Below are 45,611 nucleotides of genomic sequence, written 5' to 3'. Positions count from 1 at the left end.
ACCGGCTTCCCGCCCGGGCTGGTCCTCGGCGCCGTGCACCCCGCGGACGCTGCGGCCGCCCAGGCCAAGAGCGATCTGATCGTGGCCTACAACAATGCCGCCGGCCAGTTGACCGGCCAGGCACCGGACTTCCCGCTCGCGGCAGGAATCGGCGGCGGCCAGGAGCTGCTTCCCGGCGTCCACCGGGCCACCTCCGGTGTCGGACTCACCGGCGACCTGGTCCTGAACGCCGGAGGAAACCCCAACTCGGTCTGGGTGTTCCAGATTCCCGAAGCCCTGACCACGGCATCCAGCAGCCGGATCCTCCTCACGAACGGCGCTTCGCCGTGCAACGTGTACTGGCAGATCGGGAGTTCGGCGACCCTCGGCACCACCTCCACCTTCGTGGGCACCATCATGGCCCTGACCTCCATCTTCGTACAGCAGGGGGCGAACATCGAGGGCCGGGCGCTGGCCCGTAACGGCGCGGTGACGCTCAACAACAACAGGATCTTCCTCGGCGGGTGCGCCACCGGCGGAACGACGACCGGCGCCACGACCGGCGCGACCACCGGAGCGACCGCCGGAACGCCGACCGGCGGAACGCCGACCGCCGGATCGACGACCGGTACGACCGTGGGTCTGATCGGCGGTGGCCTCCTGGGCGGACCGATCGTCGATCTCGTATCCGGCGGCACCTCGGGGAACGTCGCCGGAAACACCGCCGGAAACACCGCGGGCAACACGGCCGGGAACACCACCGGCGGGAACGTCACCGGCGGTCAGCCCGGCGGCCCGGACCACGGCGGCCCGGAGCACGGCGGCCTGGAGCACGGCGGGCCCGAGCACGGCGGCCCGGGCCACGGGCACGACGAGGGACCCGGCAAGCCGGACCACGAGCACGAACACGGCCACGACGGCAAGCCGGGCGACCACTACGGCTACGGCAACAAGCCCGGGGGCCACGAGGGTCACGAAGGCCACCAGGGCCACGAGGGCTAGGCAGCAGGCTGCACGGAGCCCGTTGACCGGATGACGGCGCGCGGCGGAATCCTCATCGAATCCGCCGCGCGCCGCCGGTGCGAGTCGCAGAGACCTCAGGCGAACAGCAGACATGAGAAAGACCGGGTGGGCGGTGTCGAGCGGAATTGAATCTGCGGCCGTGAAGGAACTCCATCAGTCCGATTCCGGTCCGGTCCCCCAGGAGCGCCCTGACGAAGCGTCCGGTCCGGATAAGCGGCCCCTGGGCGTTCGTACGCTGAAAGCAGCGCTGCACACCGCCGTGGCCATCTGCCTGGTGACGGCTCTGGTCCATGTCGTCCTGGTGTTCCTTCATGTGGCCCCTTCCAACCCTGTATCGAAGCGGTACAGCCCACAGGTCAACGGATGGGTGTACCCGCTCTTCGAACAGAATTGGCGACTCTTCGCCCCGGACCCCGATTCCTTCAACCGGAAAATCCTGGTGAGAACCGCACACACCGACTCCAGCGGATCGGTGCGGGTGACCCCCTGGTTCGACCTGGCCGCCGTGGACCATTCCGCAGTCGACCACAACGTATTTCCGAGCCATACGTCTCAGAACCTTCTGCGCCGCGCCTGGACGTCCTACGTCGAGACACACGGCGGAAGCGACACGGCACGCTCGGAGCGGGCCGTCATGTTGCAGAAGTACCTGCGCAACATCGCCGCGGACCGCGTCGCCGCCCACAACGGCGACGCCTTCGAGTTCATTCAGCTTCGGGTCGTCACACTGCCCGTCGCCGCGCCCGGCGCACCGGCCGCAAACCGCCCGCCGGCACCCACCGAGGACCGGCTCCTGCCCTGGTGGAAGGTGACCTCCCATGGGAAATGAGCAGATCCCCCAGCTCCCCTCCACGGCAGCCGCGCCGCACCGACCCGCGGCCCGGGAGACTTCGATCGCCGGCACGGCCCACCGGTGGCTCCTCGACCGGATCGGCGCTCTGTGGGCGCTTCTCACCGACCGGCCGATCTCCCTGTACGCCGCGTCGGTCCTGCGGATCGGCTACGGGCTGCTCTACCTGGTCTTCCTGCTGCGGGAGTTCCCGCACCGTGACGAGATCTGGGGCCCCGGCTCCCCCTGGACACCGGCGCTTGCACAACAGCTCTTCGATCAGACGGGCTGGAACAGCATCCTGGTCCTGTCGGACAGCCGCGCCTACTTCGAACTCTGCTACGCGACGGCCCTCATCACGTCCGCGCTGTTCATGCTGGGCTGGCGGACCCGCGCCATGTCCATCCTCTTCGCCGTCGTGGTGGCCTCGTTCCATGCCAGGTCGATCTTCATGACGGACGGGGGCGACAACCTGATCCTGCTGATGGCCCTCTACCTCGTCCTCACCGCGTGCGGTCGGCGCTGGTCCCTGGACGCACGCCGGGAGCGGCTCAGGACGGCTCGTGCGGGCAACGCCCCGGAGCCGGTGAGGAGCTTCTCCGCACAGCAGCTCCGGGACGCTCGCACCACCTTGACCACGGTGGTGCACAACTGCGGCATCCTCGTCATCGCGGCACAGGTCTGCTTCCTCTACGGATCGGCCGGCCTGTACAAGATCCAGGGCGCTACCTGGGGCGGCGGCACCGCTCTCCACTACGCGTTGAACCTCGAACTCTTCCAGCCCTGGCCCGCGGTCTCCCACCTCGTGGACGCATACCCGATGGTGATCGCGATCGCCAGCTACCTGACGGTGCTCTTGCAGGTCGCCTTCCCGTTCGTGCTCTTCGGCAGGCTCAAGTACCCCGTGCTGGCCGTGCTGCTGGGCATGCACATCGGTATCGCAGTGCTCTTGGGGCTGCCCCTCTTCTCCGGCGCGATGATCATTGCGGACGCCGTGTTCCTTCCCGACCGCTTCTACGCCTTCCTGCCCCACCTGTACCGACGCGCAGCGCACCGCACGGGGACGCGGCGACCTGCACCCGGCCGAGCGGCGGAATTCGGATCCGTACCTTCGCAGGGCAGGCCCGGCGTACCCGGCTCCAAGCAGCAGGCCGCTCCTGCCCAGAAGGAAACCCCGCCTTCCGGCGCCGCCACACCGGGGACGGGCGTCACCCGCGTGCCTCGCCACACAGCCGAAATGATGCAGACCGCAACGGTGCATGCCAGCGTCATCCGAGAGGAATCCGTACCCCACCCATCAAGAGGAGTCGCCGTCATGGACGGTACGCAGGACAAGCCCAAGGAGCCGGGCAAAGGCAGCGAGGCGCAGGAGCACCATCGTTCCGGAGACCCCGCTCACCCCCGGCCGGGCAAGTCGTCCCGCGAGCAGGGACAGAAGCAGGGACAGAAGCAGGACCAGAAGGAGCCCTCGCGCCGCCGCGAGGACGACCTGCTGCGCGAAGAGGACCTGCACGACGAGAACCTGTGACGAGAACACCACTCGCGCACTCCCAGGGCCCGGCCGCCGGTCCGCAGTCACCCCGGGCCGGGCCCTGTCACAGCGCGCGGGCAGCCGGCCACGCTTCCGGGCCGGCGTACGCCTTGATGGCATCCTCGATGAAACTCCGGGTACGGTCCGGGCTCAGCGCCTGGGCCTGCAAGTGCGCGTACATGTCGCTGTAGCGCCGCACGTCGGATCGTTTCTCCAGATAGAGGTCGCTGGTGAACCTCTCCAGATACACCACGCTCCCATCGGTGGCCTCGGCGAACTCGAGCAGCGTGAACTGCCCCGAGACCCCCGGGTGCGCACCCACCTCGTGCGGGAGGACCTGCACGGTGATGTGGGGCCGGGCGCTGACGTGGGTCAGATGTTCCAGTTGTTCGCGCATGACCTCGCGGCTGCCCACGACGCGGCACAGCGCCGATGCGTCCAGCACGACCCATAAGCGCAGCGGGTTGCCCGGGGCGCGCAGCCGGTCCTGGCGGCGCGTCCGCACCTCGAGGCGTGTGGAGGCCTGTTCGGCGGTGGCGTGAGGGATCGTTCCTGCGATGACCGCCCGCGCATAGGCGGGGGTCTGCAGCAGGCCGGGGATCACCTGGGACTCGTAGCACCGGATCGCGGCCGCCTCGGTCTCCAGGCCGATGTAGGGGCCGTACGGGATGTCGTCGTAGGCGTTCCACCAGCCCTGCCGGTCCGATTCCCCGGCCATCTGCATCAGCCGGCCGACACGCAGCTGATCCCGGACTCCGTACAGCTCGCAGAGATCTCGCACATCGCGCGGCTTGATGAGGCGGCGGCCGTTCTCCAGCAGACTGATCTTGGGCTGGGAGATCAGCAGGCGCGTCGCCACCTGCTGCGTCGTCATACCGCTGATCTCGCGGAGCCGGCGTAGCTCCGCCCCCAGCCGGCGCCTGCTGACGGTGGGATTGACTGTGACACCCACGGGGCGCGTACCTCCGCTCCAAGAACCTTGCGCTGGCGAGAAGATTGCCACGGCCAGGGCAGCCGGACGCGCCTTGACCGCGCGTCATGCACGGTGATTCGCGCCGGCGCACATCGACCCGGAACTACATGACGCGGGACGCTACGCGCCGGAGGAGTTCCCGAGCCCCTCGCTCCGGCTGTCGACCGGTTTCCCGGGCCGCTGAAGCTGCCGCCGGGGTCAGCTCGCGTCGGCCGGGTCGGGCGTGGTGGCGACGAGGAGCTGAGCGGCCTCGGTGGTGTTGTCGGCGCGGACGGCGCGGGCCATCGCTTCGCGTGCGGCGTCGGCCGTGGTGTCCGGGGGAACCACCAGCAGGGCGAAGAGGTCGTTGTGGCCACGGGTGATGAGGACGGTGTCGTCGCCGACCGGGTCGGAGTCCAGGTGCACGACCTGGCCGTCGATCACCAGGCGGGGCGGGAGCCCGTTCCAGGCGGACGCGTCCACGCCCACCCGCGTGATCGCCCCGAGGTGCCCGGTCAGCACGCTGATCAGCGCAGGCAGCTCGGTCTCGATGTCGCGCGTACGCGGCCACCAGGCGCCGTCCAGGAGGCCCTCCCGGGAGCTCGTGGTCTCCAGCCGCAGCAGGGCCGTACCCGGTTTGATCGCGTGGTGGATCGCATCCGGCAGGAGCGGGGGCGTGCGGGGGGTGTCGGAGTCAGCCATGGGGGTCCGCCCGTCTACGGGGTGCGGCCGTCGCCGCAGATCGGCACCGGTGCGGACGCCCGTGCCCGGTCGGCGACGTGCGCGAGCCCGCCGTCGTTTCACGATACTCCCGCCGCCCGCTCCGCCGCGCGCCGGAAAATACCTGGTCACGCCGGTCAGAGTCGCCCGAACAGGCGTACAGTCAAAGCACCGGGAGTATTTCGCACACCGGCTTTCACGCGGGTGTCATTTCCGGCGATCGCCTAAAAACCGGACTGCCCACGGGCAGCCCGGGGGCAGGTCCGCACCATGACCACCACCCTCGACCGGACCGCGCCCCGCGACCGCACCGCAGCGCTCTCGGCACGCCTGTCCCTCACCCCGAAGACCACGCTCGCCGGTCGGCTGGACGGGGCCTGGTGGCCCTATTCGCGCGACCTCGAAACCGAGCTCCCACCGCTCGCCGCCGCCCTCGAGGAATCCTGGGGCCGCGTCACCCGCGTCACCGTGAACCCCACCCGCTGGCCCGTCGTACCGCACACGGTTGCCGTGGACGGGCGCACGCTGCACGTGGGCTGGTTCACCGAACAGGACCCCGACAAACTGATCCTGCTCTCCTACACCGTGGGGCGCTGGGACCTGCTCGTCATCCCGCCCGAGACCGAGCCCGCCGCCGCGGCCCGCCTGATGGCCGCCGCAGCGATCCCGGGGAGCGTCCTCACCGCCGGAGTCCTGATGGCCAACGAAGCCGCCGTCGGGCGCGGCATCCGCGAAGCCGTGCGCCCCGAAGCCGCCTGGGAGAGCGAGGGCGGGGCCTGCATGTCCCCCTTCGGGAACCCGATGGGACGAAGCGCCCTCCCGATGCCTGCGAACGGCTGGAGGTGAGCTCGGTGGAGACCCTCGTCCTCATCGCGGTGATCACCCTCATGATCGGCATCGGAATGCGCTGGATCCACCTGCTGAACGCCCAGCACGACGCGCGGATCGAGGCCTACCGGTTCAGTGACCCCCTGCCGAGGCCTCCCGGCCTGCCGGACGACACCGGTCGTCGAGCCCACCACACGGGTGCCGACCGGTGAGGAACAGACCTTCCTCCGACCGGGGGCAGCGGGCGGGGCGCCACAACGCCCCGGCCCGCCGGCCTCTCGCCCGCCCCTGAAGGGACACCACGCCCACGTGAAGTACATCGAGACCCAGACACTGCCCTCGCTCGGGCACGCCGAGGTACGGATCATCGCGCACACGCCCGAAGCCGCCCGCGCGGTCGCGGAAGCCCTCCGCGGCTGCTTCGCAGGAGCGGAACAACGCAGCTACCCCGGCCTCGAAGGCGACACCCGCCTCCACCTCACCGTGGACACGGCAACACCCGCCGGCCCCGCCCGCCCCTGGCCGGCCGCCATCCTGGCCCCCGTCGGCGCCGGCGCCCACTCCGACGAGACCTGAGAAGCCCCGCCCGGCTCCCCGGAGCCCACCCCGCACACGAAAGGACGCGGTCATGGCCACACTGCGCGAACGCAAGACCTACCGCGACCAGGTGCTCCGGGTCCTGTACGAAGCGGTCGAAGGCAACCGGCTCCTCGGCCTCACGGGAGCACAGCTGCGGCGCGACCTCCACGTACCGGAACAGGACCTCGCCGCCGCCTGCACCTACCTGGCGGGCGAAGGCCTGATCACCGTCGACTGGGAACCGGGCAACACTCCGGCGATGGTCACCCTCACCCACGAGGGAATCCGGCGCATGGAATCCGAGGAGGAAGAGCGCGGCTGATCCGGGAGCCGCACACCGGCACCGCCCGTCCACCACCTGTGCACCACCTCCCCTGCCCGGTCGGCCAGGGGAGGCAGGCCCATGGCTCTCAGTCTCCCGGCACCACGAGTCCTGACTCGTACGCCACGATCACGAGCTGCGCCCGGTCGCGCACCCCCAACTTCCCCATGATCCGGCTCACATGGGTCTTCGCGGTGAGGGGACTCAGGGCCAGCGCATCGGCGATCTCCGTGTTGTTGAGGCCCCGGGCCACGAGGGTGAGTACTTCCCGCTCCCGGGCGGAGAGCGGGTCGAGGGCGGCGGGGGCCGGGGCGGAGCGCGGGGTGCGCAGGACCCGGGCGATCAGCCGGGCCGTCGGGCCCGGCGACAGGAGCGACTCACCACCGGCCACCGTGCGGATGGCGGCCAGGAGTTCGGCCGGCCGGGTGTCCTTCACGAGGAAGCCGGAGGCCCCGGACCGCAGCGCTTCGACGACGTTCTCGTCGGTGTCGTACGTCGTGAGGACCAGGACCTTCACCCCGGCCAGGTCCTCGGTGGAGGCGATCAGCCGGGTCGCCTCGATGCCGTCGGTGCCCGGCATCCTGATGTCCATGACGACCACGTCAGCCCGCTCGGCGTGCGCCAGTTCCACGGCTTCCCGCCCGTTGCCGGCCTGTCCGACGACCGCCATGTCGGGAGCCGATTCGATGAGCATCGCGAAGGCCGCCCGTACGAGCGTCTGATCGTCGGCGAGCAGCACCCGGATGACGCGGTCCTGACCGTCCGGTGGCGTGGTCACGCGGATGCCTCCAGGGGACGGGGTGGGAGCGGCAGGGTCGCCGCGACTTCGAAGCCGCCGCCGGGGCGGGGGCCCGTCCGCACCGTGCCGCCGACGCTGCGGGCCCGCTCGCCCATGCCCACGATCCCGAAACCCGGGGCGGTGGAACCCGCTCCCGGGCCCCGGCCGTCGTCGCTGACGGTGAGCCGCAGAGCCCCGTCCGCCGCCGCCACCCGGACCCGGACGGTGGCGCCGGGACCCGCGTGGCGGACCGCGTTGGTGAGCGACTCCTGGACGATGCGGTAGGCGGCGGCTCCCACGGCCGGCGGGACACGGACTCCGCCGGTGTCCATGGTCAGTGCCGCCTCGGCCGTACGGACCAGATCGGGCAGCCCCGCGAGGTCCGGCAGCGGCCCGTGCTCGTCGGCGCGGAGCACGGTCAGGGTGGTACGGAGCTCCGCGCGGGCCTCGCGGCAGGTGTCGGCGATGGATTCCAGCGCCTCGGCGACCGCCGCCCGGTCGAGCCGGTCCGGGTCCACGGCGAGGACATGGGCGGCGACCGACGTACGGACACCGATCAGCGTGATGCTGTGGGCCAGCAGGTCGTGCAGGTCGCGGGCGATGCGCAGACGCTCCTCCGCGATCTTGCGGTCGGTGGCCTGTCCCACCCGGGCGCTCTCCTCGGCGAGGTACTTGCGGTAGTTGCGGACGGCGATGCCGAGCACGAGGGCCGCCACCAGCCAGCCGGAGGTGCGCAGTACGTCCAGGGCGCGGTGGGCACCGTTGGACGACATGGCGCTCACCGCGAAGCCCACGACGCACACGCCGACCGCCACCGTCCGGCGGACGGTGCCGGTGGCGGCCACGGTGTACAGGGCGAGTACTGCGGCCGGCACCGGGGCGGCGTGGGCGTTGTCGAGCAGTTGGTACGCGGCGATGCAGACGACGGCCGCGATCATCACCCCGAGCGGGTGGCGCCGCCGCCACACCAGGAGCAGGGCCGAGCAGGCGAGCAGGGCCCACCCGAGGGCGTCCGGTCGCAGCGCGGTGTCCGCGTACGCCACCGCCCCGCAGAGCAGGGCGACACCGGCCGCGATCACCGCGTCGTTCCGCGTCGGGTGCGCGGCCGCCAGGGGGTCCTGGTGCAGTACGCGCAGGACGCGCTCGGCCGCGCTCGGGGGGTCGGTCACTTCTGCCACCCGGACATCGTCGCTCTCATCGCCGGTCGCCGACCAGTTCCAGTGCGCGCCCGGAACCGGGGACCGGGGTACCGGAGGGCCGGCCCGGCCACCACACCCTGCGGCCGAGCAGCACACTGGCGCTGGTCACCAAGTACGTGCGGACGAGGAAAGTGTCCAGGACCACCCCGACCGCGACGACCGTGCCCATCTCCACGAACATCACCAACGGCAGCGAGGCGAGCACCGCGAAGGTCGCCGCCAGGACGATCCCGGCCGAGGCGATCACTGCGCCGGTGGTGCGGAGCGCGGTCAGCGCGGCTTGCCTCGGCTCGGCGCCGCCCCGGGTCTCCTCGCGGGTGCGGTGCATCAGGAAGATCCCGTAGTCGACGCCGAGGGCGACCAGGAAGACGAAGGTCAGCAGGGGCAGCCCCGGGTCGACGCCGGTGAAGCCGAACACCGGGCCGAAGACCAGTCCGCCGACGCCCAGCGCCGCGCCCCACACCAGCACGACGGCGGCCACCAGGAGCAGCGGGGCGACCAGGCTGCGCAGCAACAGGATGAGGACGAGCAGCACCGAGGCGAGGACGAGGGGGATGACGATCAGGCGGTCGTCGGCGTTGGCGGTGGCCAGGTCGAGTTGCTGTGCGCTCGCACCGCCCACGTGCGCGCCGTCGAGTCCGGCCCGCAACCGTTCGATGGCGGCGCTCTCCCCGGCCGACTCCGGCGCGGCCTCGGCGGTGACGGCGATTTCGGTCCAGCCGCCGCCGCTGCGGCCCCTCTCGGCGCTCGCGACGCCTTCGACGGACCGGGCTTCCGCAAGCATCCGGTCGGCGGCTCCGGTGGGCGCCATGACCTCGATGGGCCGGCTGCTGCGATCCGGGAAGGCCTGGGCCAGCATCCCCATGGCGGCGACCGACTCGGGCTTGCTGGTGAAGCTGTCCTCCCTCTTGAGCGCCCCGGGCAGGCTGAACACACCGAGCGCCAGCGCGCCGAGCAGCACGACTCCCGTCACGAGCACGGCGACCGGCCGCCTGCCGGCCGAACTCCCCATCGCGGCGAAGACGTTGACCTTGCGCTGCTTGGGTTCGCTGCCGTACGCGGGGATCAGTGGCCAGAACACCCGCCGTCCGAGCAGCACCAGGATCGCCGGCAACAGCGTCGTCATCGCGACGAGCGCGCACAGTACGCCCACGGCGCCGACCGGTCCCAGGCCGCGGATGTTGTTGAGATCGGCGGCGAGCAGACAGGCCAGCCCCGCCACGACCGTCCCGCAGGAGGCCAGCAGCGCCGGCCCGCAACCGCGCAGCGCGGTGCGCATCGCATCGTACGGAAGGGGAGTACGGCGCAGTTCGTCGCGGTAGCGGGCGACGAGCAGCAGTGCGTAGTCGGTGCCGGCACCGAAGACCAGGGCCGTCATGATCCCGGCGCTCTGGCTGGTCACGGTGAGCCCGAAGCCCGAGGCGAGCCCGTACACGGCGGCCCGCGCGCAGACCGCGCCCGCCCCGACCACCACCAGCGGTACCAGCCAGAGCACCGGGCTCCGGTAGGTGAGGATCAGGAGCAGGGCCACCACCAGGCCGGTTGCCAGCATCAGCGTCCCGTCGATGGAGCCGAACACCTCCTTGGCGTCGACTTCGACGGCGCCGTCGCCGCCGACCCACACGGTCAGCCCGTCGGTACCGCGCGCCTGGGCCCGTACGGCCTCGACGAAGGCCTTCTTCGCGGCGTCGTCCGTGCCGGGCGCGGCCGTGGACACCGCGTACAGGAGCGTGGTGCCGTCCCCGGAGGGAACACCGGGTCCGTGGAGGATCGCGCCGAAGTCCCGGGGATCCTTCGACCCGGCGAGCGACGCGGGGGACTCGGCGGACCCTGTACCCGCCGCGCCCGCCGCACCCGCCGGGACGGTGACCGCCGCGACCTGCCGTTCGGCGGTGCCCCGGTCGGCGGCGGTCAGCCCGCCGTCGCGGTGGTAGACGAGCAGCACGCCGGTCACCTCTCCGCCGGGCAGCGTCTCCTGGAGCCTGGCCACCTGCGTCGAGTCGGCTCCCGACGGCAGGTAGTCCGCTGTCCGGTCACGCTGTACGTCCGCGAGCCTGCCCGCGAACGACCCGGCGACGGCGATCGCGATCACCCACAGCGCCAGCACCCCCCACGGAATCACCCTGCGGTGTCTACCCGTTCGCGCCGTCTGCCCCATCTCGGGCCCCTCCGCATGGACTCAGCCGGTGGCCCCGATGGCCCGCCCGGTTGCCTCCAGCGTCCCGCCCCCGAAGGGCCGTTCCCTCACGCCGACGCAGGAGATCGCCGCTACTCCCCCGGGCGTCCCGGACCCTGCCGTACTCCCCCGGGAGTAGCGCCGCCACCGCCCCTGCGGGCGGAGAGCCTGCGACGCTGGGGGACGTTCAACGGCATCCGCACCGCTGCCGCTGCCGCCGCCACCGTCGTCACGTCCGCACTCGCGGACCCTGAGGAACCACCGAGGAGGAACCACCGAGCATGAGCACCGTCGTCCACACCATCACCGCGCCCGCTCTGCCGATCCCCGCCCCCGAGCGGGTCTGGTACGCCTCCTACGGCTCCAACATGCACCTGGACCGGCTGGCCACGTACATCGCCGGCGGGACCCCGCCCGGAGCAGCGCGCACCTACCCCGGATGCCGGGACCGCCGCGCGCCCGAGCGCTCGATCGCCGTCGAGCTGGACGGCCGCCTGTACTTCGCCACCGAGTCCCCGGTGTGGACCGGGGGCCGCGGGTTCTACGACCCCACCGCCCCGGGGCGGATGCGCGGACGGGCGCACCTGGTGACGGCGGAACAGATGTCCGACATCGCCGCGCAGGAGATGTACCGGGGCCCCGGGGAGGACCTCGATCTGACGGTCGCCCTGCGCGACGGGCGCGACGAGCTGGGCCCGGGCCGTTACGAGACCATGATCTGCCCGGGCGTGATCGAGGACATCCCCGTCCTGGCGTTCACCGCGCCGTGGACCCTCCACGACGTCGAGGTGCGCAACCCCTCCGCCGCGTACCTGCGCTACCTGGCCGGGGGCCTCCTGGAGTCCGGCCCGTGGGCGGAGCAGGACATCGCCGAGTACCTGTCGGCCTGCCCCGGCGCCGCCGGCCACTGGACGGCGGCGCAGGTGCAGGAGTTGCTGACGACCGGCATCGGCTGCTGACCGGGGGCTGTCAGACGGTGGGTGCCGGTACCACGGCCTCCCACGCGAACCCGTCCGGGTCGGTGAAGGCCCCGCCGGCGCCGCCGATCACGAGCCGGTGCGAGCCGGTGCCGTCGATCGGGACGCCGACGTCCTTGGCCAGGGCGCGGCGCCCGTACAGCGCCAGCTTGAAGGGGCTCGACGGGGTGGCGAACTCGACGTACTTGCTGCCGAAGCTCTTGCCCACGGCGAAGCCGCGGTCGACGTAGAACCGCTTGCTCGCGGCCATGTCGGCGGTCCCGAGCAGGAGCACGATGTCGTCGATCCGCCCGGTCGCCGGGCCGGTGTCCTTCTTCTCGGAGGTCGCGACCTTCCAGATGGTGCCGTCCGGGGCCTGTACGACCCCGCCGTAGCCCCAGAAGGACTTCGAGACGGGCTTCAAGGCGGTGGCGCCGGCGTCGAGGGCGGCGCCGACGAGGACGTCGACGTCGGCCGGGCGGGGGACGGTGAGCGAGAGCGAGAACCCGCGGAAGCCGGTGGTCGGCGCCTCGGAGGCCCGCAGGCGCACCTGGGTGTCCAGACCGAAGGCGGAGTAGAAGCGGTGGGCGGCCGTGGTGTCGGCCACCTCAAGGGTGAGGGTTTCAATGGAGGCCATGAACATCACGCTAGTTGCGCCTCCCTGGCGGATGCTTCTCGAATCCTGACCGGTTCGGCGGGCCGCTGCGCGGCGCGCGGACAGGCGCCGGGCGCCGTGCCGACCAGCTCGGTGAAACGGGTGCGGAAGATGCCCGGCGACGCGCAGCCGACGGCTCGGGCGACCTCGCTCACGCCGAGGTCGCCGTCCCGCAGCAGGGCGGCCGCGCGCTCGATGCGGCGCGCGGTCAGGTAGGCGTACGGGGATGCCCCGTAGGCGAGCCGGAACTGGCGGCCGAGGTGCCCGGCCGCCATGTGCGCGGCGCGGGCGAGCTCCTCGACGTCCAGCGGACGCGCGTACTCCCGGTCGATCCGGTCCCGGACGCGGCGCAGCCGCGCGAGGTCCTTCAGGTGCGCCGCCTCGATCAGCGCCTGTCTCCACGCGGGATGACACATGGGAGAGCCTCCTTCGCCGGGCTCAGCGGAGCTCTTGGATGCGGATCAGGTTGCCCGCGGGGTCGCGGAAGGCGCAGTCGCGGATGCCGTACGGCTGCTCGGTCGGCTCCTGGACCACCTCGGCGTCGCCGGCCTGGATCTTCTCGAAGGTGCTGTCGAGGTTCCTGGTGGCGAGCAGGATCCAGCCGTAGGTGCCCTTGGCCATCATCTCGGCGATGGTGCGGCGCTCGGCGTCGGTGACGCCGGGGTCGGCGGCCGCAGGCGCGAGGAGGATGGACGTGCCGGGCTGGTCGGTGGGGCCGACGGTGATCCAGCGCATCCTGCCCTGGCCGACGTCGCTGCGGACCTCGAAGCCGAGGACGTCGCGGTAGAAGGCCACGGCTGCGTCAGGGTCGTCGTGCGGGAGGGTGCTCGTGTGAATGCTGATGTCCATGGCCGTCACGGTAACTGCGCCCGGACGAAGGGCGCTTCTCGGTTCCTGACCGATTTCGGGCCCCTGCCCGCGCCCTCACCCGGAGTGCGGCGTCCCGGTGTGCCGGGAGGCCGCGCCGCACGCGGCGTACGCGGCGTACGCCGTCGTCAGCGGTGGCGCAGCGCGTTCTGGCAGTCGACGTACTTCAGCATCAGGCGGGCGAAGTCGAGGCGTTCGCGCTCGGTCCAGTCGGCCGTCACGTACTCGTAGGCCGCGCGCTGGTGCCGCCGGAAGCGGTCCATCATGTCCCGGCCCTCGGGGCTGAGGTGCAGGATCGTGCGGCGGCCGTCCTGCTGCGAGGCGGCGCGCATGAGGTAGCCGGCGGCGATGCTGTCGGACACCATGCGGCTGGCCACCGAGGGGTCGACGGCCAGGTACTCGGCCACGGCGCCGACGGTGATCTCGCGGCCGTCGCCCTGTTCGGCCTCCAGGACGATGTTGAGGACCAGGGTGCGGCTCAGGTCCTTCTGGGAGATCGGATTCTCGACCTCCAGGAGCGAGGAGCGCCGCAGCTTCCCGAAGGCCGGGCCCACGGCGTCCAGCAGTTCCTCGTCGGTCGCCGGCTCGTGCTTCGTCATGACCTCATCGTACATACGTGACGTCGAGCAGGCATGTGTTGACATGAAAACGTGTGCATGTGAGCATGCATATGTCATCACGAATGAATGGAGTCCTCGTGACCATCCTCGTCACCGGCGCCCGCGGCCAGATCGGCCGGGCGGTCGTCGACCGCCTGCACTCCGCCGGTCTCGCCGTCCGCGCCGCCAGCGCCCACCCCACCGAACTGACGGTCCCGGCGGGCGTCGAGACCGCCGAGCTCGCCCTCGACCGGCCCGAGACCTTCGCCGCCGCGCTCCGCGGCGTCCGCCAGGTCTTCCTCTACCCCCAGCCCGCCGGCATCCACGACCTGGTCAAGGCCGCCGAGGCCGCCGGGGTCGAGCACGTCGTCCTGCTGTCCTCGTCCTCGGTGCTCGCCCCCGACGCCGAGAACGATCCGCTCGCGAGCCACAGCCTCCGGGTCGAGCGCGCCCTCGCCGGCTCCGGCCTCACCGTCACGTTCCTGCGGCCCGACGCCTTCGCCAGCAACTCGCTGGGCTGGGCCCGGCTCATCGGCCGCTCGCTACCGGTCCAGCTCGCGTACCCGGACGCACACATCGCGCCCATCCACCCCGAGGACATCGCCGACATCGCCGTCACGGCCCTGACCGGCGACTCCCTCACCGGCCGCTCGCTCACCCTGACCGGCTCCGAGTCGCTCACCTTCCGCGAGCAGCTGGCCGTCCTCTCCGAGACCCTCGACCGGCCGGTCCCGGTCGAACAGATCACCCGCGCCGAGGCGGCGGAGCAGATGGGCCGTCACATGCCCGCGCCGATGGTCTCCGCGCTGCTCGACCTGTGGGAGGCCGCCGGGCACGGCCCCGCCGCCATCGGCGAGACCACCCGGAGTCTCCTCGGCGTACCCGCCCGCACCTACCGCCAGTGGGCCCGCGAGAACGCGGCCGCCTTCACCGGCCGCTGAAGGAGCACGACGTGAAACCCATCGGCTACTGGCTCAACCGCACGGACCAGGCCCTGACCTCGTCGATGAACGCCGCACTGGCCGAGTTCGGCCTCACCCGGCTCGGCTGGCAGGTCCTCAACGCGGTCAAGGACGACCCGCGGGCCACCGACGCCGCCCTGCCGGCCGCCCTGGCCGTCGGCGCCGGCGCCGGCGCCGAAACCCTGACCGAGGCCGTCGCATCGGTCCTCACCGCCGGCTGGGTGACCCGCCCCCGGCCGGGCCACCTCTCCCTGACCACCGACGGCCTCGTCCACCTCGCCGAAGTCGCGCGCCGCATGGACGCGTTCCGCGAGCTCTCGGCGGCGGGGGTCACGCGCGAGGAGTACGTCATCGCCGTCACCGTCCTGGAGCGCATGACCCACAACCTCACGAGGTCATGACCCGGATGCGCCGACGTCCCGTCTGCGGCGAATCCGATGGCGGACCGGGCCGTGCCCGGGCAGGCTGAGCCACATGGTCTCGATAGTGCAGAACGTGGCGATCGACTGTTCGGATGCCTATGGGCTGGCTCGGTTCTGGAGTCAGGCGACCGGCTGTCCGCTGCATCCGCAGGACGGACAGGGCGACCGGGAGACTCGGGTGATGCTTCCGCAGGGCCCGCTGCTGTACTTCAACCAGGTACCGGAACCGAAGACGGCCAAGAACCGGATCCACTTGTGCCTGCGTCCGACGACCTCACGCGAGGAGGAGATCGAGCGGCTGCTGAATCTCGGAGCCACCCTGGTCACCGACCTCCGGGAGCCCGACGGCGCGGGCTGGGCCGTCCTCGCCGATCCTGAAGGCAACGAGTTCTGTGTCCTGCGCAGCGAATCCGATCGCGCCGCGATGCCTTCCTGAGGCCCGGACGCTCAGGCTCCGGCCGTGACCGGCCGCGCGGAGCCCTTCGGGGCGCGCAGGATCGTGAAGGCGAGGGCCAGGGCCGCCAGGAGCAGGGCGGCGCCGACCGCGAAGGCCAGGTGGTAGCCGCCGGTCAGCGCCTCGGGGACGGGACGGCCCGCCGCGCCGAGGGACTTGGTGCGCGAGGCCGCCAGGGTGGACAGGACCGCGACGCCGAGGGCCACGCCGATCTGCTGGGTGGTGTTGAAGAGGCCCGAGGCCAGTGCGGCGTCCGCCTCCTTCGCGCCGGACATCCCCGGCGAGGTCAGCGCGGGGAGGGCGAGTCCGAAGCCGGCCGCGAGGAGCATCACCGCGGTGCCAGGGCTGTCATGTCCGCCAGGGTAACGAGAATCGATCCGTCACGGATTATCGGCAACCGGACTACCGGGCCCCCGCGAGGCGCGCGGCCGTCACCCGGAGGGCTCAGCAGAACGGGCACCCGCGGCTCCGGCACGTGTCCAATGGCCGGAAGCGGCCTTTCGCACAGTCGCCCCGGGAGGGGAGCCCGCATGTTCCACCGGCCGACCCGCGCCATGCGCCGGGACCTGTCCCAGCTCCTGTGTGCGGTCGCCGGGCTGGTCCTGGGGGTGCTGCTCCCCCGCCTCTCGGTGGGAACCCAGGTGGCGACCGGGCCCGTGGCGACCATGCTGTTCACCATCGGTTTCGGCGTCATCAGCCTGGTGAGCATCATCTACTCGGTGCTGTTCCTGGTCGTGCAGTTCTCCGCGAGCACCTTCACCCCGCGTCTGAGCCTCTTCCGCGACGAACCGATCGTATGGCGCGCCTTCGCCTTCGCCATCGGTGTCTTCGTCTTCTGCATCAGCGCGGGACTGTCCATCGGCACCGACAAGCAGGTCTCGGTCGTCCTGCCCTGCGCGGCCACGCTCCTCACGCTGATCGCCCTCGCGCTGATGAGGACGCTGCAGACCAAGGCGTTCGTCTCGATCCAGCTCGCCCACTCGCTGACCGCGATCACCGTCCGCGCGCACCGCGTGTTCGACGTCCTCTACGAGCGACCGTACGAGCCGGGCAGGCAGGCCGCCGCCGCACCGCCGCCGCCCACCGGTACGGGGGCCAGGCTCGTGCGCTGGACGGGGCCCGCGGCGGTGCTCCAGCAGATCGACGTGGACGCGCTCGTCGCGGCGGCGCACAGGCACGACTGCTCGATCGCCCTGCACGTCGCCCCCGGCCGGACCGTCTCGCGGGAGATGCCCCTGGCCGGCGTGACGGGCGGTGACCTGCCCGAACGGGTCCTGCGCGAGGCCCTGATCACCGGAGTCGAACGCACCTTCGACCAGGACCCCGGGCTGCCGTTCCGGCTTCTCGTCGACATCGCCCTGCGCGCCCTCTCCTCGGCGGTCAACGACCCGGCGACGGCCGTGGAGAGCATGGACCGCCTGGAGGACCTGCTGGTCCGCCTCGCCGACCGGGAGCTGGACATCGGCCGGATCACCGACCGGGCGGGCGAGGTGCGGCTGACGGTGCCCGTCCCCGACTGGGAGAGCTACGTCCGTACGGTCGTCGACGACCTCGCCCTCGCCGCCGCCGGCTCCCCGATGGCCCTGCGCCGTATGCGCGACCTGCTCGGCCGGCTGCTGGAACAGAGCCCCGAGGACCGGCGCGCGGTCGTACGGGAACGGCTCGCATGGGTGGAGCACACGGGGCGCGAGCGGTATCCGATCGCCTGGACCGCCCGGACCTCCCCCACCGGAGGCTGAGGAACGCCGCGACACCCGCCCGCCGGCCCTCAGGCCAGGATCTTGGCCTTGGCGCGGTCGAACTCCTCCTGGGTGATGTCGCCCTTGTCCTTGAGGGCGGAGAGCTTGTGCAGCTCGTCCGCCGAACCGCCACCGGGTCCCGCCGCCTTCTGCACGTAGGCGCGGAAGGCCTCCTCCTGGTCCTTGACCTGTTTCCCGTCGCGCTCGTGCATGCTGCGGCCGCGGACGATCAGGTACACGAGAACGCCGGCGTAGGGCAGCAGCAGCACGAGGACGAGCCATCCCGCCTTCCCCCAGCCGCCGAGGCCGTGGTCACGGAAGACGTCCGTGATGACCTTGAAGAGGAGGAAGAACCACATGACCCACAGGAAGAACCACAGCATCGTCCAGAAGACGTTGAGAAGCGGGTAGTCGTCCATGCTCGACTCCGATCATGCACGTGGTAATTCATTCATACAGGTGACGCCCACGGTCCGCATACGGACGCCGCGCTCCGGTCGCGCGATGGGCCCCGGACCGTTCTCCTGAAGCCATGGGACGCAACGCAGCCGAACATCGCAGCCGCGCGCTGCTGGGCCACCTGCTGCGCTCGGTCGCCTCGGCCACCCTGCTCACGGTGCTGTTCTACGTGGCGCCCCTGGACGGCGGGTTCGGGGTCATCACCGTCGTGACGCTCCTGCTCGGGCTGGTGTTCTTCGGCCTGCTGACGGCCTGGCAGGTCAACGCCATCGCCAGTGCGCCGTTCCCGCGGATGCGGGCCCTGGAGTCGCTGGCCACCGCCGTACCGCTGTTCCTGGTGTTGTTCTCCTCCACCTACTACCTGCTCTCCGGTCAGTCCCCCACGTCGTTCTCGGAGCCGCTGACCCGCACGGACGCCCTCTACTTCACCGTCACGGTGTTCGCCACCGTGGGATTCGGGGACATCGTCCCCACCACCCAGGGCAGCCGGGTGCTGACCACCTTCCAGATGGTCGCCGACCTGATCGTCGTCGGCGTCCTCGCCAAGGCCCTCTTCGGCGCCGTCAGAATCGGCATGCACAAGCGCAGTTCGCCGCCCCCCGACCTGGACGACGAGCTCTGAGCGGCGAGGTACGCCGCCGAGGTGGACCATCGAGGAAGCGGAAGGAAGTGAGCCATGCCGCACTCGCGCCCTCGATCCGAACCGCCCCCCGGCGGGACTCAGCCGCCGGAGGCGGATGTCCTTCGGCAGGCCCTCCGCAGCGCCGGATACCTCAAGTTGCTGTGCTTCAGCGCCCTCATCGGCATCCCGGTGTCCCTCGCGGCGTTCTGGTTCCTCGTCGCCCTGCACCAGTCGGAACACGCCCTGTGGACGGACGTCCCCGAGGCCCTGGGCTGGGACATCCCGCCCTGGTGGTGGCCGCTGCCCCTGCTGCTCATCGCCGGAATCGTGGTCGGCCTGGTCGTCACGCACATGCACGGCAACGGCGGGCACCTCCCCGCGGCCGGCCTGCACACCGGCGGGGCCTCGACGACCGCCCTGCCCGGCGTCGTGCTCGCGGCGGTGGCCAGTCTGCCGCTCGGTGCGGTCCTGGGTCCCGAGGCCCCCCTGATCGCCCTCGGCGGCGGGCTGGCCCTGCTGTTCCGGGACCTCGCGCAGGCACCGGCGACCCTGCAGAGCACCGCACTCGTCGGCGCGGCGGGAGCCGCGGCGGCCATCGCCGCGATCTTCGGCAACCCGCTGATCGCGGCGGTGCTGCTGATCGAGGTGGCGGGCGTGGGCGGGCCGCAGCTGTTCGCGGTGATGCTGCCGTGCCTGCTGTCCAGCGGGGTCGGGGCGCTGGTGTTCACCGGCCTCGGACGCTGGACCGGGCTGCCGACCGGGGACCTGTCGCTCAAGCTGGGCGTCCCCGTGCCCCACCTGGACGTGGGCGACGTGCTCTGGGCCGTGGTCATCGCCGCGGCGCTCGCGGCCGTCATGTACCCGGTGTTCACCGGAGCCCGGCTGATCGCCGCCCACGTGCTCGCACGGCCCCTCGTACGGACCGTGCAGTGCGCCCTGGCCGTCGCGGTCTGCGCCGGCCTCTACGCGCTCCTCACGGGCCGCTCGCCCGGCGATGTCACCGGGTCCGGCCAGGCACTCATCGCCACCCTGGGGGCCGACCCGCACGCCTGGGGCGTGGGGGCGCTGATCGGCGTCCTGGTCTTCAAGGGCGTCGGCTACGCCATCTGCCTCGCCAGCCTGCGCGGTGGTCCCGTCTTCCCGGCGCTCTGCCTCGGGGCCGTGGCGGGCGTCCTCCTCGGGCCGCTGCCCGGTCTCGGCATCGTGCCGGCGATGGCGGCGGGGATGGCGGCGACCGCGGTGAGCGCGCTGCGGCTGCCCGTGAGCAGCGTGGTGATGGTGGTCCTGATCATGGGCGGCACCGAGATGATCCCCGTGGTGTTCCTGTCGACCGTGGTCGCGTTCGTGGTCACGGAGATGCTGCCCGTGGGGCCGCCCGTTCCCGAGCTGCCCGCCGTACCGGCGACGCCCGGGGAGCCCGCCGCGCCCGCCGTGAAATAGCCGGGCCGGCGCCGGCCGAGGAGGACCCCGCCCGGGGAGCCGGGCGGGGTCCTCCTCCGTAGGGGTGCCGGGAGGGCGGTCAGCCGGTCAGCACTGCAGTCCGGCGGCCGCGGTCGTGGAGGCCTGGTCGAGCTGCTGGATCTGCGGCTGCAGCTGGGTGAGCGCGTCCTTGCCGGTCGTGTCGCCGGGCAGGTCCTCGTAGCTCTTCTTGAGGTTCTCGGCGGCATCCTTGACCGCGGCGCGCTCCGCGTCCTTCATCTTGCTCGCGTTCTCCTTGACGTCCTCCCAGTCCTTCTGGACGGCGTCGTAGGCGTCCTGGACCTGGTCCTTGGTCGCGTTGGCAGGGTTCAGGGCCTTCAGCTTGGCGTTGTCGGCCTTCAGCGCGTTCAGGTCGGTGCAGAGGTCCGCCGCGGCCTCGGTGGCCTCCTCCGCGGGCGAGCTGTCGTCGGAGCACGCGGACAGACCGAGCATCGCGCCGACGCAGAGCACGGCGATCACCGGGAAACGCTTCATGGAGACCTTCCTCAATCCGACAAACCGGCCGTACAGGATCTTCCGGTACACCCGCCAAAATATGCAGATACCGGAACACTCCGCATCCGCACGGCTACCCTCGGACGGGTGCTCCCGCCCCCTGTCGCCCGGACAGCGTCTACGGCCGGATGTTCTGGTTGAGGTGGAACAGGTTCTCCGGGTCGTAGGCGCGCTTGACCGCGACCAGGCGGTCGTAGTTGCCCCTGTAGTTGGTCCGGATCCGGTCCTGGTCGTCATCGGCCATGAAGTTGATGTAGCCGCCCTCCTCCGAGTGCGGGGCGGTCGCCTCGTAGTAGTCCCGCACCCAGGCCGTGTTCGCCTCGTTGGCGGTGGGGTCGGGCCACATCCCGGCGATCACCGTGGCGAACGAGGCGTCCCGGTAGGCGAAGGCCGTCGCGTCCGGTGCGACGCGGTGGCAGGCACCGTTGATCGGGTAGATGTGGACCGTCGAGTTCACGGCGGGCAGGCCCGGCGCGTGCCGCAGGTGCGCGTCGATCACGTCGTCGGTGAGCTCGGAGACGAAGTTGGCCTTCCAGTAGTGCTGGAGGCCGGGCGGTACCAGCGCGTCGAAGGCGCTGTTGAGCGCCGGGTACGGCATCGGGCCCACGTGCTCGGCCACCACCGGCGCGAAGTCGTGGAAGGCCTGGAGGGCCCGCTCCCCCTCGTCCAGCGGCCCGGACCAGCACGCCACGATCAGCGCGAACGGATCACCGTGCCGGTCCGCCGGGATGAACGGGAGCGGCGGGGCGATCTGGAAGGCCGGGAACCCGCCGAGTTCCTCCGGGGCCCCGGCGATGTGGTCGGCGAAGGCGCGCAGCACGGTGGGGGCGTCCGCCAGCTCGAAGAGCATCGGTCCGCCGTAGATGTCCTTGACGGGGCTCAGCCGGAACTCGAACGAGGTCACCGCGCCGAAGTTGCCGCCGCCGCCGCGCAGCGCCCAGAAGAGGTCGGCGTTCTCCTCCTCGCTCGCCACGACGAGCCGGCCGTCCGCGGTCACCACATCGGCCGAGACCAGGTTGTCGCAGCTCAGACCCAGCCCGCGGGCCAGGTATCCGATGCCGCCACCGAGGGTGAGTCCGCCGACGCCCGTGGTGGAGATGATCCCGCCGGTCGTGGCCAGCCCGAAGGGGTACGTGGCCGCGTTGAAGTCCCCCCAGGTCGCTCCGCCCTCCGCGCGGGCCGTGCGCCCGGCGGCGTCGACGCGGACGCCACGCATCCCGGACAGGTCGGCCACGACACCGCCGTCGCAGGTGCCGAAGCCGGGCACGCTGTGCCCGCCGCCGCGCACCGCCAGGTCGAGCCCGTTCTCGCGGGCGAAGTCGACCGCGGCCATGACGTCGCCGGCGTTGGCACAGTGCACGACGGCGGCCGGCCTCCGGTCGATCATGGCGTTGTGGACCTTGCGTGCCTCGTCGTAGGCCTCGTCGTTGGGGGTGACGACCGGGCCGCGTACCCGTTCTCGCAACTGGTCGACCGAGAGCTTGCCCATGGCCATCGCTCCTCGTGCATCAGGTCGTTCTAGCGCTGTGTCCCGTTACGGCTTCAGGTGACTGAAGCCCACCTCGAAGCGTTCGACCGAGACGATCCGCTGGCCCTCCCGCCGTGCGGTTTCCTCGCGGATCCGGGCGGCCTGCTCCTCGCTCTCGCTCATGGTCCGTTCGTCGTCCCACAAGGTCAGCGACTTGGCCACGCCCGTGGCCCGGTCGACGAGGTAGTAGACGCCCCGGAAGCCGGGAGCGTCCTGGACCTGCCTGACGATCGCCTCCGAATTCGCGCTCACGTCTCCCTCCGCGGGGACCGGTGATCCCTGGTAGGTGCTCAGCCTCGCGAACATCTGCGGCAGTCCTTCCTCGCAGGGCCGCCGGTCGGGGCACAGGCGGCTCCACGACCAGGGTCCTCCGGCACGCCGCACCGCGCATGCCGGAGCGGCGCGACAATGGTGGGGACGGACGCGTGTGCCATGGCCGAGAGGCGGGACGTCGAGGTGCCGTACATAGCTGTGACCGCCCTGAGTCATGTCGGTCTGGTGCGCGAGCACAACGAGGACAGCCTCGTCATCGGACCGTGGACCCTGTGCGGGACCGTGACCCAGAATCCCCAGACCCTGGTCTTCCCCTTCGGCAGACCGCTCGTCGTCGCGGTCGCCGACGGACTCGGCGGTCAGCCGGCCGGTGAGGTGGCCAGCGAGCTGGTGGTGCGCCAGCTCTCCTCGATCGGATCCACGCTGGACGGTCCGGAGGCCGTCGCAAACGCGCTGAACCTCTGCAATCGGGCCGTGCACTCGGCCACCGAGGGCCGGCCGGAGCTTGCGACCATGGGGACCACGGTCGCGGGCGCACTCGTCCTCGCGGATTCGCTGCTGGCGTTCAACGTCGGCGACAGCAAGGTGTTCCACGCGACGCCGGACGGACTGCGCCAGGTCAGTGTGGACGACAGCCCGCCGCCGGCGCCCGGGCACCGCACCACCTCCGCGGTCACCCAGGTCCTCGGCGGCAGCCGCGGGTACAACGAGATCACGCCCCACATCGCGTCCTTCGGGGTGACCGAGGGCGACCGCTACCTGGTGTGCAGCGACGGCCTGACCGACCCGGTGCCGAACGAGGAGATCGAGGGGCTGCTGCGGGTGCACGACGACGGGCGGGCCGCCTTCGAGCTGTGGAAGGCCGCCATCGACGCCGGCGGCCCCGACAACATCACGCTGGCACTGCTGCGCATCGGCGCGTAGGCGTCCTACGGAGTGTCCTGCCGGTCGGGCCGGATCAGGGCCTGCCGCTCTTGGTGTGGGCCTCGCCCAGGTCGCGTACGTCCACGGAGGCGTGGATCACCGGGTCGGCGGCCTTCGCCGTGTGGCGCTCGACGTGGACGACCGCCCGGCCGACGGCGCCGTTCCCGACGACGGACTCCTCCAGGCGGTGGAAGCGCGTCGTGCAGGTGGCGATCGAGGTCTCGAGCATCTCGACCGCCAGCACGTGCAGTTCGAGCGCGAACGCCCGCCGGTCGAACGAGTCGGTCAGCGAGTCCGAGTAGTCGACGACTGCGTGGGGCACGGGGCACTCCCTGCTCTGCGGATTGGGGGCAACGGGCCCCGGCCCCGCGCCGGTTGGCGGGGCCCGAGCGACGGTGACCGAGGCCACCCGGCCGTGGCATCACCCTCCGGTCCGCTCCAGCTGGTCCGTGAGCCGCCCCAGCGCCCTGGCTCCCAGCGGGGCCATCAGCCGGCGCAGCACCGGATCGGCCAGCCGGACGCCGGGCAGGCGCAGGCCGCCGAAGAACGCCAGCCGGGTCCCGTCCCGCTCCGCGACGGCTGCCATGCCGCCGAGCACGAACCGGCTCTGCATCAGGCACCAGCCCGGCCGCAGCACGATGTCGAAGCCCGCCCGCATGCCGAGCGGGCTGCGGGCCCGGGCCTCCAGGCGCTCCCCGGCGACGGACGTCACGGTGAACGAACTGATGTCGGTGATCATCAGGGGCATCTGGTTCTCCAGGTCGGAGACCAGCCCCCAGACCCGGTCGAAGGGGGCGTCGACCAGGTGCTCCGCGAAGCTGGTGCCCGGGGTGCTGCGGGCGATCACCCGGAGCCTGCGGACGGCGTCGAGTTCGGCGACGACCGGCCATGAATCGTTCAACGTTCCCACGCCTTCCGGAAGTTGCGGCGGGCCCGGAAGAGCCGGGTCCGCACGGTGGGTTCGGGCACGCCGAGCAGGGCGCTGACGGAGTGCTCGTCGAGGCCTTCGAGGTCGCGCAGGACCAGGACGGCGCGGTGCGCCGGGGAGAGCCGTTCCAGTACGTCGCGCACGTCGGCGGCGAGCTGCGGATCGTCGCGCGCGGGCACGTCGTCGAGCGGGTCCGGTACGGCCCGGGCCGCCGCGCGGGCGATCCGCACGGCCTCCCGTACGGCGATCACCCGCGCCCAGCCGAACAGAGCGGTCGGTTCGCGGAGTTGGCCGATGCTGCGGAAGATCACGATCAGCGCCTCCTGGGTGGCGTCCGGACCGTCCTGCAGGGCGATCGGGCCGCACAGCCGCCCGACGTACGGGGTCAGCAGGTCGAGCAGCTCCTGCGTGGCCATCCGGTCGCCGCGCTGGGCGGCGCGGACGAGCGGGACCGGGTCGGCCCGCCCGGCCGCACCCGTGCCCGCACCCGTGCCCGTGCCCGTGGTCGCGTCCGTGCCCGTGGTCGTGGTCGCGTCCGTGCCCGTGGTCGCGTCCGTGGTCGCGCTCACCCGGTCACCGCTCGCCGCTCGCCGAGTCGGGCGAGGAACGGCGTCACGGAGTCCAGGAAGGTGTTCTTCCCCGGCGCCGCGAACAACGGGTCCAGGTGCGTCATGGCCTCATTCTCGGCGTAGGTCGCCGAGGGGATCCGCGACTGCGCCACCACCCACCGCGCGGCCGTGTTGGCGGTGCCGTGCGTCAGCCCGGTCTGGAAGGAGTACAGCGGTACGTCGATCCCGCGCGTGTGCCGCAGCCGCAGGCCCAGCGAGCGGGCGACCGGGGTGTCGGCGAACGGGTCGGCCACCTGGAGGTCCAGGGTGAGCCGGTTCGGCCAGTACCACTGCCCGACGGAGGGCGCGGGGCCGGCCAGGGCCCGCGCCAGCAAGGGGGGCGCGAACTGACCCGGCACCAGCACCAGGACCTGACGGGCCCGTGCGGAGCCGACCTTCAGCACGCGGACGCGGTCGTGGACGGCGGGGCCGGGGGCGTCGGTGCCCGCCATCGACACGTACTCCTCGCGCACCTGCCGCGGGGGCGCCGGACTCCGGGCGGCCGCCGCGGCGGGCAGGGTCACGGCAAGGACCAGTGCGGCCGTCAACGCGCAGCACAGCCTTCTGGCCGAACCTGCCGAACCTGCCGAACCGGTCGAACCGGCGCGTGGGGTCCTCATCGGGGTCCTCCTTCTTGACGGGCTCTCGGGAAGGAGGAGGACGCGGACCGGCCGAACATTCCGCGTGACCTGCGCCACACCGGGGCCCGGACGGGAACGGTTCCGTGGAAAACCCTGGCGTTCATATGATTTCGGGTGTGAAAATCCGTTGCGACACCTGCGGAATTTAGGCTCGGACGCGAGGAGATTTCCCGTGCCACCGGTTCCCGCTGTGCTACGGTGACGTCGTTCGCAGTTGTGGTTCCCAAAAACTTACAAGTGCTCTCACCGGATTTTTCGGTGGGCGCTCTTTTTATTTCCGGTGCATGCAGTGAAAACTCGTTCCGGTCGGGGCAATCATCACGGCGACACCGGGCCCGCACAGTGCGGATCCGGGCAATGCCCCAAAGGAGAATTCATATGGCATCTGGCACCGTGAAGTGGTTCAACGCGGAAAAGGGCTTCGGCTTCATCGAGCAGGAGGGTGGCGGCGCGGACGTCTTCGCCCACTACTCGAACATCGCCTCTTCCGGCTTCCGTGAGCTTCAGGAAGGCCAGAAGGTTACTTTCGACGTCACGCAGGGCCAGAAGGGCCCGCAGGCCGAGAACATCGTTCCCGCCTGACGCCTGACCGTCTGAGAGTCCGGCGTCCGCGCCGGCGCACAGACGCGGCCGAGGCCCGCACCCTGGGGTGCGGGCCTCGGCCGTCCGCGTGTCCCGGGGGACTCCGGCCAGGCCACTCCCCCGGAAGCCCGGCCGGTAGGCGGGCACGCTTGCTAGAGTCCGTGCCCATGTCGATCCCTGACGACCTGCTCCTCGATCTCGCCACCATGGTCGAGTCGGAGCAGACCAATCAGATGTCCCTGACCGTCGTGGTCCACGGCGCCGTCATCACCGGCCGCCTCGCCCCCGAGAGCGTCTGGCGTCAGCGGGTGGCCGAGGTCCTGCGCGACTCGGACCAGCTCGCCCCGTTCGCCGAGGTCTTCAGATCTCCCGGCCGCGGCGACAGACAGCAGTCCGGGGCGCCCTCCCACCTGCATTTCCATGTGGCACGCATCCTCCAGGGCACCCTGGGCATCCCCGAGACCGGCGGCATGTACCGGATCGCGGTGAAGGACGTCAGTGCCTGGACCGTCGGAGACTTCAGCTACTCCGACAAATAGCCCCCGCCGTCCCCGTACATCCCGGGATATCCCGGGGCAACGGACGACGACCCCCGCAATGCACCTGCGGGGGCCGGCCTCGATGAAACGCCTACGTGCAGGGTGGCACCGGGCGGATGCGGTCGATGATCGCGGCGTTGCCGCTCTTCATGATCGCGGCGACCTCCCCGCACACGTCGTTGACGCGCGCCGGGCCGGCGTACTGCTCGGCGAAGGTCAGCTCGTAGCCGGCGCCGCACAGGTCGGCCGTGGCGGCCGCCGCCACCGGCCGGCCCTTGGCGAGGGCGCGCGTGGCATCGCCCGCCCGGGCGGAGACGCGCACACCGCCGGCCGGTACGGCGTCCACCGCCACGCGCATGGCGGATCTCCTGGAAACCACGGACATCTTCTCCCCCGGATGGACCGGCAAAAAAACGCGATCTCACGACTGCACCGCCGGAGCACCTCCGGCTGAAGTGCCGCTGAAGTGGCCGCGCTCGCCCTGCCTGGCCGGCTCCCGCCATTTCGGGCCTGTCCGGCACCCTCGGATAACAACATGGCGATATCGGGAAGTCTCCCGGGTCACACCGGGCGGCCGAGCTCCTCAAGAAAACGCTGCTGGTCGGCGAGGAGGCCGGGCGGGAAGAGGGAGCGCGGGGCGAAGACCGCCGTCAAGGTCAGCCGCCAGGAGGAACGCTCGACCTCGGTGCGCAGCAGGGCGTGGGTCGCTCCGGGATAGCGGCGGACGGTGAGGGTACCGGGCGCGAGGACGCTCCGGTAGACGGCCTCGGTCTCGGCTCCGTCCACGTTCAGGTCGTCGGCGCCGGAGATCAGCAGCACCGGGACGGGCGGCATCGCCCGCAGGTCCCCGGTCGCGTCCGCGGTGTGGTTCCGGCTGATGAACGTCCAGCGCTCCGGGGTGAGTTCCCGGTCCGCGCCCGGACTCGCGCGGTACTCCTCGTACGTCGCCCCGCGCCGCAGCAGCGCCAGGGTGGCCTCCCGCGTGCGCAGTGCGGCCGCCGTGCGATCGGCGTCCGCCCCGGCCGCGCGGAGCTCGGCCCGGGTGTTGTACTCCCCCTGGCTCACCCAGTTCACGGCGGTGCCGACCGCGATGACGAAGCGCACCCCGGGCGCCGGGGCCCGCGCCACCACCTTGGGCATGACCCATCCGGCCTGGCTCGCGCCCCACAGGCCGATGCGGGCGGGGTCGATCTCGGGCCGGGTGCGGGCCGCCCAGGTGAGGGCGTCCACGGTCTCGCGCGCCCGGTCGTCCATGGTCTGGCCGAGCCAGTCGGCGGGCTTGTCGAGGGAGAGCGAGGCGAAGCCCGCCCGGGCGAAGGCCTCCCAGTAAGGGCGGTAGAAGCCGTCGTGCGTGGCGTCGACCTCGCCGTCGCCGTGCACGAGGACGACGAGCGGGAAGGGGCCGGGGCCCCGGCCGGTGGGGGTGGCGAGCACGCCGGGGAGGTCGTGGCCGGCGGCGGGGACGGTGACGCGCTCCTCGTGGAGGCCGTAGTCGTGCTGCCACAGGACGACGCCGGTGAGGAGAAGGGCGGCGGCGAGGGCCGACAGGAAGCCGGTCAGGAGTGCCCGGCGGACTCTGCGGGGTGCCCGCGGCGTACGGGTCTCGGTCATCTGCAGGCTCCGGCTTCCTGGAACTCTCGTTCGCTCATATCAATAACGATCGTAGCGGCAATGAACGTATTATGCTTGTGCGTATGACGACGGAGAGCGTGGAAGTACGGCGCGGGGTGCCCGAAGGGGCCGCCGCGCGCGTCGCCGAGCTGTACTGGGAGGCCTTCGCGGGAAAGCTGGGCCTCGCGCTCGGCCCCGCCGAGGCCGGGCGGCGGTTCATCGCCGGGCACCTGCACGCGGACCGGGCGGTCACCGCACTGTCCGGCGGCGAGGGCGACGAGGGCGGAGACGGCTGCAAGGGCGCAGGCGGCGGCGCCCGGGTGGTGGGCGTGGCGGGCTACCAGCTGGCCGGGCGCGGCCTGGTCGGCGGTGACGCGGCCGCGGTCCGGGCGCAGTACGGGCGGGTCCGGGGCCTGTACCGGGTGTTCCTGCTGGCCCTGCTGGAGCGCACCCCGGCCCGCGGCGAGCTGGTCATGGACGGCATCGCCGTGGACCCCGCCGAGCGGAGCCGGGGCGTCGGCGGGCTGCTGCTGCGGGAGATCGAGGCGATCGCCGTGGAGCAGCGGTGCAGGCGGATCAGGCTGGACGTGGTCGCGGAGAACCCGCGGGCGCGGGCCCTGTACGAGCGGCACGGCTTCCGGGCGGTACGGGTGCAGCGGACGCCCTGGCTGCGGGACGTGCTGGGGTTCGGGGCCGTGACGACGATGCACAAGGAGGTGGCGGCGCGATGAGCCAGATCCCGACGCGGATGGTCGTGCACGCGCTGGTCCGGGAGGACGGGACGGTCGAGGGCGGCGAGCTGTACGAGGTCGCCGGGCTGCTCGGGATGACCGACCAGCAGGTGCGGCTGTGTGTGAAGCGGCTGGTGGGCGAGGGCCGGTTCACGATGGAGGGGCGCGGCCGGCGCTCCGTGCTGCGCCTGGCAGGCGCAGGGCCGGGGCCGGAGCGGGAGCCGGAACCGGGGTCGGGGTCGGGGTCGGGGTCGGGGTCGGGGCTGCCGCTCGTACCGGAGGTGGCGTTCGTCCGGCACGCGTACCGGCAGGACCGGGGGCTGGAGTCGTGGGACGGCCTCTGGCACGCCTTCGCCTTTGCCGTACCGGAATCCGCGCGGGCCGCGCGGGACGCCCTGCGGGACGCGCTCACCGGGCTGGGGGCGGCGCCGGTCCAGGGCGGGCTGTACGTGACGCCGAACGACATCGGCCCGTACGTACGGGCCCACGCGGCGGAGCTGGGCCTGTCGGAGGCGCTGAGCTGCCTGAGCACCCGGGACCTGACGGTGGGCGGCACCTCGGACCCGCGGGCCCTGGCGGAGCGGCTGTGGCCGCTGCCGGAGATCGCGGCGCGGTACGACGAGGTCCGCGCACTCGCGGAGCAGCCCGGCGGGACGGAGGCCGCCGACGGCCCGGCGGCGGGGCTGGCCCACGCCGTCGCACTGGCCGCGGCCTTCTCCGCCGCGATGCTCCCCGACCCGCTGCTCCCGCCGGAACTGCTGCCGCAGCCGTGGCCGGGCACGACGGCCCGGGCTGCGGCCTCCGGCGCCTGGGCCCGGCTGGAGGCCGCCGCCCCGGACCCGGGGCCCCGGCTGTTCCGTCTGTACGGCGAGGCCCTGGCCTGACCCCGTACCGCGGACGCGGCGGGACGACCCCCGCCGCGTCCACATCCTGGACAACTACCCTCGTTTCATGAACGCAGAAGCCGACGCCCTCGCCGCCGTGAAAGACGCTGACCGGAAGCACGTCTTCCACTCCTGGTCGGCGCAGGAGCTCATCGACCCGCTCGCCGTGGCCGGCGCCGAGGGGTCGTACTTCTGGGACTACCAGGGCAACCGCTACCTCGACTTCTCCAGCGCCCTCGTCTACACGAACATCGGCTACCAGCACCCGAAGGTCACCGCAGCCATCCAGGAGCAGGCGGCCAGGCTGTGCACCGTCGCCCCCGGCTTCGCCGTCGACGTGCGCTCCGAGGCGGCCCGGCTGATCGCCGAGCGCACCCCCGGCGACCTCGACAAGATCTTCTTCACCAATGCCGGAGCCGAGGCCGTGGAGAACGCCGTCCGCATGGCCCGGCTGCACACCGGCCGGCCCAAGGTGCTGTCCGCGTACCGCTCGTACCACGGGGCCACCTCCACCGCGATCAACCTGACGGGCGACGCCCGCCGCTTCGGCAACGACACCGCGACCGCCGGTGTCGTGCACTTCTGGGGGCCGTTCGCCTACCGCTCGCCCTTCTACGCGACCACCGAGGCCGAGGAGTGCGAGCGGGCCCTGCGCCACCTCGAGGACACCATCGTCTTCGAGGGCCCGCAGTCCATCGCCGCGATCATCCTGGAGACCGTCGGCGGCGCCCCGGGCGTGCTCGTGCACCCGGACGGCTACCTGGCCGGGGTGCGCGCGCTCTGCGACCGCTACGGCATCGTCTTCGTCCTGGACGAGATCATGGTCGGATTCGGGCGCACCGGAAAGTGGTTCGCCTCCGAGCACTGGGACGTCACCCCCGACCTGATCTGCTTCGCCAAGGGCGTGACCAGCGGCTACGTCCCGCTCGGCGGGGTCGCCATCTCGGCCGCCATCGCCGAGACCTTCGCCCGCCGCCCCTACCCGGGCGGGCTCACGTACTCCGGGCACGTGCTGGCCTGCGCGGCCGCCGTGGCGACGATCAACGTCATGGAGGACGAGGGCGTCGTCGAGCAGTCGGCCCGCACGGGTGCGGAGCTGCTCGGCCCCGGCCTGCGCGCGCTCGCCGAGCGGCACCCCTCGGTCGGGGAGGTCCGCGGGCTCGGCACCTTCTGGGCCCTGGAACTCGTCCGGAGCAAGGAGACGCGCGAGCCGCTGGTCCCGTACAACGCCTCCGGCGCTGAGAACGCCCCGATGGCCGCGTTCGCGGCCGCGTGCAAGAAGGGCGGCCTCTGGCCGCTCGTCGCCGGGAACCGCATCCACATCGCGCCGCCGTGCACCATCACGCCCGAGGACGCGGCCAAGGGACTGCGGATCCTCGACGAGGCCCTCGCGGTGGCGGATGCGCACACCGTCTGACCTGCGGATCTGTGGGGTCGCCCAAGGCGTGGGGGCTGGTGTTCGGAGGATTCGTACGGGGATCAACCCCCCGTACACATGCTGCAATCCGTGCAGGCCCTGAGACACACGACAGGCCAAGCACCTACGAACCGGGATGCACGTCAGGCCCGGGGCGGCCCTTCAGCAAGGGGCCGAACGGCGGGGAGCGGGACGTCCTTGATTCGGGCGGGCGCTGGACGCCGGGCGTACGGGATCCAGACGACCGGACTCCGTGTTCCCGAGTACCCGAAGGAAGACAGCATGAGCAAGCACGTCCTGGCCCAGAACCAGTACGGCAAGGCCGAGAACCGCATCGTGAAGGTCACCCGCAAGGGCGGCGACGGTTCCTGGCACGAGATCCGCGACCTCAACGTCTCGGTCGCGCTCCGCGGCGAATTCCGCGATGTCCACCTGACCGGCGACAACGCCAACTGCCTGCCGACCGACACCACCAAGAACACGGTGTACGCCTTCGGCAAGGAGCACGGCATCGACTCCCCCGAAGCCTTCGGCATCCTGCTCGCCAAGCACTTCGTCTCCTCGCAGCAGCCGATCCGCGAGGCCCAGATCCGCATCGAGGAGTACGTGTGGGACCGCATCCCGGTCCCGACGCGCAAGGAGCAGCACTCCTTCGTCCGCAAGGGCCAGGAGGTGCGCACCGCGCAGATCACCTACAGCGAGACGACCGGCCTGCAGGTCATCTCGGGCCTGAAGGACCTGACCGTGATGAACTCGACCAACTCCGAGTTCCACGGCTACATCAAGGACAAGTACACGACCCTGCAGGAGGCGTACGACCGCATCCTGGCGACCAAGGTCACCGCGCGCTGGGCGCACTCGGCGCTGGCCGCCGACGACTCCGGGTACGACTGGGACCAGGCGTACAAGAAGGTCCGCAAGAACATGCTGGAGGCCTTCGCGGAGACGTACTCGTACTCGCTGCAGCAGACCCTGAACCAGATGGCCGAGCGCGTGCTCGACCACTGCCCCAAGGTCAACGAGGTGCGCCTCAACCTCCCCAACAAGCACCACTTCCTCGTCGACCTGGAGCCCTTCGGCCTCAAGAACGACAACGAGGTCTACTTCGCCGCGGACCGGATGTACGGCCTGATCGAGGGCACCATCCACCGTGACGGGGTGCAGCCGGTGATCGCGACGTCCGACTGGATCGTCGCGTAGCGCGCCTGCGCCTGCGCCTGCCGTTTCGGCCCGGACCGCGTCGCGGGGTCCGGGCCGAACCGTTTCACCGGCCGGGACGGGCCGGCCTACGGCCCGACGTGCGGCTGCTCGTCCTGAGGCTGCCCCACCAGCAGGTTCCAGCGCCCGGCCCGCCCGGTGAGGGTCGTCACCGACTCCGGCCGTACGTCGAGCCGCCAGAAGACCGCCGCGGGCAGCTCCAGTGCGTGCACCACGGCCGCCCGGACGACGGCCTGCTCGACCACCACCCGGTGGGTGCCCTCGGGCAGAGCGGCCAGCTCCGCCCCGACCCGGGCGATCAGCGCGTCCACGGACTCCCCGCCCGGTGGCGCGTACGCGGGATCCGACAGCCAGGCCTGCACGGCCGCGGGGTCGCGGCCCGCCATCTCGTCCAGGGTGCGTCCCGCCCACTCGCCCGTGGCCAGCCCGCGCAGCCCCTCGTGTCCGGGGCACGGCCGCGCGTGACCGAAGCGGCCCTGACGGGCGGCTGCGTCCAGAGGGAAGCTGACCAGACGGACTCGCACCAACGGGGTCTTCATAAGGGGAGGGTAAGCGCGGTACGGTCACAAATGACACAATTGAATGACGACGGTCCGACGGAAGCCCGGTGAGAATCCGGCACGGTCGCGCCACTGTGAAACCTCCCGGAGGGGGAGGAAAGTCAGACCCGCCACCGTCGTAGCGAGCACCACTGACCGGGACGCGTGTTTTCCCCCTGGAGGTTCTGCGATGGCCCACTCCGCCGTGCCCACGACGAACTCACCCGCCATTCCCCCCATCTCGCTCTCCGCACTGGCCCCCTGGGCCGTGTTCGTCGGCATCCTCATGCTCGTCCTGCTGTACTTCGTCGGCGCCGAGCAGGGTGCCACCGCGGTCTTCGAAGGGGAGACCATCCACGAGTGGCTGCACGACGGCCGTCACCTGCTCGGGTTCCCCTGCCACTGATTCCCCTGCACCGACCGACGTCTCAGCAAGGGGATCAGAAGCATGACTTCCACTTCTCCGGGCGGGGTCTCCCCCCGGACCCTGCTCGTCCGCGGCATGCTCGCCGGCCTGCTGGCCGGGGTCGCCGCCTTCCTCGTCGCATACCTCCTCGGTGAGTCCCAGGTGGACGCGGCGATCGCCATCGAAGAGGCCGCCGCGGCCGGTCACGACCACGGCGAGGCGGCTCCGGTCAGCCGGGCCCTCCAGGCCACGGCCGGGCTCGGCACCGGTGTCCTGCTCTACGCGGTCGCGCTCGGCGGCATCGCCGCGCTCGTCTTCTGCTTCGCCCTGGGCCGCATCGGCCGCTTCGGCCCGCGGACCACGGCCGCGCTGGTCACCGGGGGTCTGTACGTCACCGTGACCCTGGTGCCGTTCTTCAAGTACCCCGCCAACCCCCCCGCCGTGGGCGATCCCGAGACCGCCGCCCGGCGGACCGCCCTCTACCTCCTGATGATCGCCCTGAGCGCGCTGCTGGCGGCCGGGGCGCTGATCCTCGGACGACGGCTCGCGCCGAAGCTCGGGAACTGGAACGCCTCGGTCGTCGCCGGCGCGGCCTTCGTCCTCGTCATCGGCGTCTCGTACGCCGTACTGCCCGGCACCAATGAGGTCCCGGCGGGCTTCCCCGCCGCGCTGATCTGGGAGTTCCGCCTCGCGTCCCTGGCGATCCAGACCGCATTGTGGACGACTTTCGGCCTGGCCTTCGGTTTTCTAGCCGAACGAGCCCTTGTGCCCGCCTCCGCACCCAAGGAGGCTGTGCAGCCGACCAGTTGAGTACGAGGGGGCCGGTAGTACATGGCGACGCCGATCAGGGAATGGCGGGGCTGGACGGGCGCTGCCCCGTTCTGGCTGAACTCGTTCCTGCTGCTCCTGGCCCCCTGCTGCGCCGTCACGCTGTTCGGCCAGATCGGCATCATCGCCGCGCTGGCCGCCCTGGGCGGTCTGGTCCGCCACCTCTGGTACGGCGACTACGGCCACCCGGCCATGCACGTGGCCGCCGCACTGATGGGGGCGGGCACGGCGGCCGTCGTCATGTGACCCTTCGGGCGACCTGACTCTCACCCGTTCGGGCGCATGACCTCCTCCCCGGGCCGCCGGCGGCTGGACCCGCCGCGAACTGCGAAGACTCTCCGATCGTGCGACGACACGCCCGTGACGCCATGTCAGTCCACCGTGTTGCACGGGGTGCCGATGGGCAGAGGAGGTGTCCACTGCTCACATGACCCGGCCGCACGAGCCGGACAGGAGGGATTCCCATGCCCCGCGCCAAGTGGGCCGTCGCCGCGCTGACGGTGGTTCTGTTGTCCACCGGTATCGCGGTGTTGCAACGGACCGAGGGTGCCAGGCCCGCCGCCGTGACCACCGACGACGCGCTGCCCTCCCGTGCGTTGGGGCTCTCCGGCCATCGCCGTCTCGTGCGGGAGCTGGAGCAGTCCGGCGAGCACATCCCCGGCAGGGGGGCGCGGTCGCCGAGAACCGCCCCCGGGCCGCTGCGGGTGGTCAAGGGACCGCTGCGGACCGCACGCCCCCTGCGGCTGCGCATCCCGAGCCTGGGCGTGGACGTACCGCTGACCGGACGTCGCGAGGAGGTCTCCTGGGACACCGGGGGTCCCGCGCCGGGCGCCGCCGGGACCGCCGTGGTGACCGGAGAAGGGCTGGAGGGGCTGCGTCTCGGCGAGTTGCGGCGCGGCCGGACCATCGAGATCCCCCGCGCGGACAGCCGTACGGCCGTGTTCACCGTCGTACGGGTGTCACCCGGCAGGGCTTTCGGTCACGAGGACCCGGACGGCCGCCCCCAACTGCGGCTGGTCGGCGGCGAGACCGCCGTGCTGGCCCGGCTGACCGGGCAGCGCCGCACCCGCTGAGCCCGTCCGGTCCGGCGGCGCCCCGCGGCCGGCTGTCAGCCGTGGGGGGTGTCTTGGTCCCCCGGTCGGGGGCTTCTTGAGGTCCGCCCGGGAGTCGTTCGGCGTGGCGGGGCACACCCCTCGCATGAGCGGGAGGCACCACGCGCGTTCGGCACTGACCAGGGTTCTGACCGTGGCCTGTGTCGTGCTGCTGTGCGTCTTCGGCGCCGGTCCGGCCGGTGCCGCGGCTGCCGAGTTCCGCCCCGCCTCCGGCGCGCCCGCGGCGCCGGGCGCCCCCGCCGAGTCCCCCGAGCCCGGCGAGGGCCAGTCCGATCCGGCGCCCGAGCCCGAGGCACGGGCGACCGTACGGACGGTCGCGCGCGGGCCGGCCGTCGTACGGCCGACACCGCTTGCGGTGTTTCACGTGAAACACGACGAGGAGGCCCCGTCGTGCGGGCCTGCCGCGGAGGCGGCCGAACCGGCCCTGTCCCGGCGGACGGTGCGGAGTGTGGTCCTGCGCTGCTGAGCGGACCGAGGTCCGACGCAGCCCCCCACACCCCCCTCGAAACACCGTGAGGTTCCGCCATGCCCATCGACCCGTACGCCGCTCTGAACGCCATGCTCCGCGCCGAGGTCACCCGGTTCGCCCCGCCGGTCCGGCAGACCGAGTCGGCGGCGTCACCGAAGCCCACGGCCACGGCCGTCGAGCCCGAGAGCGAACCGCAGCAGACCGCCACCGCCGACTCGGCCGCGTAGGACCGCGCGGACACGCGGGAAGCGCCGGTTCCCGGCCACGGGCACGGGAACCGGCGCCACTGTCCGGGTCAGCCCTCGTGCGTGTAGTAGCGGTAGAACGCGATCGCTCCGACACCCGCGCCGACGGCCAGGCCGACCACGGTCGACTTGAGGATCGACTGGTCGGTGAGGCTGTGCAGGTAGCCCACGGCGATGCCGCCGAAGGCTCCGTACGCCGCCGCGTGGACCTCGCGCTTCATCCGGGGTCCGATCCGGGCCAGGGCGAACATGATCCCGGCGAAGAGCACGCCGCACAGGATCCCGTAGAAGACGTTGCCCGCGTCCACCGGGCCCATCTGGCGCTTCATGAACGCGGCCCAGACGCCGTAGACCAGTCCGAGGAGCAGGGGCCGCGCGTATGCGCTCTTGCTCAGGTGCGTCATGTCCGTCGTCCGCCGGTGCTGCCGCCTGGGGGCGGTGGGTGCCGCATGTGCCATGACGGGCTCCTCTCTCCCATCATCCAGGGCACACCCGCCACCCCCGACCGGCAAGTGGATCAGTGGTCAGGGCGTGCGCACGGCCACGGCGTCGATCTCGAAGAGCATGTCGGGCAGGGCGAGGGCGGCGACGCCGATCAGGGTCTGGGCGGGCAGTTCGGTGCCCCAGGTGGCGTGCAGCTGCTTGAGCAGGATCTCCAGCTTCCGCTGGTCGTGGCCGACGATGTAGGTGCCGATGCGGACGACGTCGCCGGGGCCGAGTCCGACGGCTTCGAGGGCGGTACGGAGGTTCGCGAAGGCCTGCTCGACCTGGGCGGCGAAGTCCTCGGAGACGACGTGGCCGTTCTCGTCGGAGCCGTACTGGCCGGCTATGAAGACCTGCTCGCCGGGTGCGGAGACGATGTGGCTGTAGCCGTAGTCGGTCGGGGTGTGGAGTCCTGCCGGGTTGATGATGCTGCGCGTCATGCCGAGCTCCCTGTGTCCGTATCCGTGTCTGAGCTTGTATATCCGTGTATGCCCGTGTCCGTACGCGTGCGGTTACTGCGCGGCGAGCCAGGCGCGGAGCCGCTCGGGGGCCTGCGGGGCCTGCCGTTCGGCCTGCTGCCGGATCTCGTCGAGGTTCTGTGCCGCGAGCGCCCTGCGCCAGGCCAGCTCGGCCCGGGTCATGGCGTGCGCGATGGCGCAGTCGGCCGTGTAGGCCGCCGGGGCACCGGCGCCGGGTCCCTGCCGGCGGATCTCCGCGCACCGGAAGGCCTCCTCGGCTCCCTCGACGGCGGTCACCACGTCCATGAGCGAGATGGCCTCGAGCGGGCGGGCCAGCCGGAAGCCGCCCCGGGGACCGGGGGTGGAGGTGACGATGCCCGCCCGGGCCAGCGCCTGGAGCTGCTTGTTCAGGTAGGCCGCGGGCAGGTCGTGCCACGCGGCGAGGCGGGCAGCCGGCACGGCCCGGTCGCCGCTCCAGGCCAGGTTGACGCAGCTGTGCAGCGCCCACTCGACGCCCTCGCTCATCTTCATATCCTGGATATTAGATGTCCAGGATTATGGGCGCAAGGGTGCCACGCCGCCGGACGGCCCACCACCCGCCCGCAGCAACACCGCTCGCGCCCGGCCCCGCGTCCGCATTCCCTGGTGACGTGCGCAGCATCCTGTCGGCGGTACTCATCGTGCTCGTGGCCCTCCTGGTACCCGCGAGCGCCGTCGCATACTGGGCCGACCGCGAGCTGGGCAACGCCGACCGGTACACCGCCGCCATGTCGCCCCTCGCCGAGAACCCGAAGGTGCAGGAGGTCGTCGTCACCCAGGTCAGGCGCGCCCTCGCCGGCCAGATCGACGCGGGCCCCTTCCAGATCGGCGTGGACACCCTGCTCGGCGAGGCCCTGCGCTCCTTCGCCGGCACCGCCGCCTACCGGACCGCGTGGGACGCGGCCAACCGTGCCGCCCACGCCGCCTTCCTCGACGCGCTCAGCACCGGCCACGGCGACGCCCTCACCATCGACCTCGCCCCCGTCATCGCCCAGGTCAGGGGCGACCTCGTCGCCGACGACGTGCCCTTCGCCGACCGCATCCCGGTGACCCACCTGACCGTGAAGGTCATGGAGTACGACAACCTCGGCGCTCTCCGGAAGGGTTTCCGCATGCTCGAGATCGCAGGCGTCTGGCTCCCCGTACTGACCGTCGTGCTGGCCGCGGCGGCCATCGCGGTCGCCGTCCACCGGCGGCGCGCCGTCCTGGCCACCGGAGTGGGACTCGCGGCCGGGGCCGGACTGCTGTGGCTCGCGGTGGACGTGTGCCGCCGGCTCGCCCTGGACGACCTGCCCGCCGACATCGACCGGCCCGCCGCCGGGGCGGTCTACGACGCCCTGACCGCGTACCTGCGCACCACCGCCTGGGTGGTACTGGCGATCGGGCTCGCCGCCGCACTGGCGGCCTGGGTGATGGGCCGACTACGCCACACCCCATAAGCTCGGAAGGTACCAACACGCGCATTACGACGCAGAAGATCCCAGAAGAACCGAATCGCGAGCGGCGGCACGGAAGCGGGAATGAGCACCGAACGCACCGAACACATATCGTCGCGGCGAGCCCGGCACCGTCCGCTGGCTCCGCCCGCCTGGTTGCTCAACGGGCTGAAGCCCAGTACCGCCCCGATCCCCTGGTCCGCAGTGGCCCGGGCCTCGGTCGCCCTCGCCGTCCCGCTCGCCGTCGGTTTCGCCCTCGACGAGCCCGAATACGGGGCGCTGGTCTCCATGGGCGCCCTCGCCGGAGTCATCGGCGACACCGCCGACGCCTACCGGATGCGGGTCCTGAACATCGCCGTCCCGCAGCTGGCCGGCGCCGTCGGAGTGGCCCTGGGCACCCTGGTCTACGGGCACGGCTGGCTGGCCGTCGGAGCGCTCACCCTCATCGCCCTGGTCTCCGGGATGATCTCCTCCATCGGCACGGTCGCCTCCGTGTCCGGACTCCTGCTCCTGCTCAACGCCGTGATCGGCGCCGGACTGCCGCTGCCGGAGCCCTGGTGGACGGCGCCGCTGCTGCTGACCGCGGGCGGACTGTTCGTCCTCGCGCTGACCCTGCTCGGCTGGCCACTGCGCCGCCGGCAGCCGGAACGCACCGCCGTGGCCGACACCTACCGGGCGCTGGCCGACGCCCTGGAGGCCGCCGGCGGACCCGGCGCCGTCTACGAGGAACGCCGCCAGCAGGTCACCCAGGCCATCAACCACGCCTACGACCTGGTGCTCGGCCGCCGGGCCCGGGTGCACGGGCGCAGCCCCTCGCTGGTGCGGCTGCTGGCCCAGCTCAACGTGATCATCCCGCTGGTGGAGGCCGCGCCCGCCGCGCACCTGCGCGGCCGTCCGCTGCCGCCGGGGATCCCGGCGGCCGTACGGGACCTGGCCGACGCCGTCGAGGAGGGCCGCACCCAAACCCCCGTACTGGAGCTGCCCGCCGCGCACACCCCGGCCGAACGGGCCGTCGACGCGGCCCTGCGCCATGCCGCGAAGATCGTGCACGTCGCCGAACCGGACCTGCACAACGTGGACGACCGCCTCGGCCGGCCCGCCGCCCTGCGCGTACGGGCCCGGCGGGCGGTCCGCGACATGGTGCTGTCCCGGGCCTCCTGGCGGTACGGGCTGCGGCTCGCCCTGTGCATCGGGCTCGCGCAGACCCTCGTATCGGTCATCGAGGTCGAGCGGTCCTACTGGGTCGCACTGACCGTCACCTTCGTCCTCAAGCCCGACTTCGGCTCGGTGTTCTCCCGGGCCGTACTGCGCGCGCTGGGCACCGCGGGCGGGCTGGTCATCGCCGCCGCCGTGCTCGCCGAGGTACCGCGCGGCTGGTGGGACGTCCCGGTGATGGTGGTGCTCGCCGGGCTGATCCCCGCCTTCTCCGTCAAGGGGTACGCCTTTCAGACGGCCGCGATCACCCCGGTGATCCTGCTCCTCTCCGACCTGCTCAACCACCAGGGCTTCGACCTGATCCGCCCACGGCTGCTGGACAGCCTCATCGGCTGCGCCATCACCCTCGTCGCGGGATACCTGCTGTGGCCCGAGAGCTGGCACACCCGGATCGGCGACCGGCTCGCCGACACCGTGGACGACGCCGCCCGCTACCTGGAACGGGCCTTCGCCCCGGTCCCGGACGAGGCCGCGCTCGCGGTGGCGCGGACCGCCCGCCTCCAGGCCCGGCGACGCATCTACCGGGACCTGTCGGGCGTACGCAGCGAGTTCCAGCGGGCGCTGACCGAGCCACCGCCGACGGGGGCGCGGGCCGCCGCCTGGTGGCCGCTGGTGGTCGCCGTCGAGCGGATCGTGGACGCGACCACCGCCGCACGGGTCCGGGTCAACCACGGCGCGGCCCCACCCCCCGCCGAAGAGGTGGCGGCGATCACGCGGCAGCTCCACGAGCTGGCCCAGCGCGTGCGCAGCAGCAGCACTCCGGTACGGGTCGACGCGGAGCCGCAGGGCGACGGGACGGGCGTCCTGGCCCCCGTCCACCAGGAGATCTCGGCGGCCCTGGCCATCGCCCGGCCGGAGTCCTGACCCGACACCGCCCCCGCGGGCAGAGCCGCGTCCCCCGAATGGGTCGCCCCCGGGGCCGGGCGGGTCCGGGCGGGGCAGCATCGGAGCATGCACCGCGCCTCGGCCGTGATGGTCCTCGCCCTTCTCCTGGCGGGATGCGCCGATGTGGAGGGACTGCAGAGCGAGGGTGACCTCGGCACGGTCCACGCCCCGAAGAGCCTGTGGAAGGACGTCCGCCCCGACCCTCCCGCCGCGGACCAGAAGCCTGGCACGGCCGCCGTGGTCCCCGGACTCCCCAAGGTGGCGGACCTGAGCATGCGCGGGGTGGACGCGCTGTCCGTCGTACGCGCCGACATCACCTCCGCAACCGAACAGGACGGCGGAACCGGCAGCCTCGTCGACCCGCGCGCCCTCCAGCGGCTCGCGCTCTGCACACAGGCTGTGGACGGCGGCCCCGACTGCCCGGTGCGCCCCGCGGTCCTGCACGACCTGACGGGCAACGGCCGGGAGGAGCTCATCACCGCCCTGGACCTTGACGGCCGACTGAGCGAGCTGCGCGTCTACACCGTCCAGGACGACGGGAGCATCGCCCGAATCCTGTCGCGGCGCGCGGTGCTGGAGGGCGTGGAGGTGGCCGCCGAGCACCTGGCGGTCCGCGAGCCCACGACGAACCCGGCCTACGTCGCCGTCTCCGACTACGTGTGGGACCCGAAGGCCGGGATCATGAACCTGTCCCAGCTCACCCTCGACGACTGCCCCGCCCTCACCAAGAGCCCGTCCAGCGGGGACGGGCCACGATGCGCGCCCTGAGCAGCCTGCGCTGGAAGATCGCCCTGACCACCACGATGGTGTGCTGCATGGTCGCCGCCGCACTCGGGATCCTGGTGCACAACGTGGTCGCCCGGCAGATGGTCGGGGAGGTCCGCAAGGCCGCGGGCGCCGAGCTGGACCACGCCCTGGGCCACTATGAGTACGGCACCGCGCACGGCGACGTGAACATCGTCTTCGACCCGCCCGACCTCCCCCGGCCCCTGCGGGAGCTCGTCGTACGCGGGCAGACCGGCAGCATGGTCGGCGTGCAGCGGGGCGAACCCGTCATGTGGGCGGCCGGACCTGCCGACGGCAAGGCCCTCGCGGTCTGGATGCCGTTCGAGACCACCCGCCACCGGCTCCGGGACATCGACACCGCGATCCTCGCCTCCGCGGCCCTCGCGGCCGGGGTGGTGGCACTGGCAGGCCTGTTCCTCGCCGACCGGATCAGCCGGCGGCTCTCGACCACGGCCGCCGTGGCCCGCCGGATCAGCGCCGGGGACCTGGACGCCCGGGTGAACTTCCCGGCCGAGGGGGACGATCCGGGGCCGCGCGGCTCCCGGGACGAGGTACGGGACGTGGCGCACGCGCTGGACTCGATGGCGGCCTCGCTCCAGGCCCGGCTGGAGGCGGAGAAGCGCTTCACGGCGGACGTCGCGCACGAACTGCGCACCCCGCTCACCGGCTCGCTGGCCGCGGCGGCCCTGCTCCCCGAGGGCCGCCCCAAGGAAATGATCAACAACCGGCTGAAGGCCCTGCACCTGCTGACCGAGGACCTGCTGGAGATCTCCCGGCTGGACTCGGGCGTCGAACGGGCCGACCTCGCCCGGGTGGAGCTCGGCCGGGCGGTGGAGCGGGCCGTCGTCGGAGCCGGAGCCGGGCCGGACGCGTCGGTACGGGTGGTCCGGGACGCGGTGGTGCTCACCGACCGGCGCCGGCTGGACCGGATCCTGACCAACCTGCTGGCCAACGCCGGCCGACACGGCCGGCCGCCGGTCGAGGTGACCGTGGAGGGCCCTGTGGTGGTGGTCCGCGACCACGGGCCCGGCTACCCGCCCGAGCTGATCGAGCAGGGCCCACAGCGGTTCCGTACCGGAGACCCCGGCCGCGGGCGCGGACACGGCCTGGGGCTCACGATCGTGATGGGGCAGGCGGCGGTGCTGGACATCGAGGTGGGCTTCGCCAACGCGCCCGGCGGGGGCGCGGTGACGACGCTCCGGCTCCCCGTCGGCAGGCTGGCGACGGGGGATTGAGCGGGTAGGGCCGTGTTTCACGTGAAACACGGCCCTGGGGTCAACTCGTGCACTCAGACGCCGATGTTGCGGCCGTCCTTGCGCCAGACCGAGACGACCGCCGGACGGACGATCTTGCCCGGCCCGTCGGGCCACACCGACTGCGGCTTCTCGACGGACGCACCGTCGATCTCGCCCGGGTGCTGGACGGACACCAGGACGCGCTTGTCCTGGATGAGCGGGCCGCAGGTCTCGGCGCCGCGCGGGACGGTCAGGAACTGCTTCAGCTCACCACGGCGCTCCCCGGCCGTCGCGACGCCGAACAGGCCGTCGTGGGAGCCGAGCTGGTTGCCGTCCGTGGAGATCCACAGGTTGCCGTGCGGGTCGAAGGCCACGTTGTCCGGGCAGGAGATCGGGCTGACCTTGTCCTTCGGGAAACCCGCGAAGTAGGTCGCCGGGTCGTTCGGGTCACCGGCGACCAGGAAGAGCCGCCAGGCGAAGCCGTCGCCCGCCGGGTCGTCGAAGTTCTCGGCGAGCTCCAGGATCTGGCCGTGCTTGTTCAGGTTGCGCGGGTTGGCCTCGGTCGCGCCTTCCTTGCCGGGCTTGCCGCGGTCGGTGTTGTTGGTCAGCGCGATGTAGACGCGACCAGTGCGCGGGGAGGGCTCGACGTCCTCGGGACGGTCCATCTTGGTGGCGCCCACCTTGTCGGCGGCCAGGCGCGTGAAGACGTACACCTCCTCGGCGGTCATGCCCTCGACGTGCGAGACATTGCCGGTGGCCAGCTTGATCCACACGCCGGAGCCGTCGAACTCGCCGTCGTTGGGGAGCTTGCCGGTGCCGTCGAGGTCGGCGGCCGGGGAGTCACCCGTGAGCTTGGCGACGTAGAGGGTGCCCTCGTCGAGCAGCGTGAGGTTGTGCTCCTTCGCGGCGCGCGAATCGCCCTTCTTCATCTGCTTCGACGAGACGAACTTGTAGAAGTAGTCGAAGCGCTCGTCGTCGCCCATGTAGACGACCGGACGGCCGTCCTCGGTCAGACGGGGCTGCGCGGCCTCGTGCTTGAAGCGGCCGAGCGCGGTGCGCTTGCGCGGCACCGAGTTCGGGTCGTACGGGTCCAGCTCGACGACCCAGCCGAAGCGGTGCGACTCGTTGGGCTCCTGCGCCACGTCGAAGCGCTTGTCGAACCGCTCCCACTTGCGCTCGGTGGCGCCGGTGGTCATGCCGTAGCGCTTGAGGCGGGCGGCCTGGGTGGGATCGATGACCTGGCCGGCGTTGGCGAAGTACTGGTTGAAGTTCTCCTCGCCGTGGAGGGTGGTGCCCCACGGGGTGGTGCCACCGGCGCAGTTGTTGAGCGTGCCGAGCACCTTGGTGCCGGTGGGGTCCACGGAGGTCTTCAGCAGGCTGCTGCCCGCGGCCGGGCCGGTCAGCCGGAACACGCTGGTGGCGGTCAGCCGGCGGTTGAGCCGGTGGCGGCCGACCGCGGTCAGCTTGCCGCTGCGGTGGTCCTCCTGGACCGCGACCACGGACAGGCCGTGCGCGGCCCAGGCGATCTCGACCTGCTCGCGGGTCGGGTTGTTCGCGTCGTACGCCTTGAACATGAGGTTCTCGTCCGTGTACTCGTGGTTGGCCACGAGCAGCTGCTGGCGCTCGTAGTCGCCGCCGAGCGGGAGGAGGCTCAGGAAGTCGTTGTTGTAGCCGAACTGACCGGCCTGCGCGGCGGCGGTCTGCTTGTCGGGGTTGAAGCCCGGGGCACCCTTGACGATCGGGTCGCCCCAGCGGATCACGACGTTCTGGTCGTGGCCCTCGGGGATGGTGACCTTGTCATCGGTGTTCGGCGCGACGGCCTTGAAGCGCAGACCGCGGGCGGCCTCGCCGCTCTTGCCGGCGCCGGCCGCTCCGGCATCGACGGAGGGGGTGGCGTTGGCGGTCTGCCCCGAGCCGCCGAGCGCGATGGCGGAGCCGGCGGCGGTGGCGACCGTCACGACGGCGGCGGAACGCAGCATCGCGCGGCGGGAGTAGGCGCGGGCTATGACGTCGCCGACGTACTCGTTGTCGCTTGTGTTCGGCACCTCGTGGAAGCATGCGTCGCCACAGCGGTAACGACAGGTGAGAGCGGAACGGCCGCTCCCATGCGGGTTGCCGATGAACGGCAGAAGCTTGCGCACGAGTGTCCTCCGAGTAGCTGCGTGGGCGCCGACAACGTGTCGGAACGATCCAGCCGCGACGGTAGGCCCGGGTTGCGCCGAAGCGGCGGCGCGGGGATGAACGGTCGGTGAACCCGGCACGTCGGAGAGGCAGTTCACGCTCCGTGTGCGGGTGATGGGGAGCCGGACGCCACGAAAGGCGCCCCTGCCGAAGATCCAGCCGGGCGGCCGATAACCTTACGTGTCCACTCTGGGCAGGGATCATCCGCGCAGCACGGACAAATGACGCACGCACACATGCGAAAGGCCTGGCCCATGGGTATTCGGAGCTTGTTGCGCAAGGTATTCGGACGGTCCGCGGAATCCGTTCCGGATACTACGGACACCCCTTCGGCCGCTGTCCCGAACCAGGCGGAACGGACCCCTCTGGACGTCGCCGCCGAACTGGTGGCGGCGTCCTTCGACAACCCGACGGTTCCGCCGCAGTCCACTCCGCGCGACCGGGAGCCGGGCACGGTCCTGACCGCCCCCGCCCCGGCGGCGGACCCGACGGTCCCGGAAGCCCGCCGTGCGCCTGCGGCGAAGCCCGCCGGTGAAACCCCCTCGCCCACGGAGCCCGTGACGGCCGAGGCCGAGGCGCAGGACGCTCCCGCCGCGGCCGCCCCCGCTACGGAGCACGCCGGGGCCACCGCGCCGGAGGCGGAACCGGCGGCAGCCGAGGCGGGCGCGCCGCAGGCGCAGGACGAGCCGGCGACCGAGCCCGTCGCTCCCGCTGCGGAGCAGCCCGAGGCCGAGGCCGCCCCCGAGGCGGAACCGGCAACCGCCGCGCCCGAGGCACAGGACCAG

General features: G+C 72.0%; 54 protein-coding genes and 3 pseudogenes. 32 read left to right on the top strand and 25 right to left on the bottom strand.

Annotation, left to right across the window (positions count from 1 at the left end; all coding sequences use genetic code 11):
* The 3 genes and pseudogenes from ACGFZK_RS16780 to ACGFZK_RS16770 form a co-directional block, all read left to right on the top strand.
* On the top strand, positions 1 to 981 hold a 981-nt coding region (locus ACGFZK_RS16780), incomplete at its 5' end, for an ice-binding family protein (protein WP_393849606.1).
* Positions 982 to 1,093: 112 nt separating this feature from the next.
* On the top strand, positions 1,094 to 1,831 hold the full coding sequence (locus tag ACGFZK_RS16775) for a DUF5819 family protein (RefSeq protein WP_393849605.1): 738 nt from the start codon (positions 1,094 to 1,096) through the stop codon (positions 1,829 to 1,831).
* A pseudogene (locus tag ACGFZK_RS16770) lies at positions 1,821 to 2,996 on the top strand (HTTM domain-containing protein); the annotation flags it as partial. The gene ACGFZK_RS16775 and the pseudogene ACGFZK_RS16770, both read left to right, overlap by 11 nt.
* 430 nt (positions 2,997 to 3,426) lie before the next feature.
* Here the strand turns inward: ACGFZK_RS16770 and ACGFZK_RS16765 are convergent.
* A complete protein-coding gene (locus tag ACGFZK_RS16765; protein ID WP_393849604.1) occupies positions 3,427 to 4,314 on the bottom strand; it encodes a helix-turn-helix domain-containing protein in 888 nt (295 codons plus the stop codon).
* Between the two features lie 219 nt (positions 4,315 to 4,533).
* Complete coding sequence (locus tag ACGFZK_RS16760; RefSeq protein WP_393849603.1) at positions 4,534 to 5,016, bottom strand: DUF5994 family protein; 483 nt, start codon at positions 5,014 to 5,016, stop codon at positions 4,534 to 4,536.
* Between the two features lie 288 nt (positions 5,017 to 5,304).
* Here ACGFZK_RS16760 and ACGFZK_RS16755 point away from each other — a divergent pair, with 288 nt between their 5' ends.
* The 4 genes from ACGFZK_RS16755 (at position 5,305) to ACGFZK_RS16740 (ending at position 6,763) form a co-directional block, all read left to right on the top strand.
* Positions 5,305 to 5,880: a DUF5994 family protein gene (locus ACGFZK_RS16755; RefSeq protein WP_393849602.1), complete on the top strand. Its 576-nt coding sequence runs from the start codon at positions 5,305 to 5,307 to the stop codon at positions 5,878 to 5,880.
* Between the two features lie 5 nt (positions 5,881 to 5,885).
* Positions 5,886 to 6,074 (top strand): hypothetical protein, encoded by a 189-nt coding sequence (locus tag ACGFZK_RS16750; protein ID WP_393849601.1) that lies wholly within the window; start codon positions 5,886 to 5,888, stop codon positions 6,072 to 6,074.
* A 97-nt stretch (positions 6,075 to 6,171) separates the two neighbouring features.
* Positions 6,172 to 6,438, top strand: a complete 267-nt coding sequence (locus tag ACGFZK_RS16745) for a hypothetical protein (protein WP_393849600.1) — start codon at positions 6,172 to 6,174, stop codon at positions 6,436 to 6,438.
* Between the two features lie 52 nt (positions 6,439 to 6,490).
* Entirely contained in the window at positions 6,491 to 6,763 is a 273-nt protein-coding gene (locus ACGFZK_RS16740; RefSeq protein WP_393849599.1) for a hypothetical protein, read from the top strand.
* Positions 6,764 to 6,851: 88 nt separating this feature from the next.
* On the opposite strand, the gene ACGFZK_RS16735 is transcribed toward ACGFZK_RS16740, so the two are convergent.
* The 3 genes from ACGFZK_RS16735 to ACGFZK_RS16725 form a co-directional block, all read right to left on the bottom strand.
* A complete protein-coding gene (locus ACGFZK_RS16735) occupies positions 6,852 to 7,457 on the bottom strand; it encodes a response regulator (RefSeq protein ID WP_393849619.1) in 606 nt (201 codons plus the stop codon).
* Between the two features lie 80 nt (positions 7,458 to 7,537).
* Positions 7,538 to 8,719 (bottom strand): sensor histidine kinase, encoded by a 1,182-nt coding sequence (locus ACGFZK_RS16730; protein ID WP_393849598.1) that lies wholly within the window; start codon positions 8,717 to 8,719, stop codon positions 7,538 to 7,540.
* 16 nt (positions 8,720 to 8,735) lie between these two features.
* Positions 8,736 to 10,898: an MMPL family transporter gene (locus ACGFZK_RS16725; protein ID WP_393849597.1), complete on the bottom strand. Its 2,163-nt coding sequence runs from the start codon at positions 10,896 to 10,898 to the stop codon at positions 8,736 to 8,738.
* A 299-nt stretch (positions 10,899 to 11,197) separates the two neighbouring features.
* Here ACGFZK_RS16725 and ACGFZK_RS16720 point away from each other — a divergent pair, with 299 nt between their 5' ends.
* On the top strand, positions 11,198 to 11,875 hold the full coding sequence (locus ACGFZK_RS16720) for a histone deacetylase (protein ID WP_393849596.1): 678 nt from the start codon (positions 11,198 to 11,200) through the stop codon (positions 11,873 to 11,875).
* 10 nt (positions 11,876 to 11,885) lie between these two features.
* On the opposite strand, the gene ACGFZK_RS16715 is transcribed toward ACGFZK_RS16720, so the two are convergent.
* The 4 genes from ACGFZK_RS16715 to ACGFZK_RS16700 all read right to left on the bottom strand — a co-directional run bounded on the left by ACGFZK_RS16715 (position 11,886) and on the right by ACGFZK_RS16700 (position 13,993).
* Entirely contained in the window at positions 11,886 to 12,509 is a 624-nt protein-coding gene (locus ACGFZK_RS16715) for a glyoxalase (RefSeq protein WP_393849595.1), read from the bottom strand.
* A 5-nt stretch (positions 12,510 to 12,514) separates the two neighbouring features.
* Complete coding sequence (locus ACGFZK_RS16710; protein ID WP_393849594.1) at positions 12,515 to 12,943, bottom strand: helix-turn-helix transcriptional regulator; 429 nt, start codon at positions 12,941 to 12,943, stop codon at positions 12,515 to 12,517.
* Between the two features lie 22 nt (positions 12,944 to 12,965).
* A complete protein-coding gene (locus ACGFZK_RS16705; RefSeq protein ID WP_393849593.1) occupies positions 12,966 to 13,376 on the bottom strand; it encodes a VOC family protein in 411 nt (136 codons plus the stop codon).
* 146 nt (positions 13,377 to 13,522) lie between these two features.
* The gene (locus tag ACGFZK_RS16700; RefSeq protein ID WP_393849592.1) at positions 13,523 to 13,993 is read right to left on the bottom strand and encodes a MarR family winged helix-turn-helix transcriptional regulator; all 471 of its coding nucleotides are present in this window, start codon (positions 13,991 to 13,993) and stop codon (positions 13,523 to 13,525) included.
* Positions 13,994 to 14,091: 98 nt separating this feature from the next.
* Here ACGFZK_RS16700 and ACGFZK_RS16695 point away from each other — a divergent pair, with 98 nt between their 5' ends.
* The 3 genes from ACGFZK_RS16695 (at position 14,092) to ACGFZK_RS16685 (ending at position 15,813) form a co-directional block, all read left to right on the top strand.
* Entirely contained in the window at positions 14,092 to 14,934 is an 843-nt protein-coding gene (locus ACGFZK_RS16695) for an NAD(P)H-binding protein (protein WP_393849591.1), read from the top strand.
* Between the two features lie 11 nt (positions 14,935 to 14,945).
* Positions 14,946 to 15,356 (top strand): MarR family transcriptional regulator, encoded by a 411-nt coding sequence (locus ACGFZK_RS16690; RefSeq protein WP_393849590.1) that lies wholly within the window; start codon positions 14,946 to 14,948, stop codon positions 15,354 to 15,356.
* A 73-nt stretch (positions 15,357 to 15,429) separates the two neighbouring features.
* Positions 15,430 to 15,813 carry a VOC family protein gene (locus tag ACGFZK_RS16685; protein WP_393849589.1) on the top strand — a complete coding sequence of 128 codons (384 nt, stop codon included), beginning with the start codon at positions 15,430 to 15,432 and terminating at the stop codon, positions 15,811 to 15,813.
* Positions 15,814 to 15,824: 11 nt separating this feature from the next.
* Here ACGFZK_RS16685 and ACGFZK_RS16680 read toward each other — a convergent pair.
* A pseudogene (locus ACGFZK_RS16680) lies at positions 15,825 to 16,163 on the bottom strand (MFS transporter); the annotation flags it as partial.
* Between the two features lie 198 nt (positions 16,164 to 16,361).
* On the opposite strand from ACGFZK_RS16680, the gene ACGFZK_RS16675 reads away from it, so the two are divergent.
* Positions 16,362 to 17,570, top strand: coding sequence for a DUF2254 family protein (locus ACGFZK_RS16675; RefSeq protein ID WP_393849588.1), 1,209 nt, complete (start codon positions 16,362 to 16,364; stop codon positions 17,568 to 17,570).
* A 29-nt stretch (positions 17,571 to 17,599) separates the two neighbouring features.
* Here ACGFZK_RS16675 and ACGFZK_RS16670 read toward each other — a convergent pair whose 3' ends face one another.
* A complete protein-coding gene (locus tag ACGFZK_RS16670; protein ID WP_393849587.1) occupies positions 17,600 to 17,989 on the bottom strand; it encodes an SHOCT domain-containing protein in 390 nt (129 codons plus the stop codon).
* 113 nt (positions 17,990 to 18,102) lie between these two features.
* Between ACGFZK_RS16670 and ACGFZK_RS16665 the strand changes: the two genes are divergently transcribed.
* Together ACGFZK_RS16665 and ACGFZK_RS16660 are read left to right on the top strand one after the other, a co-directional pair.
* Complete coding sequence (locus tag ACGFZK_RS16665; protein WP_393849586.1) at positions 18,103 to 18,651, top strand: potassium channel family protein; 549 nt, start codon at positions 18,103 to 18,105, stop codon at positions 18,649 to 18,651.
* A 54-nt stretch (positions 18,652 to 18,705) separates the two neighbouring features.
* Positions 18,706 to 20,091: a chloride channel protein gene (locus ACGFZK_RS16660; RefSeq protein ID WP_393849585.1), complete on the top strand. Its 1,386-nt coding sequence runs from the start codon at positions 18,706 to 18,708 to the stop codon at positions 20,089 to 20,091.
* Positions 20,092 to 20,178: 87 nt separating this feature from the next.
* On the opposite strand, the gene ACGFZK_RS16655 is transcribed toward ACGFZK_RS16660, so the two are convergent.
* From ACGFZK_RS16655 to ACGFZK_RS16645, 3 genes are all read right to left on the bottom strand, one after another.
* On the bottom strand, positions 20,179 to 20,604 hold the full coding sequence (locus tag ACGFZK_RS16655; protein ID WP_393849584.1) for a type IV pili methyl-accepting chemotaxis transducer N-terminal domain-containing protein: 426 nt from the start codon (positions 20,602 to 20,604) through the stop codon (positions 20,179 to 20,181).
* Between the two features lie 139 nt (positions 20,605 to 20,743).
* Positions 20,744 to 22,114 (bottom strand): FAD-binding oxidoreductase, encoded by a 1,371-nt coding sequence (locus ACGFZK_RS16650; protein ID WP_393849583.1) that lies wholly within the window; start codon positions 22,112 to 22,114, stop codon positions 20,744 to 20,746.
* Positions 22,115 to 22,159: 45 nt separating this feature from the next.
* Positions 22,160 to 22,405 carry a hypothetical protein gene (locus ACGFZK_RS16645; protein WP_393849582.1) on the bottom strand — a complete coding sequence of 82 codons (246 nt, stop codon included), beginning with the start codon at positions 22,403 to 22,405 and terminating at the stop codon, positions 22,160 to 22,162.
* A 204-nt stretch (positions 22,406 to 22,609) separates the two neighbouring features.
* Between ACGFZK_RS16645 and ACGFZK_RS16640 the strand changes: the two genes are divergently transcribed.
* Positions 22,610 to 23,350, top strand: coding sequence for a PP2C family protein-serine/threonine phosphatase (locus ACGFZK_RS16640; protein ID WP_393849618.1), 741 nt, complete (start codon positions 22,610 to 22,612; stop codon positions 23,348 to 23,350).
* A 34-nt stretch (positions 23,351 to 23,384) separates the two neighbouring features.
* On the opposite strand, the gene ACGFZK_RS16635 is transcribed toward ACGFZK_RS16640, so the two are convergent.
* From ACGFZK_RS16635 to ACGFZK_RS16620, 4 genes are all read right to left on the bottom strand, one after another.
* The gene (locus tag ACGFZK_RS16635; protein ID WP_393849581.1) at positions 23,385 to 23,672 is read right to left on the bottom strand and encodes an isomerase; all 288 of its coding nucleotides are present in this window, start codon (positions 23,670 to 23,672) and stop codon (positions 23,385 to 23,387) included.
* Between the two features lie 99 nt (positions 23,673 to 23,771).
* Positions 23,772 to 24,251, bottom strand: a complete 480-nt coding sequence (locus ACGFZK_RS16630) for a hypothetical protein (RefSeq protein ID WP_393849580.1) — start codon at positions 24,249 to 24,251, stop codon at positions 23,772 to 23,774.
* A complete protein-coding gene (locus ACGFZK_RS16625) occupies positions 24,248 to 24,847 on the bottom strand; it encodes an RNA polymerase sigma factor (protein WP_393849579.1) in 600 nt (199 codons plus the stop codon). The genes ACGFZK_RS16630 and ACGFZK_RS16625 overlap by 4 nt, the downstream gene beginning before the upstream one ends.
* Complete coding sequence (locus ACGFZK_RS16620; protein ID WP_393849578.1) at positions 24,844 to 25,506, bottom strand: hypothetical protein; 663 nt, start codon at positions 25,504 to 25,506, stop codon at positions 24,844 to 24,846. Before ACGFZK_RS16620 ends, ACGFZK_RS16625 begins: the two co-directional genes overlap by 4 nt.
* 399 nt (positions 25,507 to 25,905) lie before the next feature.
* On the opposite strand from ACGFZK_RS16620, the gene ACGFZK_RS16615 reads away from it, so the two are divergent.
* Both ACGFZK_RS16615 and ACGFZK_RS16610 read left to right on the top strand, forming a co-directional pair.
* Positions 25,906 to 26,109 carry a cold-shock protein gene (locus ACGFZK_RS16615; protein WP_030011983.1) on the top strand — a complete coding sequence of 68 codons (204 nt, stop codon included), beginning with the start codon at positions 25,906 to 25,908 and terminating at the stop codon, positions 26,107 to 26,109.
* Positions 26,110 to 26,276: 167 nt separating this feature from the next.
* Positions 26,277 to 26,648, top strand: coding sequence for a hypothetical protein (locus tag ACGFZK_RS16610; RefSeq protein ID WP_393849577.1), 372 nt, complete (start codon positions 26,277 to 26,279; stop codon positions 26,646 to 26,648).
* A gap of 91 nt (positions 26,649 to 26,739) precedes the next feature.
* Here the strand turns inward: ACGFZK_RS16610 and ACGFZK_RS16605 are convergent, their stop codons facing one another.
* Together ACGFZK_RS16605 and ACGFZK_RS16600 are read right to left on the bottom strand one after the other, a co-directional pair.
* Complete coding sequence (locus ACGFZK_RS16605; protein ID WP_393849576.1) at positions 26,740 to 27,006, bottom strand: hypothetical protein; 267 nt, start codon at positions 27,004 to 27,006, stop codon at positions 26,740 to 26,742.
* A gap of 203 nt (positions 27,007 to 27,209) precedes the next feature.
* Positions 27,210 to 28,259, bottom strand: a complete 1,050-nt coding sequence (locus tag ACGFZK_RS16600; protein WP_393849575.1) for an alpha/beta hydrolase family protein — start codon at positions 28,257 to 28,259, stop codon at positions 27,210 to 27,212.
* Between the two features lie 83 nt (positions 28,260 to 28,342).
* Between ACGFZK_RS16600 and ACGFZK_RS16595 the strand changes: the two genes are divergently transcribed.
* The 4 genes from ACGFZK_RS16595 (at position 28,343) to pucL (ending at position 32,491) form a co-directional block, all read left to right on the top strand.
* The gene (locus ACGFZK_RS16595; RefSeq protein ID WP_393849574.1) at positions 28,343 to 28,990 is read left to right on the top strand and encodes a GNAT family N-acetyltransferase; all 648 of its coding nucleotides are present in this window, start codon (positions 28,343 to 28,345) and stop codon (positions 28,988 to 28,990) included.
* A complete protein-coding gene (locus ACGFZK_RS16590) occupies positions 28,987 to 29,874 on the top strand; it encodes a PaaX family transcriptional regulator C-terminal domain-containing protein (protein ID WP_393849573.1) in 888 nt (295 codons plus the stop codon). The genes ACGFZK_RS16595 and ACGFZK_RS16590 overlap by 4 nt, the downstream gene beginning before the upstream one ends.
* A gap of 67 nt (positions 29,875 to 29,941) precedes the next feature.
* Positions 29,942 to 31,291, top strand: coding sequence for an aspartate aminotransferase family protein (locus ACGFZK_RS16585; protein ID WP_393849572.1), 1,350 nt, complete (start codon positions 29,942 to 29,944; stop codon positions 31,289 to 31,291).
* A 282-nt stretch (positions 31,292 to 31,573) separates the two neighbouring features.
* Positions 31,574 to 32,491: a factor-independent urate hydroxylase gene (gene pucL / locus ACGFZK_RS16580; RefSeq protein WP_393849571.1), complete on the top strand. Its 918-nt coding sequence runs from the start codon at positions 31,574 to 31,576 to the stop codon at positions 32,489 to 32,491.
* Between the two features lie 86 nt (positions 32,492 to 32,577).
* Here pucL and ACGFZK_RS16575 read toward each other — a convergent pair whose 3' ends face one another.
* Complete coding sequence (locus tag ACGFZK_RS16575; RefSeq protein ID WP_393849570.1) at positions 32,578 to 33,048, bottom strand: histidine phosphatase family protein; 471 nt, start codon at positions 33,046 to 33,048, stop codon at positions 32,578 to 32,580.
* A gap of 190 nt (positions 33,049 to 33,238) precedes the next feature.
* Here ACGFZK_RS16575 and ACGFZK_RS16570 point away from each other — a divergent pair, with 190 nt between their 5' ends.
* The 6 genes from ACGFZK_RS16570 (at position 33,239) to ACGFZK_RS16545 (ending at position 36,090) form a co-directional block, all read left to right on the top strand.
* Positions 33,239 to 33,454: a CbtB-domain containing protein gene (locus tag ACGFZK_RS16570; protein WP_393849569.1), complete on the top strand. Its 216-nt coding sequence runs from the start codon at positions 33,239 to 33,241 to the stop codon at positions 33,452 to 33,454.
* Between the two features lie 42 nt (positions 33,455 to 33,496).
* Entirely contained in the window at positions 33,497 to 34,264 is a 768-nt protein-coding gene (locus tag ACGFZK_RS16565) for a CbtA family protein (RefSeq protein WP_393849568.1), read from the top strand.
* A gap of 21 nt (positions 34,265 to 34,285) precedes the next feature.
* Positions 34,286 to 34,528 (top strand): hypothetical protein, encoded by a 243-nt coding sequence (locus tag ACGFZK_RS16560; protein ID WP_393849567.1) that lies wholly within the window; start codon positions 34,286 to 34,288, stop codon positions 34,526 to 34,528.
* A 218-nt stretch (positions 34,529 to 34,746) separates the two neighbouring features.
* A complete protein-coding gene (locus ACGFZK_RS16555; protein WP_393849566.1) occupies positions 34,747 to 35,355 on the top strand; it encodes a hypothetical protein in 609 nt (202 codons plus the stop codon).
* Positions 35,356 to 35,479: 124 nt separating this feature from the next.
* Positions 35,480 to 35,860, top strand: coding sequence for a hypothetical protein (locus ACGFZK_RS16550; protein ID WP_393849565.1), 381 nt, complete (start codon positions 35,480 to 35,482; stop codon positions 35,858 to 35,860).
* 59 nt (positions 35,861 to 35,919) lie between these two features.
* Positions 35,920 to 36,090, top strand: a complete 171-nt coding sequence (locus tag ACGFZK_RS16545) for a hypothetical protein (protein WP_393849564.1) — start codon at positions 35,920 to 35,922, stop codon at positions 36,088 to 36,090.
* Positions 36,091 to 36,158: 68 nt separating this feature from the next.
* Here ACGFZK_RS16545 and ACGFZK_RS16540 read toward each other — a convergent pair whose 3' ends face one another.
* From ACGFZK_RS16540 to ACGFZK_RS16530, 3 genes are all read right to left on the bottom strand, one after another.
* On the bottom strand, positions 36,159 to 36,566 hold the full coding sequence (locus tag ACGFZK_RS16540) for a hypothetical protein (protein ID WP_393849563.1): 408 nt from the start codon (positions 36,564 to 36,566) through the stop codon (positions 36,159 to 36,161).
* A gap of 66 nt (positions 36,567 to 36,632) precedes the next feature.
* A complete protein-coding gene (locus tag ACGFZK_RS16535; RefSeq protein WP_393849562.1) occupies positions 36,633 to 37,031 on the bottom strand; it encodes a RidA family protein in 399 nt (132 codons plus the stop codon).
* 72 nt (positions 37,032 to 37,103) lie between these two features.
* Entirely contained in the window at positions 37,104 to 37,574 is a 471-nt protein-coding gene (locus ACGFZK_RS16530) for an RrF2 family transcriptional regulator (protein ID WP_393849617.1), read from the bottom strand.
* A gap of 125 nt (positions 37,575 to 37,699) precedes the next feature.
* Between ACGFZK_RS16530 and ACGFZK_RS16525 the strand changes: the two genes are divergently transcribed.
* From ACGFZK_RS16525 to ACGFZK_RS16510, 4 genes are all read left to right on the top strand, one after another.
* On the top strand, positions 37,700 to 38,527 hold the full coding sequence (locus ACGFZK_RS16525; protein ID WP_393849561.1) for a hypothetical protein: 828 nt from the start codon (positions 37,700 to 37,702) through the stop codon (positions 38,525 to 38,527).
* An 81-nt stretch (positions 38,528 to 38,608) separates the two neighbouring features.
* Entirely contained in the window at positions 38,609 to 40,603 is a 1,995-nt protein-coding gene (locus tag ACGFZK_RS16520; protein WP_393849560.1) for an FUSC family protein, read from the top strand.
* Positions 40,604 to 40,690: 87 nt separating this feature from the next.
* Positions 40,691 to 41,392 carry a hypothetical protein gene (locus ACGFZK_RS16515; RefSeq protein ID WP_393849559.1) on the top strand — a complete coding sequence of 234 codons (702 nt, stop codon included), beginning with the start codon at positions 40,691 to 40,693 and terminating at the stop codon, positions 41,390 to 41,392.
* A complete protein-coding gene (locus tag ACGFZK_RS16510) occupies positions 41,380 to 42,645 on the top strand; it encodes a sensor histidine kinase (RefSeq protein WP_393849558.1) in 1,266 nt (421 codons plus the stop codon). Before ACGFZK_RS16515 ends, ACGFZK_RS16510 begins: the two co-directional genes overlap by 13 nt.
* 53 nt (positions 42,646 to 42,698) lie before the next feature.
* Here the strand turns inward: ACGFZK_RS16510 and ACGFZK_RS16505 are convergent, their stop codons facing one another.
* Entirely contained in the window at positions 42,699 to 44,786 is a 2,088-nt protein-coding gene (locus tag ACGFZK_RS16505) for a PhoX family protein (protein ID WP_393849557.1), read from the bottom strand.
* A gap of 426 nt (positions 44,787 to 45,212) precedes the next feature.
* Here ACGFZK_RS16505 and ACGFZK_RS16500 point away from each other — a divergent pair.
* Positions 45,213 to 45,611, top strand: a pseudogene (locus tag ACGFZK_RS16500) (hypothetical protein); the annotation flags it as partial.

It is taken from the genome of Streptomyces sp. NPDC048257, assembly GCF_043201855.1.
GTDB lineage: Bacteria > Actinomycetota > Actinomycetes > Streptomycetales > Streptomycetaceae > Streptomyces.
Note: the sequence above shows the minus strand (reverse complement) of the source record. Positions and strands in the feature narration are given on the sequence as shown.

What these genes read in the sequence shown, in the direction of transcription:
- ACGFZK_RS16565 (WP_393849568.1), top strand. Translation starts at nt 33,497, where the DNA reads ATGACTTCCACTTCTCCGGGCGGGGTCTCCCCCCGGACCCTGCTCGTC.
- ACGFZK_RS16595 (WP_393849574.1), top strand. Translation starts at nt 28,343, where the DNA reads ATGACGACGGAGAGCGTGGAAGTACGGCGCGGGGTGCCCGAAGGGGCC.
- ACGFZK_RS16510 (WP_393849558.1), top strand. Translation starts at nt 41,380, where the DNA reads ATGCGCGCCCTGAGCAGCCTGCGCTGGAAGATCGCCCTGACCACCACG.
- ACGFZK_RS16540 (WP_393849563.1), bottom strand. Translation starts at nt 36,566, where the DNA reads ATGGCACATGCGGCACCCACCGCCCCCAGGCGGCAGCACCGGCGGACG.
- ACGFZK_RS16650 (WP_393849583.1), bottom strand. Translation starts at nt 22,114, where the DNA reads ATGGGCAAGCTCTCGGTCGACCAGTTGCGAGAACGGGTACGCGGCCCG.
- ACGFZK_RS16670 (WP_393849587.1), bottom strand. Translation starts at nt 17,989, where the DNA reads ATGGACGACTACCCGCTTCTCAACGTCTTCTGGACGATGCTGTGGTTC.
- ACGFZK_RS16665 (WP_393849586.1), top strand. Translation starts at nt 18,103, where the DNA reads ATGGGACGCAACGCAGCCGAACATCGCAGCCGCGCGCTGCTGGGCCAC.
- ACGFZK_RS16550 (WP_393849565.1), top strand. Translation starts at nt 35,480, where the DNA reads ATGAGCGGGAGGCACCACGCGCGTTCGGCACTGACCAGGGTTCTGACC.
- ACGFZK_RS16675 (WP_393849588.1), top strand. Translation starts at nt 16,362, where the DNA reads ATGTTCCACCGGCCGACCCGCGCCATGCGCCGGGACCTGTCCCAGCTC.
- ACGFZK_RS16725 (WP_393849597.1), bottom strand. Translation starts at nt 10,898, where the DNA reads ATGGGGCAGACGGCGCGAACGGGTAGACACCGCAGGGTGATTCCGTGG.
- ACGFZK_RS16620 (WP_393849578.1), bottom strand. Translation starts at nt 25,506, where the DNA reads ATGAGGACCCCACGCGCCGGTTCGACCGGTTCGGCAGGTTCGGCAGGT.
- ACGFZK_RS16775 (WP_393849605.1), top strand. Translation starts at nt 1,094, where the DNA reads ATGAGAAAGACCGGGTGGGCGGTGTCGAGCGGAATTGAATCTGCGGCC.
- pucL (WP_393849571.1), top strand. Translation starts at nt 31,574, where the DNA reads ATGAGCAAGCACGTCCTGGCCCAGAACCAGTACGGCAAGGCCGAGAAC.
- ACGFZK_RS16660 (WP_393849585.1), top strand. Translation starts at nt 18,706, where the DNA reads ATGCCGCACTCGCGCCCTCGATCCGAACCGCCCCCCGGCGGGACTCAG.
- ACGFZK_RS16515 (WP_393849559.1), top strand. Translation starts at nt 40,691, where the DNA reads ATGCACCGCGCCTCGGCCGTGATGGTCCTCGCCCTTCTCCTGGCGGGA.
- ACGFZK_RS16710 (WP_393849594.1), bottom strand. Translation starts at nt 12,943, where the DNA reads ATGTGTCATCCCGCGTGGAGACAGGCGCTGATCGAGGCGGCGCACCTG.
- ACGFZK_RS16655 (WP_393849584.1), bottom strand. Translation starts at nt 20,604, where the DNA reads ATGAAGCGTTTCCCGGTGATCGCCGTGCTCTGCGTCGGCGCGATGCTC.
- ACGFZK_RS16560 (WP_393849567.1), top strand. Translation starts at nt 34,286, where the DNA reads ATGGCGACGCCGATCAGGGAATGGCGGGGCTGGACGGGCGCTGCCCCG.
- ACGFZK_RS16555 (WP_393849566.1), top strand. Translation starts at nt 34,747, where the DNA reads ATGCCCCGCGCCAAGTGGGCCGTCGCCGCGCTGACGGTGGTTCTGTTG.
- ACGFZK_RS16760 (WP_393849603.1), bottom strand. Translation starts at nt 5,016, where the DNA reads ATGGCTGACTCCGACACCCCCCGCACGCCCCCGCTCCTGCCGGATGCG.
- ACGFZK_RS16570 (WP_393849569.1), top strand. Translation starts at nt 33,239, where the DNA reads ATGGCCCACTCCGCCGTGCCCACGACGAACTCACCCGCCATTCCCCCC.
- ACGFZK_RS16600 (WP_393849575.1), bottom strand. Translation starts at nt 28,259, where the DNA reads ATGACCGAGACCCGTACGCCGCGGGCACCCCGCAGAGTCCGCCGGGCA.
- ACGFZK_RS16590 (WP_393849573.1), top strand. Translation starts at nt 28,987, where the DNA reads ATGAGCCAGATCCCGACGCGGATGGTCGTGCACGCGCTGGTCCGGGAG.
- ACGFZK_RS16615 (WP_030011983.1), top strand. Translation starts at nt 25,906, where the DNA reads ATGGCATCTGGCACCGTGAAGTGGTTCAACGCGGAAAAGGGCTTCGGC.
- ACGFZK_RS16610 (WP_393849577.1), top strand. Translation starts at nt 26,277, where the DNA reads ATGTCGATCCCTGACGACCTGCTCCTCGATCTCGCCACCATGGTCGAG.
- ACGFZK_RS16720 (WP_393849596.1), top strand. Translation starts at nt 11,198, where the DNA reads ATGAGCACCGTCGTCCACACCATCACCGCGCCCGCTCTGCCGATCCCC.
- ACGFZK_RS16585 (WP_393849572.1), top strand. Translation starts at nt 29,942, where the DNA reads ATGAACGCAGAAGCCGACGCCCTCGCCGCCGTGAAAGACGCTGACCGG.
- ACGFZK_RS16530 (WP_393849617.1), bottom strand. Translation starts at nt 37,574, where the DNA reads ATGAGCGAGGGCGTCGAGTGGGCGCTGCACAGCTGCGTCAACCTGGCC.
- ACGFZK_RS16700 (WP_393849592.1), bottom strand. Translation starts at nt 13,993, where the DNA reads ATGACGAAGCACGAGCCGGCGACCGACGAGGAACTGCTGGACGCCGTG.
- ACGFZK_RS16520 (WP_393849560.1), top strand. Translation starts at nt 38,609, where the DNA reads ATGAGCACCGAACGCACCGAACACATATCGTCGCGGCGAGCCCGGCAC.
- ACGFZK_RS16715 (WP_393849595.1), bottom strand. Translation starts at nt 12,509, where the DNA reads ATGGCCTCCATTGAAACCCTCACCCTTGAGGTGGCCGACACCACGGCC.
- ACGFZK_RS16705 (WP_393849593.1), bottom strand. Translation starts at nt 13,376, where the DNA reads ATGGACATCAGCATTCACACGAGCACCCTCCCGCACGACGACCCTGAC.
- ACGFZK_RS16545 (WP_393849564.1), top strand. Translation starts at nt 35,920, where the DNA reads ATGCCCATCGACCCGTACGCCGCTCTGAACGCCATGCTCCGCGCCGAG.
- ACGFZK_RS16685 (WP_393849589.1), top strand. Translation starts at nt 15,430, where the DNA reads ATGGTCTCGATAGTGCAGAACGTGGCGATCGACTGTTCGGATGCCTAT.
- ACGFZK_RS16535 (WP_393849562.1), bottom strand. Translation starts at nt 37,031, where the DNA reads ATGACGCGCAGCATCATCAACCCGGCAGGACTCCACACCCCGACCGAC.
- ACGFZK_RS16575 (WP_393849570.1), bottom strand. Translation starts at nt 33,048, where the DNA reads ATGAAGACCCCGTTGGTGCGAGTCCGTCTGGTCAGCTTCCCTCTGGAC.
- ACGFZK_RS16735 (WP_393849619.1), bottom strand. Translation starts at nt 7,457, where the DNA reads ATGCTCATCGAATCGGCTCCCGACATGGCGGTCGTCGGACAGGCCGGC.
- ACGFZK_RS16605 (WP_393849576.1), bottom strand. Translation starts at nt 27,006, where the DNA reads ATGCGCGTGGCGGTGGACGCCGTACCGGCCGGCGGTGTGCGCGTCTCC.
- ACGFZK_RS16740 (WP_393849599.1), top strand. Translation starts at nt 6,491, where the DNA reads ATGGCCACACTGCGCGAACGCAAGACCTACCGCGACCAGGTGCTCCGG.
- ACGFZK_RS16755 (WP_393849602.1), top strand. Translation starts at nt 5,305, where the DNA reads ATGACCACCACCCTCGACCGGACCGCGCCCCGCGACCGCACCGCAGCG.